Raw genomic sequence first — 56993 nt, 5'->3', positions numbered from 1 at the left:
GCACAGGGCGCCCGAGGCGTACCAGACGGGGTCGTAGGAGCCGAAGACGTCGCGGGCCAGGCCGCCCGCGAAGGCGACCGCGGCGGCGCCGACCTGGTGGGAGGCGAGGACCCAGCCGAAGACGATGGCGCTGTCCTCGCCGTAGTGCTCGCGGCACAGCGCGATCGTCGGCGGGACCGTGGCGACCCAGTCCAGCCCGTAGAAGACGATGAAGAAGAGCATCGGCGGGTGCACGGCGGGCGCCAGCAGCATCGGGAGGAAGAGCAGCGAGATCCCGCGCAGCGCGTAGTAGACGGCCAGCAGCCGGCGGGCCTCGAAGCGGTCGGTGAACCAGCCGGAGGCGATCGTGCCGACGACGTCGAACACGCCGATCACCGCGAGCAGTCCGGCCGCCGCCGTCACCGGCATCCCGTGGTCGTGCGCCGCGGGCACGAAGTGGGTCTTCACCAGGCCGTTCGTCGAGGCGCCACAGATCGCGAAGGTGCCCGCGAGGAGCCAGAAGGGGCCCGTGCGGGCCGCCTTGACGAGGACGGTGACCGCGCGCCGGGCCGCGCCGGTGACCGGGGCGGGCTTCGGCGCGTACTCCCCGCCGTACGGGGCCAGGCCCACGTCCGCCGGATGGTCGCGCAGCAGCAGCCAGACGAACGGGACGACGGCGAGCGCGGCCAGCGCGACCGTGACGGCGGCGGGGCGCCAGCCGTGGTGCTCGACCAGCCAGGACAGCAGCGGCAGGAAGACCAGTTGGCCGGAGGCGCCGGCGGCGGTCAGGATGCCGGTGACCAGGCCGCGCCTGGCCACGAACCAGCGGTTGGTGACGGTCGCCGCGAAGGCCAGGGCCATCGAGCCGCTGCCGAGGCCGACCAGCACGCCCCAGAACAGCACCAGCTGCCAGGCGGCCGTCATCCAGACGGTGAGGACGGAGCCGGCCGCGATGACGGTCAGGGCCAGCGCCACGACCCTCCGGATGCCGAAGCGGTCCATCAGGGCGGCGGCGAACGGCGCCGTCAGGCCGTAGAGCGCGAGGTTCACCGAGACCGCGAAGCCGATCGTGCCGCGCGACCACGCGAACTCGCCGTGCAGCGGCTCGATCAGCAGACCCGGCAGGGAGGCGAAGGCCGCCGCCCCGATGATCGTGACGAAGGTGACCGCCGCGACGAACCAGGCGCGGTGGACGCGGGGGGCACGGGCGGCGGGACCGGGGGCGGCGGGCGGCACGGTCGGCGCGGAGGACTCGGTTGTCTGGCTCACGTCAGACAGGATCCGGCCAGGCAGCACCCCGGCACCATTGGCCCGAAGGCCGCCTTTGCAACGGATCGGGCCACCAGCCCCCGCACCGGCACCGGCACCACCCCCGCCCCCGCCTACACCCTCGGCAGCGTCCTGATCGGCCGCACCAGCAGCAGCGCCGTCACCACCAGCACCGCGATCCCCGCCCCCGCCAGCAGCACCCGCTCCGTGCCCACCACGGCCGCGACCGGGCCCGACAGGGTCCGGCCGACGCCCATCATCAGCAGGGATCCGGCCACGTCGTACGCGTGCATCCGGTTCAGCGCGTCCTGCGGGACGTGTGTCTGGACCGCCGTGGACCACATCACCAGCCAGAACGCGAAGGCCGCGCCGCCGATGAACTGGCCCGCGTACAGCAGCGGCACGGCCGCGTCCGTGCCGAGCAGCAGCAGGTTCACCGGCAGGCCCAGCAGCGCGACCGCGCCGGCCGCCAGCGGGCGGACCGGGCGCAGCCGCAGCGCGAGCAGCCCGCCGACCGCGCTGCCCGCCCCGTTGACCGCCATCAGCACGCCGTACGTCGCCGAGCCGTGCTGCCCGGTGACCAGGGTCGCGGTGAGCGGGACCATCGGACCGGCGACGGTCAGCCCGTACACGGTCCAGATGGCGATGACCCCCCACAGCCAGCTCCGCGAGCGGAACTCGCGCCAGCCGAGGCCGAGTTCGGAGAAGAGCGAGCCGCGCCGGACCTGGTCGGAGGGGGCCGGCGCCAGCCGCATCAGGAGGAAGCAGGCGGCGCTGACGGCGAAGACGGCGGCGTTCAGCGCGAAGGCGGCCCCCGCGTTCCAGAGCGCGACGAGCAGACCGGCGACGGCCGGGCCCGCCATCGCCATCAGCGCCTCGACGACCCGCAGCACCGCGTTGGCCCGCTGCACGTCGGGCGCGATGCGCGGGATCGTGGAGGCGACGCCGGGCTGGAACAGGGCGGCGCCGATGCCGCTGACGGCGGAGAGCGCGTACACGGCCCACAGCGGTGGGCTGCCGAGCGCGAAGGTGACGGCGAGCAGCGCCGCGCCCGGCAGCCGGAGCAGGTCGGCGATGATCATCATGCGCCGCGCGGTGAAGCGGTCGGCGAGGACGCCGCCGAAGAGCACGAAGACGGCGAAGGAGGCGGTCCACAGGCCGAGCGCGTAGCCGACGGTGGCGCCGGAGTGGCCCGCGCCGATGAGTCCGGCGGCGAAGGCGACGGGGACCATGCCCTCGCCGAACACGGCGACCGCGCGGGCGACGAAGAAGAGCCGGAAGTTACGGTTCCAGAGGCCGGGCGGCTCGGTGAGGGCGGGCCCTCCGACGGGTGCGGGCGGCTCGACGGGGGCGGGAATCCGCCCGGCGGCCTCAGACTTGTACGTGTTGTCCGTCACGAGTACACACACGTATCAGCAATTGGTCTGGACCACCAATCAATTTCGGAGGACGAGCAGGGTTGAGCAGCAGCACACGACCCCACCGGGTCGCCGTCCTGGCGCTGCCGGGACTGCTCCCGTTCGAGCTGGGCATCCCGCACCGCATCTTCGGCCGCGCCAAGGACCCCGCCGGGCGGCCCCTGTACGAGATCGTCACCTGCGGCACGGCCGCCGGTCCGGTCCGCACGGACGCCGACTTCGCCGTCCACGTCGAGCACGGCCCGGAGGCCCTGGGCACCGCCGACACGGTCGTCGTCCCCGCCTCGTACGAGCTCGGCCCGGTCTACGAGGAGGGCCGGCTGACCGAGGAGCTGGCGGCGGCCCTCGCGCACGTCCGGCCCGGCACCCGGCTCGTCTCCATCTGCACCGGCGGCTACGTGCTGGCCGCCGCGGGCTGGCTCGACGGGCGCCCGGCCACCACCCACTGGTCCTCCGCCGACCACTTCCAGCGGCTCTTCCCCCGGGTGCGGGTGGACGCGGACGTCCTCTTCGTGGACGACGGCGACGTGCTGACCTCGGCCGGGGTGGCCGCCGGGATCGACCTGTGCCTGCACATCGTGCGCCGCGACCACGGCACGGCCGTGGCCAACGACGTGGCCCGGCGCACGGTCGTGCCCCCGCACCGGGACGGCGGGCAGGCCCAGTACATCGCCCGCCCGCTGCCCGAACCGGGGACCTCGACCACCGCCGCCGCCCGCGCCTGGGCCCTCGCCCACCTCCACGAGCCGATCCAGCTCCGGGACCTGGCCGTGCGGGAGTCGATGAGCGTGCGCACCTTCACCCGCCGCTTCCGCGAGGAGGTCGGCGTCTCCCCCGGCCAGTGGCTCACCGGCCAGCGCGTGGAGCGCGCCCGCCACCTCCTGGAGACCACCGGCCTCCCGGTCGACCGGATAGCCCACGACGCGGGCTTCGGCACCCCGCAGTCCCTGCGGACGCACCTCCAGGCCGCGATCGGCGTCACCCCGACCGCGTACCGCCGCACCTTCCGCACGACGGCGGGCGCGGCGGGCCAGGACCTGTCGTAGCCCCCCGGCTCAGAAGGTCAGCACCCCCCGCGCCACCTTCCCCCGCTCCGCGTCCTCCGCCGCCCGCGCGAAGTCCTCCACCGGGTAGGTGGCGGTGACGAGCTCGTCGAGCAGGAGCCGGCCGGAGAGGTAGAGGTCGGCGTAGAGGGCGATGTCCTTCTGGGGGCGGGAGGAGCCGTAGCGGCAGCCCAGGATCGACTTGTCCAGGAACATCGCGGCGGGCGGGAAGCTGGCCTCGGCCTTCGGGGCGGTCATCCCGAGCAGGACCGCCTGCCCGTGCCGGTCCAGCAGGTCGATCGCGGTGCGGACGAGCCCGGTGTGGCCCACGCACTCGAAGACGTGGTCGGCGCCGCTGGGCAGGATCTCGCGCACCGCGTCCGTCGAGGTGAGGAAGTGGGTGGCGCCGAAGTCCCGGGCCACCGGCTCCTTCGCCGGGTTGGTGTCCACGGCGACGATCGTCGTGGCGCCGGCGATCCGGGCGCCCTGGAGGACGTTGAGGCCGATGCCGCCGGTGCCGATGACCACGACGGTCTCGCCCCGGTCCACCCGGGCCCGGTTGAGGACGGCGCCGACGCCGGTCAGGACCCCGCAGCCCATGAGCGCGGCCGAGGTCAGCGGGATCTCCTTCGGGATCTTCACCGCCTGGACCGCCTTGACGACCGTCCGCTCCGCGAACGACGAGTTCGAGGCGAACTGGAACAGCGGCTTCCCGTCCCGCGAGAACGGCTGCCCCGGCATCCCGATCGCCTTGCGGCACATCGTCGGACGCCCCCGGTCGCAGTCGGCGCAGGCCCCGCAGTTGGCGAGGGTGGACAGGGCCACGTGGTCGCCCGGCACGACGTGCGTCACCCCGGGGCCGACCGCCGCCACCACCCCGGCGCCCTCGTGGCCGAGGACGACGGGCGCGGGGAAGGGGATCGTGCCGTCCACGACCGACAGGTCGCTGTGGCAGAGCCCGGCGGCGGCCACGGAGACCAGCACCTCGCCCGGCCCGGGATCGCGGACGGCCAGGTCGTCGACGACCTCGACCCGCTTCCCGTCGAACACCACGCCTCTCATGGTCAGCCCTCCTTACGGGAGTTGGGGCGGTCCCCGGCGGCAGCCGCGCGCGCCATCTCCTCCAGCCGCTGGAGCATCGGCATCGGGTCGGTGCCCACCGTGCCGGGCAGGAAGTCGGCGATCCGCTCCGGCGTCCAGCCGCCGCCCTCCGCGTACCCGGCGCGCAGCTCGCGCGGCTGCGCCCAGACGGCGATCTTGGGGCCGGCGATCGTGTAGACCTGCCCGGTGATCTTCTCCGCCTTCGCCCGGTCGGAGAGCAGGTAGACGACGAGCGCGGCGACGTCCTCGGGCTCGCCGATCTCCTTGAGCTCCATCGGCACGTTGGCCGACATGCGGGTACGGGCGACGGGCGCGACCGCGTTGGCCGTGACGCCGTACTTGTGCAGCCCCAGCGCCGCCGAGCGGACCAGCGAGATGATGCCGCCCTTGGCGGCCGAGTAGTTGGCCTGCGCGACCGAGCCCTGGTGGTTGCCGCTGGTGAAGCCGACGAGGGTGCCGCAGCCCTGGCGGCGCATCACGGCGGAGGCGGCGCGGAAGACGGTGAAGGTGCCCTTGAGGTGGGTGGCGACGACGGGGTCCCACTCCTCCTCGGACATGTTGAACAGCATCCGCTCGCGCAGGATCCCGGCGACGCAGACGACCCCGTCGATCCGGCCGTACTCGGCGAGCGCCACGTCGACCACGCGCTGTCCGCCCGCCATGGTCGAGATGTCGTCGGCGACGGCCACCGCCGCGCCGCCCGCGGCCTCGATCTCCTTCACGACGGACTCCGCGATCTCGCTGGTCGGCTCGCCGCCCTCGATGGAGACCCCGTAGTCGTTGACGATCACCCGCGCGCCCTCCGCGGCGCAGGCGAGGGCGACCGCGCGGCCGATCCCCCGCCCCGCCCCCGTGACGGCGACGACCTTCCCTGCCAAGAAGTTCCCCACGACCGGCCCCTTCCCGCGGTTTCTGACGGTCCGTTAGATTCGTTCGTCGTCAGGATTCTACGGCCCGTCAGATACCGGAAAACAAGACCCCGGAGGCCCGATGTCTTCGCCCAGCGCACTCCCGCCGGAATTCCACGAGATCGCCAAGCGCGTCAACAACTGGGGCCGCTGGGGGCGGGACGACGAGATCGGCACCCTCAACCTGATCACCGACGAGGTGGTCCGGGAGGCCGCCGCCACCGTCCGGACCGGCCGCCGGATCCCGCTCGCCCTCCCGCTCCACCAGGACGGCGTGCAGACCGGCATGATCCCCGGCCGGGTCAACCCGCTCCACGTCATGGTCCAGGTCAACCAGGAGCTCTTCGGCCCCGGCACCGTGGCCACCAGCGACGACGCCGTGACCCTCGGCCTCCAGGCCGGCACCCACTGGGACGCCCTCACCCACGTCTCCCACTCGGGCCGCATCTACAACGGGCGCCCCGCCGACACCATCACCCCGCACGGGCGCTCCCAGTACAGCGGCATCCACACCGCCCGGCACCTGGTGAGCCGGGGGGTGCTGCTCGACGTGGCCGCCGCCAAGGGGCTGGACCGGCTGCCCGGGGAGCACGCCGTCACCCCCGAAGACCTGGACGAGGCGGCGGAGTTCGGCGGGGTGACCGTACGCGCGGGCGACATCGTGCTCGTACGGACCGGGCAGGTCCAGGCGTATCTCGCCGGGGACAAGCACGGCTACGCCTTCCCCTCGCCGGGCCTCTCCGTCCGGACGCCCGAGTGGTTCCACACGAGGGACGTGGCGGCGGTCGCCAACGACACGCTCACCTTCGAGATCTTCCCGCCGGAGATCGAGAACCTGTGGCTGCCCGTGCACGCGCTCGACCTGGTCGAGATGGGGATGCTCCAGGGCCAGAACTGGAATCTGGAGGAGTTGTCCACAGCCTGTGCACAAGAGGGGCGCTACGCGTTCCTGCTCTCCGCGATGCCCGAGCCCTTCGTGGGCGGCACCGGCACGCCCGTGGCGCCCGTGGCCGTGCTCTGAGCGGACCCCCGCGCGCGCGAGACGCCGCGGGGGACTCCGCCACCCGACACGACCCGCGCTCGCCGAGGGGCCACGCCCCTCGACTCCCCTCGCCGTACGGATCGCTCACCCAAGGGTGATCAATCCGGCACGAACCGTCAACAGTGCACCCGGGAGGGTGAGCCCCCCGCGACGCGGCCGGCCGCCGGGGCCCGGTCCACCTCGCACCAGATGCTCTTGCCGGCGCCCTCGCGCTCCCAGCCCCACCGGTCGGCCAGGCCGTCCACCAGCTCCAGACCGCGCCCGTTGGTGTCGTCACCCTCGGCGTGCCGGGGCTTCGGCGGGCGGTCGCTCGCGTCGGCGACCTCGACCCGCACCCCCGCCCCGCCGAAGAGCATCCGCAGCACGGCCGGGCAGCCCGTGTGGACCACCGCGTTGGTCACGAGCTCGGAGATGAGCAGCACCAGCGTGTCCGCCAGCGACTCGTCGTCCCCTATCCCCGACCCGGCCAGCCGCGAGCGCGCCCAGCGCCGGGCGCGTCCCACCTCGGCCGGATCGGGTCCGACCTCCAACTGAACCTGAAGCACCTGCACCGTTCACACCATCCGAACCGGCGTCCTCGACGACCTAACGGAACGTGATTCCCTTACGGGACAGCATGGTTGACGTACAGTCACCGCAACAAGCGCTTCGGGCATATTCCAGCGCGAAGGAGTACGCATGGTCCATACTGTGCGACGCACGTCGCGGGGAGTCGAACAGAGGCGCGTGCCACGGCGCCGAGAGGCGCGAGCGGCGGGCATTCCCGGCTCCGGGGCCGCCCCGTCGGCGACACCGGTGTGATCCGGGCTCACAAGCACTCGCATCCCACGGAGCGTACCGGAGCCGGAGGCCGACTCCGGCCCGTGACGGCCGCGCCGAAGGACACAACAAGGTATCGACGCTGGGTGACACCTCCGCTACAGAGCGCTGGCCACCAGCTCCTCCGCCGCCGCCCCCGACAGCCCCCGGCGGGACCGCACCCAGGCCCGCTTGAGGTGCAGGTGCACGTCCGCCTCCCAGGTGAAGCCCATGCCGCCGTGCACCTGGAGGCAGTCCCGGGCGCAGCCGGCCGCCGCCTCGTCGGCGAGCAGCCGGGCCCCGGCGATCTCCACCGGGTCGGCGGTGACGGCCGCCGCGTAGACGGCGACGCGGGCGACCTCCGTTCGTACGAGCATCCGCGCGCACAGATGCTTGACGGCTTGGAAGGCGCCGATGGGCTGCCCGAACTGCTCACGGGTACGGGCGTACCCGACGGCGAGCTCGGTGGTGCGGGCGGCGGAGCCGAGCTGCTCGGCGGCGGTGAGCAGGGACGTCTCGTGGAGGACGGCCGGGTCGGCGGGCGGCGGGGCGCCGCCGGGCACCCGGTGCAGCGGCGTCAGCGGATCCACGGACCGCAGGGGGACGGCGGCGAGGCCGCCGGGCCCGCCGAGGCCGCCAGACCCGCCGGGGCCGTCCGGGCCGCCGAGGCCGCCGGGGGTCTCCCCCGAGTCCACGACATCCGCCGCCTCCAGCCACTCCACGAGCCCGCCCGCGCCGACGGCGGTCACGACCGCGTCCCCCTCCGCCGCGCCGGGCACCCGGCCCGCCGCCAGATGGGTGGCGATCAGCGGGCCGGGCAGCAGCGCGCGGCCGGCCTCCTCGAACACCAGCACCGCCTCGGGCAGGCCGAGTCCGACGCCGCCCGCCGCCTCCGGCAGCCGCAGCGCGAAGAACCCGGCGGCGCCGAGCTCGCGCCACAGCTCCCGGTCGAGGACACCCCCGGCGTCCACGGCCGCCCGCAGCGCCTCCCGGCCGAACCGCCCGTCGAGCAGCTCGCGCACGCCCCGCTTGAGCGCCCGCTGGTCCTCGGTGAGTCGGAAGTCCACGGTCGGCTTCACCGGCCCTTCGGAAGGCCGAGGATGCGCTCGGCGACGATGTTCCGCTGGATCTGCGAGGTGCCCGCGGCGATCGTGTACGAGAGCGAGGACAGCCGGTCCTGGTTCCACTCGCGGCCGAGGTCGAGCGCCTCGGGACCGAGGACCTCGGCGGCCGTGTCGTACAGCTCCTGGCGGGCGTGCGAGTAGCGCAGCTTGAAGACGGAGCCGCCGGTGCCGGGGACGCCGCCGCTCGCCTGGGCCTCGCTGACGTTCCACTGGGTGAGCCGCCACAGCGCCTGGAACTCGGCGCCGAGCCTGCCGAGCCCGCGGCGCAGCACCGGGTCGTCCCAGGTGCCGTTCTTCCGGGCGGCACGGGCGAGCTCGCCGAGGACGCGGCGGCAGGCGACGACCTCGCCGACGAAGGCGGTGCCGCGCTCGAAGGAGAGGGTGACCATGGTGACCCGCCAGCCGTCGTTCTCGGCGCCGACCCGGTGGGAGACGGGCACCCGCACCTCGTCCAGGAAGACCTCGGCGAACTCGGTGGACCCGGCGAGGGTGCGCAGCGGCCGGACGGTGATCCCGGGCGCGTCCATGGGCATGGCGAGCCAGCTGATGCCCCGGTGCTTCGGCGCGTCGGGGTCGGTGCGGACGAGGAGTTCGCACCAGTCGGCGGCCTCGGCGTGCGAGGTCCAGATCTTCTGGCCGGTGACGACGTAGTGGTCGCCGTCGCGGACCGCGCGGGTGCGCAGGGCGGCGAGGTCGGAGCCGGCGCCCGGTTCGCTGAAGCCCTGGCACCAGACCTCGTCGCCGCGCAGCACGGGCTCCAGCCAGCGCTCGCGCTGTTCGGGGGTGCCCTCGGCGGCGATGGTGGGCCCGGCGTGCAGCAGTCCGACGAAGTTGGCGCCGACGTAGGGGGCGCCGGCCCGCTCGGTCTCCTCCAGGAAGATGAGCCGCTGGGTCGGCGAGGCGTCCCAGTGGACGTGGCCGTACCCGGCGTCGTAGAGGCGCCGCTGCCAGCCGCAGTCGTAGGCGCGCCGGGCGGGCCAGTCGAGCGGGTCGGGCTTCTCCGGGAGGCCGGGCAGCGCGGCGGCGAGCCACTCCCGCAGCCGCGCCCGGAAGTCCTCCTCCTCCTGCGTGTAGGCGAGCTCCATCAGACGATTCCGAGGTCGAGCATCCGGATGGCGTTGCCGCGCATGAGCTTGTAGACGGTCTCGTCGTCGAGGCCCTTGACGTGGTCGAGGGCGACCTCCTTGGTGTGCGGGAAGGTCGAGTCGACGTGCGGGTAGTCGGTCTCGAAGGTGGCGTTGTCGCGGCCGACGACGTCGAGCGAGGCGATGCCGTGCTTGTCGCGGAAGAAGCAGCAGAAGATCTGCCGGTAGTAGTAGGTGGAGGGCGGCTCGGGGATCAGGTCGCGCACCCCGCCCCAGGCGCGGTGCTCCTCCCACACGTCGTCGGCGCGCTCCAGGGCGTACGGGATCCAGCCCATCTGGCCCTCGCTGTAGGCGAGCTTGAGGCGGGGGAACTTCACGAGGACGCCGGAGAAGAGGAAGTCCATCATCGAGGCCATCGCGTTGTTGAAGGAGAGCGAGGCCTGGACGGCGGGCGGGGCGTCGGGCGAGGCGGCGGGCATCTGGGAGCTGGACCCGATGTGCATGTTGACCACCGTCCCGGTCTCCTGGCAGACGGCGAAGAAGGGGTCCCAGTAGCCGGAGTGGATGGACGGCAGTCCGAGGTGGGTGGGGATCTCCGAGAAGGTGACGGCCTTGACCCCTCGGGCGGCGTTGCGGCGGATCTCGGCGACGGCGAGGTCGATGTCCCAGAGCGGGATGATGCACAGCGGGATCAGCCGGCCGCCGCTGTCGCCGCACCACTCCTCGACCATCCAGTCGTTGTAGGCGCGGACGCAGGCGAGGGCGACCTCCTTGTCCTTGGCCTCGGCGAAGGTCTGGCCGCAGAAGCGGGGGAAGGTGGGGAAGCAGAGGGACGCCTCGACGTGGTTGAGGTCCATGTCCGCGAGCCGGGCCTTGGGGTCCCAGCAGCCGCGCCGCATCTCCGCCCGGGTGATCCCCTCCAGCGTCATGTCGTCGCGGTCGAAGCCGACGGCGGCGATGTTGCGCTTGTACGGGAACCTGAGGTCCTCGTAGATCCACCAGTCGGTGGGCGGCCCTTCGGGGTCCATCGTGATCTGGTACTTGCCGCCGACATAGGCGAGCTCGCCGATCCCGGCGGTGAGGGCCTTGGGCCCCCGGTCCCGGTACCTGGCCGGCAGCCAGGTGTCGAAGAGGTGGGCCGGCTCGATCACGTGGTCGTCGACGCTGATGATGCGGGGCAGTTCCGTCATGGAGCCCTCTCCCGTTTCTGATGACCCGTCAGATCTGATGAGGCCAGGCTAGCCCCGCGCCCCTGGACCGACAAGCGCCGGACCTCTACGCTCACCGCACTATCTGACGGAACGTCAGCCGTGAGGAGTACGGGATGAACGAGACCGCACACGCCCTGGGCGAGTCCCGCACGCTCTGGGAGCTCGTCGAACGCCGCGCCGCGCTGACCCCCGGCCGGCCCGTCCTGCTCCAGGGCGACCGGGTCCTCACCTTCGGCGAGCTGCGCGACCGCGCCGAGCGCTGCGCCGCCGGTCTGCACGGCATGGGGGTGCGGCCCGGCACCGTCGTCGCCTGGCAGCTGCCCACCCGGATCGAGACCGCGGTGCTCTCCTTCGCGCTCGCCCGGCTCGGCGCCGTGCAGACCCCGGTGATCCCCTTCTACCGGGACAAGGAGGTCGGCTTCGCGCTGCGCGAGTCCGGCGCCGAGTTCTTCGCCGTCCCCGGCGTCTGGCGCGGCTTCGACCACACCGGGATGGCCCGGCGACTGGGCGCGCGCGGGGTCTTCGAGGCGTACGAGCCGGACGCGCTGCCCGACGGCGACCCGGCCGTCCTCCCCCCGCCGCCCGCCTCCGGCACCGACGTGCGCTGGATCTACTGGACCTCGGGCACCACCTCCGATCCCAAGGGCGTCCTGCACACCGACCGCTCGCTGCTCGCCGGCGGCTCCTGCCTGGCACACGCCCTGCACCTCAGCGACGCCGACGTCGGCTCGATGGCCTTCCCGTACGCGCACATCGCAGGCCCCGACTACACGGTGATGCTGCTGCTGTACGGCTTCCCCGCCGTCATGTTCGAGCAGTTCGCGCTGCCGGACGCCCTGGAGGAGTACCGCAAGCACGGCGTCACCGTCGCGGGCGGCTCCACCGCCTTCTACTCGATGTTCCTCGCCGAGCAGCGCAAACAGCCCGGCGAGCCCGTCATCCCCACCCTGCGGCTCCTCGCGGGCGGCGGCGCGCCCAAGCCGCCGGAGGTCTACCACGCGGTCGTGCGCGAGCTGGGCTGCCAGCTCACCCACGGCTACGGCATGACCGAGGTCCCCATGATCACCATGGGCGACCCGGGCGACACCCCCGAGAACCTGGCCACCACCGAGGGCCGCCCGCCCGCCGGCATGGAGATCCGGATCACCGCCGACGGCGAGGTCCGGCTGCGCGGCGAGGCCGTCTGCCGCGGCTACCTCGACCCGGCGCAGACCGCCGCCGCCTTCGACGAGGACGGCTTCCTCATCACCGGCGACGTCGGACACCTCACTCCCGGCGGCCACCTCGTCCTCACCGGGCGGATCAAGGACATCATCATCCGCAAGGGCGAGAACATCTCCGCCAAGGAGATAGAGGACCTGCTCCACGAACACCCCGGCGTCGGCGACGCCGCCGTCATCGGACTGCCCGACCCCGAGCGCGGCGAACGCGTCTGCGCCGTGATCGAACAGCCCCCCGGGGCCGAACCGCTCACCCTGGAGACCGTCACCGCCTTCCTCCGCTCGGCCGGCCTGTCCGTCGTCAAGCTGCCGGAGCAGCTGGAGCTGGTCGACGCCCTGCCCCGCAACGAGACCCTGCGCAAGGTCCTCAAGTACAAGCTGCGGGAGCGGTACGCCTGAGCCGCCCCGGCCCTGCCCGCGGGGCGTAATTCCCCGCCGGAGGCGAGGCGTCCTGTTAGCCTCGAAGAGACGTGACCGTACGAAGAGGAGCGCGGCGACATGGCGGGTGACGACGACATCTCCGGGTGAGACCCGGTTCCGGCAGGCCGCGGAGGCGCGCATGAGCGCCGTGCCGCCGGCCCCGTAGTCGTCCCCTCCTTCCGCCCCGGCACGGGCAGTGCTCCGTCCTGCCCGGCCTCCTCCCGTACGAGGTCACCACCATGTCTTCCGCCGCGTCCCGCGCCTCCGTCGTCTGCTCCCGGCTCTCCTTCTCCTGGCCCGACGACACCCCCGTCTTCACCGAGCTGTCCTTCGCCGTCGGCCCCGGCCGCACCGGCCTGGTCGCCCCCAACGGCTCCGGCAAGAGCACCCTGCTCAAGCTGATCGCCGGCGTCCTGCGCCCCCGCGCGGGCACCGTCACCGTCGACGGCACCCTCGGCTACCTGCCGCAGAGCCTCCCGCTCACCGCCGGACTCACCGTCGCCGAGGTGCTCGGCGTCGACGCGGTGATCCGGGCCATCGACGCCGTCGAGTCCGGCGACGTCGCCGAAGCGCACTTCACCGCCATCGGCGACGACTGGGACATCGAGGAGCGCACCCGCGCCCAGCTCGACCGCCTCGGCCTCGGCGACCTCGCCCTCGACCGGCGCCTCGGCACCCTCAGCGGCGGCCAGGCCGTCTCCCTCGGGCTCGCCGGGCAGCTCCTGAAGCGCCCCGACGTGCTCCTCCTCGACGAGCCCACCAACAACCTCGACCTGACCGCCCGGCACCGCCTCTACGACGTCCTCACCGACTTCCACGGCAGCCTGCTGCTCGTCAGCCACGACCGCGCCCTGCTCGACCGGATGGAGCGCATCGCCGAACTCGACCGGGGCGAACTGCGCCAGTACGGCGGCGACTTCACCGCCTACGAGGAGGCCGTGCGGGCCGAGCGGGAGACCGCCGAGAAGAACGTGCGCAGCGCCGAACAGGAGCTCAAGCGGGAGAAGCGGGAGATGCAGCAGGCCCGCGAGCGCGCCGAGCGGCGGCAGAGCAACGCCGCCCGCAACCTCAAGAACGCCGGGCTGCCCCGCATCTTCGCCGGGAACATGAAGCGCGGCGCCCAGGAGTCCGCGGGCCGCGCCGGGCAGACCCACGCCGGACGGGTCGGCGACGCCCAGGCGCGCCTGGACGAGGCCGGGCGGGCGGTCCGCGACGACCAGCGGCTCGTCCTCGACCTGCCCGGCACCGACGTGCCCGCGGGCCGCACCCTCTTCACCGGCGAGGAGCTCCAGGTCCGGCTCGGCGACCGGCCGGTGTTCGCGGCACCCGGCCTCGGCCTCACCGTGCGCGGCCCCGAGCGGATCGCGCTGACCGGGCCCAACGGGGCGGGCAAGAGCACCCTGCTGCGCCTGATCGGCGGCGGGCTCGCCCCGGACTCCGGCGCGCTGCGGCGGGCCGACGGGCGGATCGCCGTCCTCTCCCAGCGCCTGGACCTGCTGGACCCGGAGCGCACCGTCGCCGAGAACTTCGCCGCCTTCGCGCCGCGGCTCCCGGAGGCCGAGCGGATGAACCTGCTCGCCCGCTTCCTCTTCCGCGGCGCCGGGGCCCACCTCCCGGTGGGCGCCCTGTCCGGCGGCGAGCGGCTGCGCGCCACCCTGGCCTGCGTCCTGTACGCCGAGCCGGCCCCGCACCTGCTGCTCCTGGACGAGCCGACCAACAACCTCGACCTGGTCTCCACCGGCCAGCTGGAGAGCGCCCTGAACGCCTACCGGGGCGCCTTCGTCGTGGTCAGCCACGACGAGCGCTTCCTGCGCGAGATCGGCGTGACCCGCCGGCTGCTGCTCGCGGACGGGGTGCTGACGGAGGCGGGGGTCTAGGAGCCCCCCGGCTGGGACGCGACCGAGCGGTGGCCGACACATTTCCGACGTACGGCTGACGTGTTCGGCGGCGAGTGTTGCCCGGGAGCGGCGCGGGGGGAACCGCCTCCTGCCGGCCGCCTGTGCCCGATCGCTTCCGGCACGGGCGGAGCCGCCGTCTCCCACCGAAGGGGTGCAGATCAACTTGCGGTATGTGACCGTCCCATCGATCGCCGTCGGAATCAGCGTCGCCGCCTCGCTGCTTTCGCTGACAGCCGCCCCCGCCGACGCGGCTTCGAGAACCACCCCGGAGCGCGTGAAGTGGGAGCTCTGCCGGGATGCCGCGCCGGGCTGGAACCGCGCGGACGGCCGCAGCGAATGCGCCCTCGTTCCCGTGCCGGTGGACTACGCCAAGCCCACGGGCAGAAAGATCGACATCGCCGTGAGCAGGGTCAAGGCCACCGGGAAGCGCACGGGGGCCATGTTCGGCAACCCCGGGGGACCCGGCCTGGCCGGCACCCCGATCCCGTACGAGCTGCTCGACAGTCAGCTGGCGCCGATGAACCAGGAGCTGGACTTCATCGGCATCGATACGCGGGGGACGGGCTACAGCGCCCAGATCTCCTGCGACACGCCCGAGTCCCCGGAAGGGGAGACCGAACGGGAGGCCTTCGAGCGCCAGGCGGACGCGAAGCGCGCCTGCATCGCCAAGGACCCGGAACTGGCGCTCTCCATCACCATGGAGAACGCGGCCCGGGACATGGACCGCGTCCGGGAGGTGCTGGGCTTCCGCAAGATCAACTTCTACGGGAACTCCGGCGGCACGGCGCTGGGCGCGGTCTACCGCTCCATGTTCGACAACCGCGTCGACCGGATGTGGCTGGACTCGGTCATGTCGCCGGTCGGCCAGGACGCGGCCGTCAACGCGAGCGTCGCGCAGTCCCACGCCGGGTACCAGCGGTTCTTCGCATGGCTGGCCGACAGGGATGCGACCTACCGCTTCGGGAACTCGCCCAAGAAGGTCGAGTCCACGCTGAAGGCCCTGCAGGCGAAGGTGGGCCGGAACACCTTGGGCCCCTACCTCGACCCCAACCTGGAAGCCATACCGGACCGGTGGGAGCGATCCGCGGCCAAGATGGCGGAACTGCGGAACGAGGGGACGGCCAAGGCCGCCCCCCGGCAGAAGGACACGAAGCGGAAGTCCTTCGGATTCGGGGAGATGGGGTACAACTACGGGTTCACCCATGACGCCTTCATGTGCAACGCGAGCACCGACGGCCGTACGTACGCCGATCTCGTCAGGCTGAGGAAGGAGCGCCAGGCGAAGTACCCGTTCGCCACGGACGTCGAGGACGAGCTCATCATGAACTGCGCCGGCTGGCCCGCGGGCAAGGCATGGAACCTGAAGCCCGGCAAGAGCCAGCTACAGCTGTCCGGCCACCAGTTCGAGATCGTCACGCCGTACGCGTGGGCGAAGATGATGCACAAGAAGATCGGCGGATCGCTGCTGACCGTCACGGACGCCGGGCATTCCACCATGAAGTCCAAGCGACTGGCCTGCGGCTCCAAGGTGGTGGACTTCTTCCGGGACGGCACACCGGCGACGGGCAGCTGCCCCGGTTTCCCCGCCGATCAGACCGGTCTCCCGGGGCCCGCCGGCAACATGGCCGGGACCGTGCGGCTTCCGAACTGCTCCGCTTCGCTGGTCCGCCCCCGCACCGCCCGCGACGAGGACAAGGCGCTGCTGCTCACCAACGGGCACTGCCACCCCGAGGGGCGGCCGAAGCCGGGTGAGGTGATCACCGGAGAGGGCGCACCGATCGAAGGCAGCGTGCTGAGCCCGGCGGGCCGCGAACTCGGCCCGGTGACCGGGCGGGTCCGCTACGCGACGATGACCGGAACCGACATCACGCTGGCCGAGCTGGACTCCACGTACGCGGACATCCGGCGGAAGTACAAGATCGAGGCGTTCCCGTTGGCCTCGACCGGTCCCGTCCCCGGGCAGAAGATCAAGGTCGTGTCGAGCTTCCTGGAGAGCGTCTGGTCGTGCCAGGCCGAGGCGGTCGTTCCGTCCCTCAAGGAAGGCGACTACACGTCGACCCGGGCGGTCCGGTACGCGAAGGAATGCGACACCCGGCCCGGAAGCTCGGGTTCGGCCGTCGTCGACGCCGAGACCGGGGAGCTCGTCGCGGTGAACAGCACCAGCAACCGCGACGGGAAGCAGTGCGAACTGAACAACCCGTGCGAGATCGACGACACGGGCACCACGGTCCACCAGGGCCGCGGGTACGCCACCCAGACCGCGGCCGTCGCCGGGTGCCTCGGCGACGGCAACGCCCTGGACCTCACGCGTCAGGAGTGCGCCCTGCCCAAGCCCTGACGCACGGTCCGTCAGGAGGCGCGGGCCGCCGGGACGGGCGGGCGGAGCGGCTCCGCCCCCTCGTCGAGGGCGGCGGGGAGGTCCGCGTACACGTCGAAGAGGCGGCGGACGCCGAGGGCGCCGAGGACCCGGTTGACGTGGGCGGCGTCCTCGGAGCCCCGCGCGGGCAGCACCATCCGCAGCCGCCCGCCGCAGGAGCGCATCAGGCGGCGGGCGGCGATGAGCACGCCGACGCCGCTGGAGTCGCAGAACAGGACCCCGGACAGGTCGAGGACCACGTCGCGCCGGCCGCCCGCGACGGCGGCGTGCACGCGTCTGCGGATCTGCGGGGAGGTGACCAGGTCCATCTCCCCGCTGACCCGCAGCACGGTCCATGGGTTCTGCTCGGCCTCGTCGACCCGGATCGTCACGAGCGGCGCCTTTCAAACGGAGGCAGTGCTTCCTGCTGGTCTCCCGCTGCCCCGTCGAACCGCCGCGAAACCCCCGGAGCCGAGCTTGCCCCATTCCTTACCATCCGCCGATCCGTCAAGGGCGCACTTGTCGCAAAGAGGAGTGCGCCGGGTTCCGGCCCACTACTTTGGGGAGGAACCGGGTCAGGAGGGCCGGGCGTCGGGAGGGGCCGGGAGGGCTTCGGATGGCGAAGGACACACCACCGCGCTGGGACCGCAGGATGCAGCAGCGCCTGGCCCGCGGCGAGGCGGCGGCCCTCGGCGAGCTGTACGACCGCTTCGCCTCCCTCGTGCACAGCCTCGCCCACCGGGTGCTCGACGACGACGACGCGGCCGACCAGATCACCCGCGAGGTCTTCGGCTACATCTGGGAGAACCCCGACGCCTACGACCCCAAGCAGGGCAACATGCGCGCCTGGGTCGCCCGGCTGACCCAGCGGCAGGCCGTGCACCGGCTGCGCCAGAACGAGGCCGTGGCCTACGCGGAGCGCGGCGAGGGCTCGGCGGAGGAGCTGGAGCAGAAGGTGCGGCGCGCCTCGGTCGCGGCCCGCGCGGACTACATCGTCACCTCGATGCCCACCCCGCTGCGCCAGGCCCTGGAGCTGGCCTACTTCCAGCGCCGGGACTACCGGCAGACCGCCGCCGACCTGGGCGTCACCGAGGACGAGGCGCGGCGCCGGCTGCGGCTCGGGCTCCAGCTGCTGTCCACCGCCCACACCCGCGCGATCGAGGGCTCCCCGCCGCCCGGCTCCTCCGGACGGCCGCTGTGACCGGGGCGAACGGCGACCCCGAGGAGACCGCGCGCGCCCCGCGGATACCGGGCCCGCGCTGGGCCGCCGACGACCACGCGGCCCTGTCGGCCCCCGACCCCGTCCCGGCCCCGGAGCCGGCGGCGCCGCCCGAGCCCCTGCCGCACCGGGTCCTCAAGTCGCTGCTCGGCGCCTGGGCGCTGTCCGCCTGCTCGGCGGAGGAGACGCAGGCCGTCGAGGACCACCTGACCGAGTGCGCGCCCTGCGCCGAGGAGGCGCTGCGGCTGCGGGACGCGGTCGGGCTGCTGCACGCCGAGCGCGAGCTGGACCTGGACCCGCTGCTGCGCTCGCGGGTGCTGGAGAACTGTCTGGGCCGGCGCCCGGCCCGTATCCCGGTGCCCGCCTGGGCCACCCCGTACGACGCGGAGACCGCGCGGCTGGACGCCCTGCTGCGGGACATCGGCGAGGCGGAGTGGCACGCCCCGGTGCGGCTGAAGTGGTACGAGGACGAGCGCCGGGTGAACCGCAAGACGACCGTGGCCGGGGTGATCGGCCATCTCCTCGCGGTGGACGGGCTGGTGGCGGCCTCGCTCGGTCTCGACGACCCGCTGGGCGAAGGTGTCGGGGAGCTGTCGCCGACCGAGCGGACGGAGGCGTACTGGTCGGGCTCGCCCCGGCCGCCGACGCGCGCGATCCGCGCGCCCTGGCGGGAGCAGAGCCACACCCTGATCCGCACGGCCTCCTTCGCGGGGCGCGGGGTCGGGGAGCTGACGGTGACGTACGGGGAGTTCGCGCTGCCGCTGCGGGACTCGCTGCTGGAGCGGGCCTTCGAGTGCTGGGTGCACGCGGGGGACATCGCACAGGCGGTGGCCTATCCGTACGAGCCGCCCAGCGGGGCGCATCTGCACGGGATGATCGACCTGGCGGCGCGGCAGCTCCCGGGCGCCCTCGCCGGGCGGCGGCGCTCGGGGCACGCGGGCCCGGCCCGCGAGCTGGTCGCGGCGGGGTCGCCGGGCCGCTCGCTGCACCTGGAGATCGAGGGGGCGGGCGGCGGGCACTGGTACATCGCCCTGGACTCGCCCGCCGCGCTCGGCTCCCGCGAGCACACGGTGGCGCAGGTCGCGATGGACGCCGCCGAGTTCGGGCAGCTGATCGCGGGCCACATCTCGCCGGAGGAGGCCGCCGCGGGGCAGGACGGGGACCGCGAGGCGATCCGGGACGTGCTGTGCGCGGCGGCGTCGCTGAGCCGGATGTAGGGGCGCCGGGGCCACCGGCGCCGCGAGGGGTCAGGCGAAGACGACCGTGCGGCGCCCGTTGAGCAGGATGCGGCGCTCGGCGTGCCACTTGACCGCGCGCGCCAGCGCCTGGCACTCGACGTCCCGGCCGACGGCGACGAGCTGGTCGGGGGTCACCTCGTGGCCGACGCGCTCGACCTCCTGCTCGATGATCGGGCCCTCGTCGAGGTCGGCCGTCACGTAGTGGGCGGTGGCGCCGATGAGCTTCACGCCGCGCGCGTGCGCCTGGTGGTAGGGCTTGGCGCCCTTGAAGCTCGGGAGGAAGGAGTGGTGGATGTTGATGATCCGCCCGGAGAGCCGCTTGCACAGGTCGTCGGAGAGCACCTGCATGTAGCGGGCGAGGACGACCAGCTCGACGTTCTCCTCGTCGACCAGGGCGAGGAGCTCGGCCTCGGCCGCCGCCTTGGTGTCCTTGGTGACCGGGATGTGCCGGAAGGGGATGCCGTAGGAGCCGACCAGCTCCGCGAAGTCGGTGTGGTTGGAGACGACCGCCACGATGTCGACGGGCAGCGCCCCGATCCGCGAGCGGAACAGCAGGTCGTTCAGGCAGTGGCCGAACTTCGACACCATGAGCACGACGCGCATCCGCTCGTCGGCCCGGTTGATCTGCCAGTCCATGGTGAACGAGTCGCCCACCGCGGCGAAGCTGGCCCGCAGCTTCTCCACCGTGACCGGCGCCTCCGCCGAGAAGTGGACCCGCATGAAGAAGAGACCGCTGTCCCGGTCCCCGTACTGCTGGCTGTCCTCGATGTTGCATCCCGTGATGAAGAGATAGCTCGACACGGCGTGCACGATGCCCTGTTTGTCGGGGCAGGAGAGGGTGAGGACGTACTGGTCGGTCATTGGCCCAGCCTGCCACACCGGACCGGCCCGGCCGTGCCGCCGTCCGTCAGGCGGAACGGGTCATGATGCGCAGGATCTCCAGGGAACGCGGGGGTGTCTCGGGGTCCTCGCCGTCCGCCGCCGCCATCCTTACGTGTGCCTCGCGGGCGGCCCGGACCGCCTCCGGCCAGCCGTGGTGCTCCAGATACGCGGAGACCCGGGCGTCCGGTCCGACCTGGTGCATGATCCGCAGCACCCGCAGCACGGCGACGTCCACGAGCGCCGCCTCGCCGGAGTCGCGGAAGATCGTCCCCACGTACTTCTCGGCCGACCAGTTGTCCAGCCAGGTGTCCTCGACCAGGCGGTAGACGGCGTCGGTGACGTCCCCGTACCCCTCCTGGCCGGCCAGCCAGGTCGTCTCGTGGAACCCCGGGTCCGAGAGCATGTGCAGCGCCGAGCGCACGTTCGCGCGCCAGCGCCACCACGGCATGTCGTTGAGAGGCATGTCGCCCATGGTGGAGGAGCGACGGCCGCGACGGGAAGAGTTCACCGAAGGGGAGGTGGTACCGGACATCTTTCGATCGTACGTTCCCGCACTGACAGGCCCCCTCCAGGGCTCGGCGGCCCCCGTAATTCACCTTCTCATCACCCTCCGTTGAAACGCGCTCACTCCCGCGTTACCCAGGGGGCGGAAGTGTGCGTGGACATGACCGGCAGGCGACTCACCTCACTCCTCGCGTATGTCACGACGGCGGCAGCGGGTGCGTCGCTGCTCACCGGCTGCGGCGTACTCCCTGGGGCCACGGGGGGCTCCAGGGAGCCCGTCACCGTCATGACCTGGGCCCCCGACCAGACCCGCGCCACCAACATGCCCGGTATGCCCGCCATGGCCCAGGCCTACGCCCGCTGGGTCAACAGCCAGGGCGGCCTCGACGGGCACGACCTGCGCGTCCTGACCTGCAACGAGCAGAACACCCCGGCCGGCGCCGCCGCCTGCGCCCGGCGGGCCGTCCGCGAGGGCGCCGTCGCCGTCGTCGGCTCGTACAGCCAGAACGGGCGCGCCTTCATGGCCCCGCTGGAGGCCGCCGGCATCCCGTACATCGGCGGCTACGGCATCGCGGAGGACGAGTTCACCTCCCCGCTCTCGTACCCCGTCAACGGCGGCCAGGCCTCGCTCATCGCCGGGCACGGGATGCAGCTCGCGGCCGACTGCCGCAAGGTCTCGCTGGTCCGGCCCGACACCATCGCCGGCGACAAGCTGCCCGACCTGCTCAACTCCGGCCTGCGCAAGGCCAGCGGCCACCAGGCCGTCGACATCCCGGCGGTCGAGGACGCCGCCGAGTACACCGCGCAGGCCGGCCGGGCCCGCAGCCGCGCCGGGGGCGAGGGCGGCTGTGTCACCGCCGTCCTCGGCGAGCGCACCCAGACCTTCTTCGACTCCTTCCGGCGCCTCCCGGAGGAGGAGGAGGACGGGAAGCGCGACGGGGACGGCGGGGACGGCAAGGACGCCGGGGGCGTACGGATCTCCTCCGTGCTCGGCAGCGTCGGCCAGCCGCTCATCGACCGCACCGGCGGCGCCCGCAGCCCCTTCGAGGGCGCCTACGTCACCGGCTGGTACCCGGAGGCCGCCGACAAGAGCTGGGCGCCGATGCGCGAGGTGATCCAGGAGCACGCCTTCGTCGACAACCGGGTGGACCCCACGGACGCGGGCGTGCAGACCACCTGGATCGCCTACACCGTGCTCAGGCAGGTCGTCGAGTCCCTCGACAGCGACCGGATCAGCGCCGTCCAGCTCTCGCACGCCCTCGACAACGGCGTGCGGATCGACACCGGCGGGCTGACCCCGCCGCTGCGCTGGCGGTACGACGACCTGCTCGGCGCCCCCGGCTTCCCCCGGATCGTCAACCACGACGTGACCTTCCAGGTGGTCCGCCAGGGGCGGCTGGTGGCGCAGAAGCCCGGCTTCGTCGACGTCGGCGCGACCGTGCTGGCCGCGCCGTAGCGCCTCCTACAGCTGGGTCTGGGCGCGCCTGCTCAGGCCGTACTTCTCGGCGGTCGGGTTCCACAGCCCGGCCGCCTCGCGCTTGGCCGCGCTGGCCTCGCCGCTCGCCTTGTTGGCCTCGGCCAGCTCGGGGGTCGAGCGGGCCCGGCCGCCCTTGCAGACCTTCTTGCTCTTCGCCTGGTCCGCCCAGGTCGCGTAGTGGTCGTCGGCCGAGGCCGAGGCCCGCCAGGCCTTGGTGAGGGCGGCGGTGAGCGAGCCGTTGTCCGGGATCTTGTCCACGGACAGCTTCTCCAGCCGGGTGACGAGCCCGCGCCGCTGCTCGGCGGCGCCGCGCAGGTCGGAGGCGGCCTGGTCGAGGTTGGAGCAGGTCTTGATGGCCTCGACCGAGCGGATCACCGCGTCGCGGCTGCTGTTGCTGTCGGCGAGCAGCTTGTCGAGCTCCTTCGCCTGCGCCTCGGCCGGGTCGGCGGGCTGCTCCTTCGCCTCCCCGCCGGAGGCCGGGGCGGAGGACCCGGCGGCCACGTTCTGGCTGCCCTTGGCGTCGTCCTTGTCCTTGTCGTCGCCGCCGCTGAAGAGCATCCCGGCGCCGAGCCCGACGACCGCGCAGCCCGCGACGACGGCGGCGATCAGCGCGAGGGGCGACTTGCGGCGCGGCTCGGGCTCGTCGCGCCCGTCGCCCCCGTCGTAGTACGCCTCCTGGAAGCCGCCGTACTGCTGCGGCGGCTGCTGTTGCTGCTGCTGCTGCTGCTGAGCGTGCAGCTGCACCGAGGGCTGCTGGTGCTGCACCACCGGCTGCGCGGGCGGCGTACGCTGCGGGCCCTCGCTGCGGAACAGGTTCTCGAAGTCGGCGAGCGGCGGGCGCTCGGCGGCGGCCTGCGGCATCGGCGGGACCGGCGCGGCCGGCGGCGCCTGCTGGGGCGGTACGGGCGCGATGTACTGGGTCGCCGCGAGGTCCGGGCCCGGGGCGACCGGCGGGATCAGCTGCGTCGCCTGCGCGTCCGAGGGCGCCGGCGGCACCGGCGGCAGGAACTGCGTGGCCTGCGCGTCGGCGGCCGGGGGCTGCTGCGGGTAGCCGTACCCCGGCTGCGGCGGCGGGGCCTGCTGGTACGGCGGCGGATAGCCGTACCCCGGCTGGGGCTCGGCGTACTGCTGCTGCGGCGGGTAGCCGTAGCCCGGCTGGGGCTGCGGCGGCGGGGGCGCCGCGGGATAGCCGTAGCCCGGCTGGGGCTGCGACGGCGGGGGCGCCGCGGGATAGCCGTAACCGGGCTGGGGCTGCGGGGCCCCCGGCGGCTGCGCCGGGACCGGCGGCAGGTACTGCGTCGCCTGGGCGTCCGGGAACCCGCCGGGGGGCACCTCGGGGGGGAGGGGCTGAGCGGCCGGATACTGCTGCTCCGGCCCCTGTCCGCTGTGCGTCACCGGGACTCCTACTGGCTGCCTGCTGATGGACCTGCGTACCTACGGAAGCGTCGGCTCACGCTACCGGGTGGGCCCATCGCCCCGCACACACGTGTGACAGAGGTGTGACGCACGACGCGCCGTGCCGCCCGGGGCCGCTCCGGACCGCTCCGGCCGCCCCGGGCACCCGCTACGCCGCGTGCAGTTCCAGCCTCGCCCCGAACTCCCGCACCACCGCCTCCCCCGCGTACGGCTCCAGGCGGTCCCGCAGGTCCTCCAGGTACTCCATGCCCCGCGTGGAGCGCAGCGTGGCGAGGAGCTCCAGCGCCCGCGTGCCCGTCTGGCACGCCTGCTCCACCTCGCGCTGCTGCACCTGCGCCGAGGCGAGCAGCGCCAGGCCGATCGCGCGCCGCCTGGCCCGGGTCTCCGGGTGCCCGGCCAGCGACTCGTGGGCCGCCCGCGCCGCCGCCCGCGCCTGGCCGAGGTCCCGGTGCCCGTGCGCCAGCTCGTCCGCCAGGTAGGCGCTGTCGAAGTGCGCGATCCAGTCCGGGTCGTCGCCCGTCTCCGGGTCGGCCTGCGCCAGCGCCTCCATCGCGCGCCCGGCCACCGGCTCGAAGGAGGACACGTCGCCGAGCAGCGCGTGGCCCCGGGCCTCCGCCGCCAGGAACATCGCCTGCGCGCGCGGCGTCACCCGGCCCCGCGCGCCCTCCTGCGCCGCCCGCGCCAGCTGCGCGATCTCGCGCGGGTTGCCGAGCTGGGCCGCCAGGTGGCTCATCGACGCGGCCAGCACATAGCCGCCGTACGCCCGGTCGCCGGCCGCCTGCGCGAGGCGCAGGGCCTGGATGTAGTAGCGCTGGGCGAGCCCCGGCTGGCCGGTGTCCACCGCCATGTACCCGGCGAGCTCGGTCAGTCGGGCGACCGCCGCGAACAGCTCCCGGCCGACCGCCTCCCGGTACGAGCCGGAGAGCATCCCCGACACCACGCTGTTGAGGTAGTGGACGACGACCGGGCGCACGTGCCCGCTGCCGAAGCGCCGGTCGAGGTCGACGAGCGCCGCCGTCATCGCCCGTACCGCCGCCACGTCCGAGGGCCCCACGCGTGCCCCGGCGGCCCGCGCCACCTGCGGGTCGGCGCCGGTGATCAGCCAGTCGCGGCTGGGCTCGACGAGCGCGGAGGCGGCGACGGCGGAGCCGGACAGGAAGTCCCGGCGGCCCACGTCGCTGCGCCACAGCTCGCAGACCTGCTCGATGGCGCCGAGCACGGTCGGCGCGAACTGCAGGCCCACGCCCGAGGCGAGGTTGCGGCCGTTGGCCATCCCCACCTCGTCGATCGTGACCGTGCGGCCGAGTTTGCGGCCGAGCGCCTCCGCGATCACTCCCGGTGCCCGGCCGCGCGGCTGCTGCCCGCGCAGCCAGCGCGCCACCGAGGTCTTGTCGTACCGCAGGTCGAGTCCGCGCTCCGCGCCGACCATGTTGACCCTGCGGGCGAGGCCGGCGTTGGAGCACGCGGCCTCCTGGATGAGCGCCTGCAGCCGTTCGTTGGGCTGGCGGGCGACGAGTGGCCTGGCTGCCATGATGACTAACCCCCTGAGGCCGTGCGGTGATCAACGACAGGACTGATCAATGCCCGGCAGATATCCGGTCAATGCCGATGTGAACACGCGAAACCGGACACGTCGGTCGTGAGCGCCTCCGGGGCGCGCGCCACACCGACGCCCTCCCGTTCCGTCCCTACCCGCGCACCGCTCCCCCGCCCCGCGCGCGCCCCCGCCCGTGCAACCGTGCGCCCCACATGCAGGATCGATGCTCCACACCGCTCCGGCCCCCGCCCGTAACCCCAGGTGGCGGCGGGAGTTGAGTTCGACGTGGAAGAGACCATGGGAGTCACGGACGCCGCACAGATCCCCAAGCAGCGGGGCGAGCTGCTGCTGGACAGCGCCGTGCGGTACGCGGAAGAGCGCCACTGGGACGTGTTCCCCGGGACCTGGCTGGAGGCGGTCGAGGGCAGGGAGCGCTGCTCGTGCGGCGCGGAGGCGTGCGCCTCCCCCGGCGCGCACCCCGCGCGGCCCGACTGGTCGACCCAGGCCACGGGCAGCGCCGTCGGCGCCCGCCGGATGTGGTCGAAGCAGCCCAAGGCCTCGATCCTGCTCCCCACCGGGCGCACCTTCGACGCCCTGGAGGTCTCCGAGTCGGCAGGCTTCCTCGCGCTGGCCCGCATGGAGCGCATGGAGCTGACGCTCGGCCCGGTGACCTGCACCCCCGACCGCCGGATGTTCTTCTTCGTGCTGCCCGGCGCCGCCACCAAGGTGCCCGACCTGGTGCGCAAGATGGGCTGGGTGCCCTCCGCGATCGACCTCGCGACGCGCGGCGAGGGGCACTTCGTGGCCGCGCCGCCCACCCGGGTCGGCGGCTTCGGCGCCGTCCAGTGGGCCCGCAAGCCCACCGCCGCGAACCGCTGGCTGCCCGACGCGGAGGAGCTGATCAGCGCCCTGGCCTACGCCTGCGGCCGGGAGGCGGCGGACGCCCGGGGGCGCGCCGGCTGACCTCCGGCCCGGCGCCTCGGGCCCTTCGGCCTTCGGGCCTTAGGACCATATGGCCGGATCAGGTGCGGCCGTAAGGTGGTGCCCGTCAGACGGGGACCACCGAAGGGTTGACGCAGCATGATGCCTGACCAGGCATTTGATGGAGTGTTCGAAGCGGCGGGCGAGGCATCCGGGACGGATGCGGCGCCCGCCGTCCGGGTCGAGGGGCTGTGGAAGCGTTTCGGCCAGCAGATCGCGGTGAACGGGATCGATCTCGTCCTGCCCGCGGGGAAGTTCATCGGACTCGTCGGCCCCAACGGCGCCGGCAAGACCACCACGCTCTCGATGATCACGGGCCTGCTCCGCCCCGACCAGGGACGCATCCTGGTCGCCGGCCACGACGTCTGGGCCGACGCCGAGTCGGTCGCCCGGGTCAAGGCACGGATCGGCATCCTGCCCGAGGGCCTGCGGCTCTTCGAGCGCCTCTCCGGACGTGAACTCCTGGCGTACAGCGGGCGGCTGCGGGGGCTGCCCGGCGCCGAGGTCGACAAGCGCGCCACCCAGCTCCTGGAGGTCCTCGACCTCGCCGGCTCCCAGCACAAGCTGGTCGTCGACTACTCGACCGGCATGCGCAAGAAGATCGGCCTGGCCGCCGCGCTGCTGCACAACCCGGAAGTCCTCTTCCTGGACGAGCCGTTCGAGGGTGTGGACCCGGTGTCGGCGCAGACCATCCGAGGCGTCCTGGAGCGCTACACCTCCTCCGGCGCCACCGTCGTCTTCTCCAGCCACGTCATGGAGCTCGTGGAGTCGCTGTGCGACTGGGTCGCCGTGATGGCCGCCGGCCAGATCCGCGCGCAGGGCCCGCTGGCACAGGTCCGCGGCGAGGCGCCCTCGCTCCAGGCCGCGTTCCTGGAGCTGGTCGGCGCCAACGGGCGGGACTCCGGCGAGTCCCTCGACTGGCTGGGCGGTCCGGGCCGATGACCACCGCCGCCGCGCCCGTCCCTTCGCTGACCTCCGTCTTCGTACGGCTCAAGCTGTCCCTGCTCAAGAACGGGCTGAAGCAGTCCAGCGGCCGGACCGTCGCCTACGTCCTGTCCGTCGTCTTCGCCGCCGTCTTCGCCGTCGGACTGCTGCTCGGCTTCCTGCTGCTGCGCGGCCACGACGACGCGGCGACCGTCACCGTGCTGCTCGCCGGGATCCTGGCGCTCGCCTGGACGGTCATGCCGCTGTTCATCGCGAGCGGCGACGAGACCCTGGACCCCTCGCGTCTCGTCATGCTGCCGCTGCGGCCCCGCCCGCTGGTCCGCGCCCTGCTGGTGGCCTCCCTGGTCGGCATCGGCCCCGTCTTCACCCTGATCGTCGGCGTCGGCGCGGCCCTCGCGGTCGCGCGCGGCGCCGCCGGGACCGTCGCCGCCGTCCTCGCCGTCCCGCTCGTGGTGCTGCTGTGCGTGGCGCTCTCCCGGTCGGTGGCGGCGGCCAACGTACGGCTCCTCACCTCCCGCAAGGGCCGCGACCTCGCCGTGCTCTCCGGCCTCGTCATCGCGGTCGGGATGCAGCTCGTCAACTTCGGCGCCCAGCGGCTCAGCCAGGCCGGCGGGCTCAGCGCCGTCGAGCCCGCCGCCGCCGTCGTGGGCTGGCTGCCGCCCGCCGCCGCCGTCTCCGCCGTGGACGACGCCGGGCGCGGCGCCTACCTGCCGGCCGCGGCCAAGCTGCTGCTGACCGCCGCCGCGCTGGCCGGGCTGCTCTACTGGTGGCAGCGGAGCCTGGTGCGCCTGATGGTCGAGCCGGACGGCTCCACCGTCGCCGCCGCGGCGCCCGCCGCGAAGGACAAGGCGTCCTCCGGGCTGCTCGGCCGGATCCTGCCGGGCGGGCGCACCGGCGCCGTGATGGAGCGCAGCCTGCGCTACATCTGGCGGGACCCGAAGACGAAGGCCGCGTGGGTGACCTCGCTGGCGATCGGCGTGATCATCCCGGTCTTCAACGCCCTCCAGGGCACCGGCTCGATCTACTTCGCCTGCTTCGCCTCGGGGATGCTCGGCATCCAGATGTACAACCAGTTCGGGCAGGACACCTCGGCTTTCTGGATGGTCGCGCAGACCCTCGCGACGAAGGCCGACGCCTACGCCGAGCTGCGCGCCCGCACGCTCGCGCTGCTGGCGATCACCGTGCCGTACACGGCGCTGGTGACGGCGGTGACGGCCGCGATGCTGGGCGCCTGGCAGCAGTTGCCGCAGGCGCTGGGCCTGGCCTTCGCGCTGCTCGGCGCGATGATGGCGACGGGGGTGGTGGCCTCGGCGGTCTTCCCGTACTCGATCCCGCAGGACAGCGCGTACAAGAACGTGGCGCCGGGGCAGGGCGGGCTCGCCTGGATGTCCCTCTTCGGCGGCATGGTCGCGGCGGCGGTGCTGTGCGCTCCGGTGATCGTCCTGATGCTCGTCCTCCACTTCGAGACCGACGGGGGCCTCATGTGGCTGCTGCTGCCCGTCGGCGTGCTGTACGGCGGGCTGATCACCTGGGCGGGCCTGAAGCTGGCGGCCCCGAGGGTGTCGCGCCGGCTGCCGGAGATCCTGGCGGCGGTCAGCAAGGGCTGAGCCCCGCCCGCTCCTCGCGCCCGAAGGGCCGGGCCCCCCGTGGGGGGGGTCCGGCCCTTTCGTGTGCCCCGGGGGGCTGTCAGCGGGTCGAGGGTCAGCGGGTCAGCGGGTCAGCGGGTCAGCGGGGTTGCCTCGGCCGTCACGCGGGTCAGTTTGTGCGGGTTGCGGACGTAGTACAGGCCACCGACGCGGTCGTCCTCGACGCGGACCGCCATGACGCCGTCGAGCTCGCCGTCGGTGCGGATGAGGAGCGCCGGGTTCCCGTTGAGCAGGGTGGGCTCGCAGGTGACCGTGACACCCGCCTTCGCGGAGCCGCCGAGGTAGAGGCGGGTGAACTTGTCGGCGCCGACGATCGGGCGGACCGCGGCCTGGCGGATGCCGCCGCCGTCGCTGAGCACCACGACGTCGGGGGCGAGCACGTCGAGCAGCCGCTGCGGGTCCCGGCTCTCCAGCGCCTGCTGGAAGGAGTCCAGGACCGCGCGGGCCTGGCGGGCGCTCACGGTGGTCCGGGGGCGGCGGGCGTCCACGTGCTTGCGGGCGCGGTGGGCGATCTGGCGGACGGCGGCCGGGGTCTTGTCGACGGCGGCGGCGATCTCGTCGTACCCGACCTCGAAGACCTCGCGGAGCACGAACACGGCCCGCTCGGTGGGCGACAGCGTCTCCAGGACCAGCAGCAGCGCCATCGACACGCTCTCGGCGAGCTCGACGTCCTCGGCCACGTCCGGGGTGGTGAGCAGCGGCTCGGGCAGCCACTGCCCGACGTACGCCTCGCGGCGGCGCTTCATGGTCCGCAGCCGGTTGAGGGCCTGCCGGGTGGTGATCCGGACCAGGTAGGCGCGCCGGTCCTCGACCCGCTCCAGGTCCACCCTGCTCCAGCGGAGCCAGGTCTCCTGGAGGACGTCCTCGGCGTCGGCGGCCGAGCCGAGCATCTCGTACGCGACGGTGAAGAGCAGATTGCGGTGCGCGACGAAGGCGTCCGTCGCGGTGTCCCCGTGGTCGTTCATGATCACATCCTGGGTGTCGGGCCACATGGCGCGCTAGCCCTTGCGGGCCGGGGCCGGAGTCGCCGTCGCGGCGGCCCGGAGCGCCTTCGCGCGGGCGGGGCCGCCCGAGCCGGCGTGCAGGCGGTACGAGCCGGGCCGGCGGCCCTCCTTGGCCAGGTGCTCGGGGACGACCGTGCACACGGTCTCCTTGAGCTTCGCGCCCAGGACGCCGCCGACGTGGAACCACACGGCCTGGTCGTCGCGGTTGGCGAACTGGAAGATCCCCGCGCCCCGGCCGAGGCTGACGCACTGGGCGGCGAAGTTCTGGTTGAGCGTGGCGGGCCGCTCGCCGGCGAGCCGGCTGAGGACCGTGTCGGCGGCCCGCGCGCCCATCGGGATCGCGGCCTGGCAGCTCATCCGCAGCGGCACGCCCGAGGGCGCCGCGGAGTCCCCGGCCGCGATGACGCGGTCGTCGTCGACGCAGGCCAGCGTCTCGTCCGTGAGCAGGCGGCCCAGCGCGTCGGTGGCGAGCCCGCTGCGCGCGGCCAGGTCCGGCACGCCGAAGCCGGCGGTCCAGACGGTCAGCGCGCCCGGCAGCGCGCGCCCGTCGGCGAGCGTGACGCCGTCCTCGCGCACCTCGGCGACCTTGGTGCCGGGGCCGTCGACCACGGTGACGCCGAGGGCGGCCAGCCGCCTGGCGACCGAGCGGCGGCCGCGCCGGTGCAGGTACGGGCCGAGGGCGCCGCCGCAGACCAGGGTCACCGGGCGGCCCGCCTCGGCCAGTTCGGCGGCCGTCTCGATGCCGGTCGGCCCGGCGCCGACGACGACGAGCGGGGCGGTCGCGGGGACGGCGTCGAGGGCCGGGCGCAGCCGCTCGGCCTCCTCCAGGGTGCCGATCGGATACGCGTGGGCGGCGGCCCCGGGGACCTCCGGGTCGGCGCTGCCGCTGCCCACCGCGTACACCAGGTAGTCGTACGAGAGGCTGCCGCCGCCCGCCAGCCCGACGCTCCGGCCGGGGGCGTCGATCCGGGTCGCGGAGTCGACCACCAGCCGGACCCGCTCGGCCAGGACGTCCTCGTAGGCGATCACGGCCGGGTCGCTGCCGCCGACGAGCTGGTGCAGGCGGACCCGGTGGACGAAGGAGGGGCGCGGGTTGACCAGCGTGACGGTGACGTCCTCGCGGGTGGTGAGGCGGTTGGCGGCCATGACGCCGGCGTAGCCGCCGCCGATGACGACGACGTGGGGGGCGGCGGGGGCGGGGGCGGGGTGCGCGTTCATGGTGGCTCCTCCGTGGTGGGCGGTTCGGACACAGGACACCGGGCGGGCCCGTCCTGTGACACCGTGTGGCCCGGCTCACATCCCCGGCCCCCTTCGCCCGCCCTGAACGGAACGTTCCAGTCGATCGGCCGGGCGGGAGAATGCTCCAACTCGGAACATTTCCCGCGTCCTCGCAGGCCAGAGCGTCCTTCACGGTTGAACGTCCGGCGCGCCACGCCCGGGCGCCCGCTCCCCTCCGCGACCGCGCACCCGCCCCGAGCTGCCCGAACTACCGGTCGGTAGGCCGTCGTTCGCACGTGCGGCCGGAAAGCGGTGAGCGGGTGTGCGATCACCCTCCGCGTCGGCGAGACTCCCGTCCGTATCCGAACTCACACGCGAAGGGACACCCCCGTGCGTTACTTCCGTACCCTGGGCGCCACCGCGCTCGCCAGCACCACCGGCCTCGCCCTCATCGCCACCGCGATCACCAGCGACGCCGAAGCCGAGGCCGCTCCCGCCGGGCTCTACCCGCCCTCGGCGCTCGTGCTCACCGTCGGCAAGGGCGAGCGCGCCGCGACGGCCACCGTGGACCGCGCGGTCACCCTGGTCTGCTCCCCCACCCCCGGCGGCACCCACCCGGCCGCCAAGGAGGCGTGCGCGGAGCTGGTGACGGTCGGCGGCGACCTGTCGCGGCTCGCCGGCGGCTTACCCGGCGAGCGCCCCTGTACCCGCGAGTGGGACCCGATCGTGGTCACCGGCGCCGGGGTCTGGCGGGGCAAGCGGGTGAACTGGACGGCCCGTTACGGGAACGCGTGCGAGCTGCGGGAGAAGACGGCCGAGCGGTCGGTCTTCGCCTTCTGAGACCACCGGTGAGCGCGTACGCGCGGGAGGCCGGACCCCGGGTCGGGGTCCGGCCTCGTCGGCACGCGGGGCGGCGCGCTCAGGCGCGCCCAGGCGTCCTCAGGCGTCCTCAGGCGTCCTCAGTAGGAGGAGTAGGTGTTGAAGGCGTCGCCGACCCAGGTGGCGAAGTACGGCGAGCGCATCTGGGTCGGGGCGGTGGCGCTGTCCACGTTGCTGTTCACGCCGTTGACCCAGCCGCTGTAGTAGACGTTGTCGTCCTTGCCGAAGATCCAGGGGCCGCCGCTGGAACCGCCGGTCATGTTGCACGGGATCTTGATCTGGTCGGCGACGGACCCGCTGCGCTGGGAGCTCGTGGCGCCGCAGAAGTACTGCCACTGGCCGTCGAAGGGCGGGGCCTGCGGGTAGCCCATGGCGGTCACGTACCGGTCCTTGGACTGGTTCCACTGGAGGCCGAGTCCGCCGACGGCGTTGACCAGTTCGCCGCTGGAGTTGGGCGAGGTGATGACGATGCCGAGGTCGTAGCCGAAGTTGCCGCTCTGGGTCCAGCCGTTGAAGGCGACCAGGGTCTCGGCCGACCAGGTGCCGTAGGGGCGGTTGCCGTGGTCGAAGTACGGCACGAACTGCCAGTTGGAGTTCCACGACTGGCCGGGGCCGCCGTGGACGCAGTGCCCGGCGGTGAACACCATGTTCTTGTTGGTGCTGTTGACCGCCGAACCGGAGCAGACGTAGTCCTTGCCGTCCGAGCCGGTGAAGAAGACCTTGCCGACGACCTGGGTGGCGCTGACCTTGATCCCGATCCCGCCGGGCGCGGGCGCGCCGCCCGCCACCGGGTCGGAGCCGGTCGTGGCGGGCCCGGTGGGCTGGCGCGGGGGCGCCGGGACGGCGGAGGCGCCTCGCGGGGCGCGGCCGGCCGGCTCGGCGGGGACGGCGCGGGCCATCCGCTCGGGGGTCCAGTACCCGGCGAGCCGCGCGGACTCGGTGCGCGGCACGGTGTGTTCGACCGCGGCGGCGGGCGCTTGGGCCGCTGCGATGGCGGTCGTGGTCGTCGCGGTCGTGGCGGTCGTGGCGGTCGCGGTCGTGGGAACCAGGAAGAGGGCTACGGCGGCGGCGAGGCCGGCCGCGAGGGAATGCCTGCGTCTGTGGCGTATGCCCGACACGTGTACACCTCGATCTCCGTTGCTGGCATGGACACGTAATGCTGTGCAGGTGCCGGAAAGGGCGTCAACGGAGCCCGCGCGGGTATGGCCTGTTCCTGGGACAGCGCGGCCGGTTATGGGGGCTGACCTGGGGTGTTGGCCTAGACCTGGGAGCGGCCCGGGACAGGCCCTAGGCTCGTGCTCTCCTGCCGCTTTTGAGGAGACGTCACGTGATCAAGCTCGCTTCCGCCACCACGCCCCCGCTGCTCGTCGGCGCCACGCTGGCCTCGTCGGTCAGCGTCGCGCAGTCGGTGTTCTGGGAGACCGTCGACCAGCTCTGGTACGTCTGCCAGCCGGACGGCACGCCGGAGGACATGGACCGGGTCACCGTCTCCCGGCTGACCGTGGACGGCGCCCTCCTCGACAAGATGCACATAGGCCGGTCCGGGCACGGGACCGGACTCTGCGTCGAGCGGACCGCCGCCGGGGTCCACCTGTGGGCCGGCTCCACGCCGAGCGGCGGCTGGGCCACGGCGCTCGCCCGCATCCCGTACGTGCCGGACGGCACCGCCGACGCCTCCGACCCGGCGGTCGTGCGCACCCCGCGCTCGGGTGTGTACCGGGTCTCCGCCGCCATCGACCCGACCCGCAACGAGCTGGTCTTCCGCTGGCAGTCGAACAACACGGCCTCGCCGTCGGCGGTCGGCGGCATCGACGCGTACGACCTCGGGCTCGCCGCCACCGGCATGTTCTCGCGGGTGCGGTCGACGAACTTCGAGGCGAGCGGGAAGACGCTCCAGGGCTTCACGAGCCTGGGCGACCGGCTCTACTTCCTGTACGGGGACCAGGCCGTCGACAACTTCCTCGTGACCTGCGTCGACTGGGCCTCCGGGGCCGTGCTCCAGTCCCAGCCCGTCACCGCCTTCCCGGGCATCGCCTACCGCGAGCCCGAGGGCATCTGCGTGTACGAGGACACCCTGGCCTTCGGGATCGCCGGACGGCCGGACGGGGTGCGCCAGTTGAACGTGGCCCGCTTCCCGCACCCCGGGACGAACCCGTGGGTGGAGATCCCGTACGACATCGCGGCCTACACCCCGAACAGCGCCAACTACAAGCCCCAGTACAGGATCGCGGGCGACCAGGTGCACCTGCACTTCGCGATGGACAAGAAGAACGGGACCGCCTGGGCGCAGGGCGAGGTGCTGTTCACGCTGCCGCTGCGGGCGCGGCCGAACCGCACCCAGCGGCTGCTCGGCGTGGTCAGCGGCGGCGCCGTCAACGGCGACACCATGGCCGTGCGCTTCGAGGTCGCCCCCGACGGCAAGGTGACCATCTGGGACGAGCGCAGCCTGATCGGCTGGGTGGGCGCGGACGTCAGCTTCTGGGTCTGCTGACGCCCTCGGCCGGCCCTCCGCCGCCCTCGGCACGGTCCGGGGCGGCCCCCGGCGGGAATCGCCGGACCCGGGCAGGCCCTAGCGGAGGAGGCCGTCGAGGAGGGCGGCGGCCTCGGTCCGCGTGCGCTCGTCCGTGTGGCCCGGCTCGGCGAGGGCCAGCGGGCGGGGCAGCGCGGTCGCCGAGGGGTGCACGACCGCCCCGTACCGGCCCGGGCGGACCCGGCGGGCGCGGACGTCCTCCTCGGTCGCGTACGTGACGTCGTACCCGGCCTCCTCCAGCCAGCGGGCGGTGCTGGCGTCCGTGCCCAGCGTCCCGGGCATCCCGAGGCCCGGGTAGGGGCGGCGGCCCGCGTAGCTCAGCGGGACGACGGCCAGCACGTCGGAGCGGCGGGCGGGCTCGCGGACCACGAACGGCGTGTAGGCGCGGCGCCCTTCGGGGGTGGTGAGGACGGCCAGGAAGAGGCCGGAGGTCCAGTCGGCGGGGATCCGGGTCCGCCAGGTGCGCCCGTCGGCGGGGACCTCGGGCACCGTGCGCAGGTGGCGGGCGCGGTCGCCGCCGTAGTGCCCCAGCCGGTAGAACGCGACCTCGCAGGTGCCGCCGGCCCGCGCGGAGACGCGCAGCGCGAGCTCCTGGCCGGGCTCCACCGAGGCGGCGAGCGCGTACCCCTGGATCTCGGGGCGGCGCTCGTCCACCCCGCAGGTCTCGCCGCTGCCGACGGTCCACGCGTCGGAGCCCGCCGCCAGGTTCTCCCGGACGGTGGGGTTGTCGCCCGTGTGCGGGCCGGCCGGGGGCAGCGGCCCGGCGGCGGCCGTGCCGGGGGTCGCGACGGCGAGCGCCGCGGAGGCGGCACCGGCCGCGAGCAGGACCGTACGGCGGGCGAGCTGCATGGGGACCTCCGGGTCCGGCGTCACTGATCGCGCTGACGCCCCGACGGCGCCCGCCGGTGATCTTATAGACCCGGCGCCGGGGTCTGCCGGGATGTCAGGACGGCTTCCAGGAACGGCTCGACGGCCTCGCGCCAGGCGTCGGCGTGCTCGTAGTGCAGGAGGTGCCCGGCGTTGGGGATCTCCGCGTACGCCCCGCGCGGGAGGACGCGGACCATCTCCTGGGCCTCCGCGCGCCCCAGCTCGCCGTCCAGGCCGCGCACGACGAGGGTGGGACAGCGGACCTGGGCGAGGGACTCCCAGTGGGCGTCGTGGACCCAGGTCTCGCGGGAGGTGAGCATCTGGGCGGGGTCGAAGACCGGGCGCCAGCCGTCGGGGCGCTCGGCCATCACCTCGGCGAAGAACTCGCCGCGGGCCGGGTGCGGCCGCTCGACCCAGGGGTCGGCGTCGCCGAACCAGGCGCGGACGGCGTCCAGCGAGGCGAAGGGGACGGGCCAGCGGCGGAACCAGTCCTGCCACTCGCGCTGGGAGGCGGCGCCGAGGGCGGAGGCGCGCATGTCGCAGATGACGAGGGCGCGGACGAGGTCGGGGCGCTCGGCGGCGAGCTGCCACGCGGTGAGGGCGCCCATGGAGTGCCCGACGAGGGTGACGGGGCCGAGGCCGAGGCGCTCGACGACGGCCGCCGCGTCGGCGACGTACGCCTCGCGGGTGAAGGGGCCCTCGGCGGGCTTCTCGCTGCCGCCGTGGCCGCGCTGGTCGAGGGCGACGGTGCGGTGGCCGAGGCCGAGGCGGGTGGCGGCGCGGGTCCAGTGGGCGGCGTGGCCCATCAGTCCGTGGAGGAGTAAGACCCCGGAGCCGTCGGCCGCCACGGGGGCGGTGTCCTCCGTGAAGTCCCAGGCCACCAGGCGTACGCCCCCGGCCCCGGTGACGTCGAGTCGTCGCACCATGCTGCTCGGCACCCCCTCTTTCCCTTGGAACTGCGCCAGACTATCGAACCCGTATTCGAAAATGCGCTGCTGCCGCTCAACACCCCTCGTTCGAGTGACAACGCTCAAGGATTGGCGGGCGCGGCCGAGGGGAGATCTTCAGCGGGAGGCGGACCGCTCGGGGAAAACGGTCCGTGGGGAACGACCCTGGGAGCTCGGGGCTCCGGGTCGACACAGGGGAGGACGGGCCCCGGCGCCGCACGGCGCCGGGGCTCTTCGTCGCGGTGGCGCGCTGCGCATGAAGGCCGGCCCTCATACCCCCAGCGTGGCACGCGCGGGGGCGGGGGCGTGGCGATTCCGCCGTGAAACGGGCCCCTGGGGAGGGGGCGGGCAGAGGGGAAGCGGAGGGGAAGGGGCCGTGAGGGGCGGTACCGCCCCTCACGGCCCCCACGGCCCACGGCCCCTCGGCTCAGCGCTTCGCCACGAAGACGTGCGCCGCCACCTCCGCGTCCAGCTCCGCCGCCTCGCCGCTGCTGCCCACCAGGACGCCGCCCGGGGACTCCGTCACCGAGACGACCGATCCCGGCTGCACGCCGGCCCGGCGCAGGGTGTACATGAGCTGGGCGTCCGTCTGGATGGGCTCGCCGATCCGGCGGACGATCACCGTCTTGCCCTCGCCGCCCGCGTCCAGGTCGGCCAGCGAGACCATCGAGTCGTCCAGGAAGGACTCCGCCTCGGCCTTCTCGCCCAGCTCCTCCAGGCCCGGGATCGGGTTGCCGTACGGCGACTCCGTCGGGTGGCGCAGCAGCTCGAGGACCCGGCGCTCCACCGCCTCGCTCATCACGTGCTCCCAGCGGCACGCCTCCGCGTGGACCTGCTCCCACTCCAGGCCGATCACGTCGACGAGCAGGCACTCGGCGAGCCGGTGCTTGCGCATCACGCGGGTGGCCAGGCGGCGGCCCTCCTCCGTGAGCTCCAGATGGCGGTCGCTGGCGACGGCCACCAGGCCGTCGCGCTCCATCCGGGCCACGGTCTGGCTCACGGTCGGACCACTCTGGTCCAGCCGCTCGGCGATCCGGGCACGCATGGGGACCACACCTTCCTCTTCGAGCTCAAGGATGGTGCGGAGATACATCTCCGTGGTGTCGATCAGTCCGGACATACGTGCCCCTCGATGAGTCGTGCGCTGGCCCTGCACCAATTCTGACGCATCACACCGACAACCGGGGCGCGCCCGGGTGAGGCGGTATTGACAGAGCAATGGTCCAGACCGCACCGTGATCGGCGACCACGACGAGAAGGAGCCGCCGCCATGGGCGAGAGCAAGCTGGCCGGACAGTTCTTCGACGCCGCGATCGGCCTGCTCCAGAAGGTGCGGGACGAGGAAGCGGACGCCGTCGCCGAGGCCGGGGCGGCCATCGCGGAGGCGGTCGCCGCGGGCAACCGGCTGTTCGCCTTCGGCGCCGGCCATTCCTCGCTCGCCGCGCAGGACGTCGTCTACCGCGCGGGCGGCCTGGCCCTGATGAACCTGCTGGCCGTCCCGGGCGTCGTCGGCGTCGACGTGATGCCCGCCACCCTCGGCTCCGCCCTGGAGCGCGTGGACGGCCTGGCCGGCGCGGTCCTGGACTCCTCCCCCGCGCGGGCCGGCGACGTGCTGATCATCATCTCGCTCTCCGGGCGCAACGCGCTGCCGGTCGAGATGGCGATGAACGCCCGCGCCCTCGGCCTCACCGTGATCGGCGTGACCTCCGTGGCGTACGCGACGGAGACCCGCTCGCGGCACGTCTCGGGGTCGTACCTGAAGGACCACTGCGACATCGTGCTCGACTCCAAGATCGCCGTCGGCGACGCGGAGCTCACCCACGAGGGCATCGAGGCCCCCTTCGCCCCCGCCTCCACGGTCGTCACCAGCGCCCTCATGCAGGCCACCATGGCCGCCGCCGCCGAGGACCTGGTCCGCCGCGGCATCGAGCCGCCGCTGCTGCGCTCGGGCAACGTGGACGGCGGGCACGAGTGGAACGGGCGCGTGATGACGGAGTACGGGGACCGGATCTTCTTCCGGCACTGATCTTCTTCCGGCGCTGAGCGGCGGGGAACCCGTGAGGGGGTGGTGGCGAGGACTCGCCACCACCCCCTCACGGGTTCCGTCAGGTCCCGGCCGCGTCCAGCGCCGCCGCCACCCGGCCCGCCACCGTCTCCGCGTACACCGCGTCGTCCCGTTCGAAGGCGGGGCGGGACGGGGAGCGGAGGAAGGTGGCGACGCCCAGGGTGCGGGCGCGGGCGCGGAGGGGGACGCACAGGGCGTGGGCCATGCCGGGGGGCCACAGGTGTCCGGCGGACCAGTCGGGTGCCGTGGGTGCCGTGGGCACCGTGCGGGGCTCGGGGGGCGCGGGGAACGCCGGGGGTGCTCCCTGGGGCGCCGGGGCCCCCGGGCGGTCCGTGGTGGCGCTCGCGCGGGTCGGGGACGGGCCCGCCAGTGCGCGGAGGGCCGGGTGGGCCGGCGGGTACGGCAGCGGGATGCCGCCGGTCGCCGTGCGGGTCACCGGGCCGGGGGCGCCCGACGGGGTCGCCAGGGCGCGGACCAGGCGCCCGTCAGGGAGGGCGCGGTCGACCAGGACGTGGTCGGCGAAGCCCGCCACGGCGAAGTCCAGGAGGGTCGCGGCGGCCTCCTCCGGGTCCTCGCACTCCGCCGCCGCCGTGCCCGCGCGGTGCAGCTGGTTCCAGCGGAAGCGCAGCCGGTCCGCCTCGCGCTCGGCCAGCCGCGCCTCGGTGACGTCCTGGAAGAGCCAGCCGACGCCCAGCGGGACCGGCTCCGGCTCCTCGGCGAGCGGGGAGGTGAGCCGGACGAAGCCGGAGCGCCAGCAGCGGCGGCGCTCCCCGCGCGGGCCGTCGAGCGTCACCCACAGGTCGGCGGGAGCGGGCGGCGCCCCGGCGGCCAGGACGTGCTGGACGGCGGCCTCCAGCTCCTCGGCGCCCCGGATCACGAGCTCGCCCAGCGGGCGGCCCAGCGGCGTGGTGCGGGCGGTGCCCAGCGCGCGGGCGGCGTAGCCGTTGACGACCGCCGGGCGCAGGTCGACGTCGACCAGGACGACGCCCCAGGGCGCCTCCCCGAACAGGGCCTCGCTGAGCGCGAGGGAGCGCTCCAGGTCGACCTGGACGTGCACCTCGCTGAAGGCGCAGTACACCCCGGCCGGTGCGCCGTCGGGGCCGCGCACGCCGGCCGTCTGGGTGCGGACCAGGACCCGCCCGCCGTCCTTGCGCAGCAACGCGAACTCGTGCACCTGGCGGCCGGGCGCGGTCATCGCCCGCATCAGGCGGGCCAGGGTGTCCTCGGCGTCGGCGCTGCGGGCCGCCCAGCCGTCGAAGCCGCGCCGGCCGACCGCCTCCCCCGCCGACCAGCCGAGGATCCGTTCCGCCTCGCGGTTCCAGTGGGTGACCGTCCCGCCGGCGTCCAGCGCGCACAGCGCGGCGTCCATGCCGTCGAGCAGCGCGGCCAGCAGGTCCGCCCCGGGAACACTCGCCGTCGAAGCACTCATCCGACACCCCCCGGCTCATTCAACTGGAAACGTGACCCAGGACACAGCCCGTTGCGGAAAATAGGTTGAGCGGGCGCGCGGAGCTTCCTATGGTGAAGGCACACGTGAAAGGAGGTGATCCGAAAAAATGGTTTCTTTTCGGACTCGTGAGGTGACTGCGGGCTAAGGCCTGCCGTCGCACTCTTGTGCACCTCGGCAGGCCCTCTGCCGACACCATCGCAGTCACCCGACCCGTGGGCCGCCGGTCAGTCCGGCCGGCTTCCGTCCGAACTGCAGCGGACGGGACCAAGGCCCACGGGTCGTCTGCGTCTCCAGGGACGCGGACGGCCCGATCCGGTCCGACCCGATCCGGTCCGGCCCGGCCCGATCCGGCCCGTTCAGGGCGCCAGGCGCTCGACCCGCCAGGTCTCGGCCCCCGCCTCGCGCACGTACCGCAGGCGGTCGTGCAGCCGGTTCTCGTGGCCCTGCCAGAACTCCACCGCCTCCGGCACCACCCGGAAGCCGCCCCACTCCGGCGGCACCGGCACCTGCTCGCCCTCCGGGTGGCGGGCGGCCAGCTCCTCGTACCGGGCGAGCAGTTCGGCCCGCGAGCCGATCACCGCCGACTGCGGGCTGGCCCACGCGCCGAGCTGCGAGCCGTGCGGGCGGGTGCGGAAGTACGCCACCGTCTCGTCCCGCCCCACGCGCGCCGCGCGGCCGGTCACGACGACCTGCCGGGCCATCGGATGCCAGGGGAAGAGCAGCGAGACGTACGGGTTCGCCGCCAGCTCCCGGCCCTTGCGCGAGCCGTAGTTGGTGAAGAACACGAAGCCCGCCGCGTCGTAGTGCTTGAGCAGCACCGTGCGCGAGGACGGGCGGCCGTCGGGGGTGGCGGTGGAGACGACCATCGCGTTCGGCTCGTGGATCGCCGGGGTCGCGGCGGTCTCCTTGAACCAGCGCGAGAACTGTTCGACCGGTTCGGGTGCGAGGTCCGCCAGGGTCAGCTCCATGGTGCGGTACTGCTCGCGCATGTCGGCGGGATCGAGAGCGTCGGTCACGGGGGCCATCCTGCCGTAGCGACCGAGTCTGCCCGGCACCACGGGTCGCTAATCCTTCTTCGCCGATTCGGCGCAGTGTGCCGGATGTCACGCTTCCCCGCATCAGCGGAACCGTACAGACTCATCCGCTGGATCACTGTTGCGTCCCGCCAACCGGCCGACGGAATGATTGATCATCGATCAGGCAGCGAATGCACGGCCCGCACACACCCATGCATCGCACACATCGCTGAAGAGGAGCCGCCTCATGTCTGACTTCGTACCGGGGCTCGAAGGAGTCGTCGCGTTCGAGACGGAGATCGCCGAGCCCGACAAGGAGGGCGGCTCGCTGCGCTACCGCGGGGTCGACATCGAGGACCTGGTCGGCCACGTCTCCTTCGGCAACGTCTGGGGCCTCCTGGTCGACGGCGCCTTCAACCCCGGCCTGCCGGCCGCCGAGCCCTTCCCGATCCCGGTGCACTCCGGCGACATCCGCGTCGACGTGCAGTCCGCCCTCGCGATGCTCGCGCCGGTCTGGGGCCTCAAGCCGCTCCTCGACATCCCCGCCGAGCAGGCCCGCGACGACCTCGCCCGCGCCGCCGTCATGGCCCTGTCGTACGTCGCCCAGTCGGCCCGCGGCCAGGGGCTGCCGATGGTCCCGCAGAGCGAGATCGACAAGGCCGAGACCGTCGTCGAGCGCTTCATGGTCCGCTGGCGGGGCGAGCCGGACCCGAAGCACGTCAAGGCCGTCGACGCCTACTGGACCTCCGCCGCCGAGCACGGCATGAACGCCTCCACCTTCACCGCCCGCGTCATCGCCTCCACCGGCGCCGACGTGGCCGCCGCCCTCTCGGGCGCCGTCGGCGCCATGTCCGGCCCGCTGCACGGCGGCGCGCCCTCCCGCGTGCTCGGCATGATCGAGGAGATCGAGCGCACCGGCGACGCCACCGCGTACGTCAAGCAGGCCCTCGACAAGGGCGAGCGGCTGATGGGCTTCGGCCACCGCGTCTACCGCGCCGAGGACCCGCGCGCCCGTGTGCTGCGCCGCACCGCCAAGGAGCTCGCCGCGCCGCGCTTCGAGGTCGCGGAGGCGCTGGAGAAGGCCGCCCTGGAGGAGCTGCACAACCGGCGCCCCGACCGCGTCCTCGCCACCAACGTCGAGTTCTGGGCGGCCATCGTCCTGGACTTCGCCGAGGTCCCGGCGCACATGTTCACCTCGATGTTCACCTGTGCCCGCACGGCCGGCTGGTCGGCGCACATCCTGGAGCAGAAGCGCACCGGGCGCCTGGTCCGGCCGTCCGCCCGCTACACCGGCCCCGGCGTCCGCGACCCGCGCGAGATCGAGGGCTACGAGGACATCGCGGGCTGAGCGGGCGGGGCCTGCCGAGCGGGCTGGGCCCCCTGGTCCCGTTCCGGCAGCAGGTCCGCGTGGTGGCGGGCCGCCGCCAGCGGATGGGCCCGGAGCTTGCCCTTCAGCTCGTTGCGGCCGTACTCGGCGAACAGCGGGTTCGCCGGGTCGGCCGTGACCCCGGGCGCCGCGGCGGCGTACGGGAAGACGAGCGGGGCGATCCGCGCGTCGAGCCTCGGGTTGTAGAAGAAGGGCACGGAGAACCGTTCCGTCGCCCCGGGCGGTGAGACCACGCGGTGGTGGGTGGCGACGAGATAGCCGTCCGTCGCCACCTCCAGCAGCTCGCCCAGGTTCACCACGAACGCGCCCGGCAGCGGCGGCACGTCGTGGAAGACGCCGTCCTCCCGCTCCACCTGAAGCCCGCCCACCTGGTCCTGGAGCAGCAGGGTCAGGAAACCGTAGTCCTTGTGCGCGCCCACGCCCTGGTCGTCGCCCTCGCCGCTGCTGCCCGGGTAGCGGACCAGCTTGAGGTGCGGGTGGGCGCGCGGCCCGAACGCGTCGGCGTAGAAGTCGGGCGCGGCACCGATGGAGGCCAGCAGCTCGCGCAGCAGCCGCTCGGCGACGCCGCTGAGCCGCTCGATCCAGTTCAGCGCCGCGAGCCGCAGCTCCGGCAGGGCGGCGGGCCACTGGTTGGGGCCCTGGAGCCACCAGTACGGGGGCTCCTGCGGGCCCGGCACGTGCGCGGGCCGCTCGGCGCCGATGTCGAGCTGGTCGCGCCAGTCGCGGGCACCGCCGGTGCGCTCGTCGCCGGTCCGGGTGTAGCCGCGGAAGTGCGGCGAGTTCGTCGTGTCCAGGGCCAGCCGGTCCGCCTCCGGCAGCGCGAAGAAGGCCCGCATGGCGCCGGTCAGCGCCCGCGTCTCGGCCTCGGTCACGCCGTGCCCGACGAGCTGGAGGAAACCCACGTCGTGGGCGGCGGAGTGGAGCTGCGCGCGCAGCAGCCGGCGGGCCTGCGGGCCTCGGTCCGCAGCGGAGAGGTCGACGATGGGGAGCTGCGAGGTGTAACTCATGATGTGCGTCCGCGGGGGTGTACGGCGCCCGGTCTCCGGTGCCGGACGCGCGGCGGACCGTGCCGCGTCGCGTCCGCCCCGTACCGGGCGAGGGGGTCGGGCCTGGGGTCAGGGACGACCCGGACAGCCCATGCTCGCGACGCGGAGCAGGTCCACGTGGCGACGACGTACGAGCGACAGCATGGCACCAGCGTACTGCGGGGGCCGGGGGGCGGCTGTGGCCGCCGTCACGCCGGGTTGCGCACCTCCCACAGGCGCACCTTCCGGTCGGCTCCGGCGGTCGCGAGGGTCCGGCCGTCCGGGCTGAAGGAGACGCTGCGGACGTCCTCGGCGGGGATGTCCACGGTCCGGCCGCCCACCAGGTCCCGCAGCCGGGTGGTGCCCTCCGCGTCGACGGTGGCGGCGGTCCTGCGGTCGGGGCTGAACACCACCGCGTCGGCGCCGGGCAGGGTGAGGGTCACGGCGGGGGTGCCGCCGGCGACCCGCCACAGCCGCAGCGGACCGCCCGGTTCACGCAGGGCCAGGGTCTCGCCGTCCGGGCTGAACCCGAGCGGCTCCCCCGGTCCCAGGCTCGCGGCCGGCCTCCCGGCGGGCACCTCCCACAGGCGCGCCGAGCTCTTCGGCCGCCCGCTCGCGGCGAGGGTCTTGCCGTCCGGGGCGAACTCCAGGAGGACGCCGGAGGCGAGGGTGGCGGTGTGCTTCCGGGCGGCCACGTCCCACAGCCACACCCCGCCGTCTGCGCCCCGCCCGTCGGCGACGCCGGTGGCGAGGGTGCCGCCGTCGGGGCTGAAGCGCATGGACTGGACGCCGTTGGCGAGCCCGTCGAGGATTCCGGTGGCGGTACCGGTGGCGACGTCCCACAGGCGCACCGGGTTGGCGTAGCCCTCCTTCCGGGTGGCGGTGCCCGCGGTGGCCAGCGTCCGGCCGTCGGGGCTGAACGCCATGCGGACCGCGCCCGACACGGCGACGGGGAGGGTGCGGGTCGCGCCCGTCGCGAGGTCCAGCAGCCGCACCGCGATCACCCGAGCCTCGGGGTCGACGTCCACGACGGCGAAGGTCCTGCCGTCGGGGGCGGCGGCCTCCGCGTATCCCGCGGTGCGGGTGGCGGTCGTGCGTCCGCTGACCGGGTCCACCAGCCAGGTCGTCTCGCGGAAGCCGGTGGCGAGGCCCTTGCCGTCGGCGGTGAACGCCACCCAGGTGCCGAGCGGGGAGGGGAGCGTCCGGCGCAGCCGGAGCCCGATGGCGGCGGGGGCGGAGGCCGCCGGGACGCCGGCGGTGCCGGACGACGCCGTGGCGCCTCTCGCGGCCCCCGCCCCCTCGCCGTCGTCCGCGCCCCCGGTGCCGGCCTTCAGCGCGGCCAGGGTGCCGACGAGCAGCGCGACCGCGACGGCGGCGGCGAGGAGCGCGGTGCGGCGGCGGGGGCCGAGGGCACGCCCCCGGGCCCGCACCGGCTCCGGTACGGGCCCGGGGTCCGGGTCCGGGTCCGGGTCCGGCTGCCGTACGGGCTCGGGGTCGGGGCCCGGCTCGCGTACGGGCCCTGGGTCCAGGTCCAGGTCCGGGTCCGGGTCCGGCTCCGGCTCCGGCTCCGGCTCCGGCTCCGGCTGCCGTACGGGCTCGGGGCCCGGCTCGCGAACCCGTACGGGCTCGGGGCCCGGCTCTCGTACGGGCTCCGGGCCCGGGAGGGCCGCGAGGAGGGCCGTCGCCTCCGTCGAGACCTGTCTACTGTCGTCCGCCGTCAGGGCGCGGAGCTCCGCGAGGACCGCCGCCCGTACCGTCGCGTTGCCGATGCCGTGGAGCTGGGCGAGGGCCGCGAGCGCGCCGCGCCGGACGTCCGGGAGGGGGCCGTCGAGGGCGGCGCGCAGGTGGGCGGGGAGCGTCCAGTGGACGTTGCGGGCGATCACGGTGCGGCCGTCGACGTCGTCCCGCTTCAGCGGGTGCTGCCGGGGGACCTCGGCGACGACGCGGTCGCGGGCGTAGGTGTAGAGCTCGTCGACGGTGATGTCGCCGTCCCCGTCGAGGTCCGCGGCGCCGGTCCGCAGGCCCTCCACCAAGTGGTGGGTGAACACCGAGCGCACCGGTTCGCCGAGCGCCCGCGCGCGGTCGCGGTCGCCCTCGAAGGAGTACTGGGTCGCGTCGGAGGCGGTGAGGACGGTCCGGCCGCGGCCCCGGAAGCGTTCCAGGGTGTGTACGGAGGTGTCGTCCTTGGCGGCGCGGCCGGACGGGAAGGCCCCGCTGTAGCAGCAGTCGAGGATCAGCACCTTCCGGCCGGAGGCGCAGCCCTCCATGGCCCGGTCGACGAGCTCGGCGGAGAGCCCGGTGAACAGCAGGCCGTCGCGGCGGGTGTCGGTCATCGCGAGGTGGAGCCGGCCGTCCTCGTCCTTCAGGCCGTGGCCGGTGAAGTAGAGCAGCGTCAGGTCGTCGCGCCGCCGGTCGCGGTAGAACTCCCCGACGGCCGCGCCCACCCGGTGGTGCGGCTCGTTGACGAGGACGGTGACCTCGAAGCCCGCGATCTCCGGGTCCCGCAGCACCGCCGCGAGCGCCTCCGCGTCGTGCGCCGGGGCGGTCAGCCGGCGCAGTCCGGGGTCCTCGTACGCGTACGTGGCGATCAGCAGCGCCAGCCGCCGGCCCACGGTTAGCCGTCCGTGGGGCGGGCGCTGTGCCGGGCCACGTACGCCTCGACCAGCGCGGCGCGCTCGGCGTCGGTGGCCCGCTCCAGCTCGATGGTGTCGCCGTCGATGGTCACCGAGACGCGGTGCCGCGCGGAGGAACGGCCGAGCCAGTCCCGTACGGTCTCGACCAACGCCGTGAGGACGCCGCCGGACGCGCTCAGGGCGACGACGATCGCGCCGAGGGTGACCGCGTCGGAGCCCTTCGCGCCGTCGGGCGCCGGTCCGGCGGGTTCGGCGCGGACCGAGACCCCGTCGAGCCCGTCGAGCCCGTCGAGCGCGGCGATCTCGTCGCGCAGCCGGCGGGCCAGCGGCTCGGCCGCCTCCGGGCCGTGCTCCGGGTCGGGCGTGATGGCCAGCCGTACGTCCCTGTCGCGCATGTGTCCCCCGTTGGCCCGAGGGGCCGGTGGGCCCGTCGGCTTCGCCGGACTTTCCGCCTTCAGTGTGGCGCCAGGTCCCCCTACCCGGCGCCCGGTTCGCCCAAGCGCGGGTCAGCCGAGGGTCTCGTCCAGGATGCGGGCCCACTGGGCGACGACCCGGTCGCGGCGGGCGCGGTCGTCGGTGAGGAGGGTGGCGAGGCCGAGGCCACGGGCCATGTCGAGGAGGCCCTGGACGGATTCGCGGACGCCCGGGCGGGACTCGTCGGCGCCGAGGAGCGCGACGGCCATGCGGTGGGACTCGCGGCCGACGCGGGCTTCGAGTTCGGTGACGCGGGCGCGCAGCGGCTCCTCGTCGGAGGCGGCCACCCACAGGTGGAGGGCGGCGCGGAAGAGGGGGCCGGTGAAGAGGTCGACGAGGGCGGCGACGGCCTCCTGGCGGCCGACGGCGGGCAGCTCGCGCAGGGCCTGGGAGCGTTCCTCGGCGACGTACTCGACGGCTGCGGTGAACAGGTCCTCGCGCGTGGGGAAGTGGTGCTGGGCGGCGCCGCGCGAGACGCCGGCCCGTTCGGCGACGACCGCCACCGTGGAACCCGCCCAGCCGTGCTCGGCGAGGCAGGACACCGCGGCCTCCAGGAGCCGCTGCCGGGTGGCGCGGCTCCGGTCCTGCTTCGGGCCGGTCAGAGCCGCCATGCTGGGTCCCGTCGTTCGAGGAAGGCCGTCATCCCTTCGCGTGCCTCGGCCGAGGCGAACAGCGACGCGGACAGCTGGACCAGCTCCTCCGCGTCCCGCTCGAAGGCTTCCAGGACTCTAGCCGTGACCAGCCGCTTCGAGGCGCGCAGCCCCTGCGGCGAGGCGGCGCGGAGCCCGTCGAGGACGGCGTCGAGAGCGTCGGCCGACGCCGTCACCAGGCCCATGGCGCGGGCCTCGGCCGTCCCGAAGCGCTCGCCGGTCAGGTAGTAGCGGGCCGCCGCCCGCTGGTCCAGCTTGGGGAGCAGGGTCACCGAGATCACGGCGGGCGCGACCCCGATCCGGACCTCCGTCAGCGCGAAGTCCGCCGTGTCGGAGGCCAGCACGATGTCGCAGGCGCCGAGCAGTCCGAGTCCGCCCGCGCGGGCGTGCCCGTCGACGACGGCGACGACCGGTTTGGGGAGTTCGACTATCTGCCGCAGCAGGTCGACGAACGCGTACGGTCCGGGCGGCGCCTTCAGGTCGGCGCCGGCGCTGAAGGTGCCGCCGGTGTGGGTGAGCACGACCGCCCGTACCTCGGGGTCCTTGCCGCAGGCGGCCAGCGCCTCGGCGAGCTCGGCCACCAGGGGCGCCGAGAGCGCGTTGCGCGTGGCCGGGGAGTCCAGGGCGAGGGTGGTGACGCCCCGGTCGGCGGCGATGTCGATCAGGCTCATGTGCGGTCCTCGGTTCTCACGGGTCTCGTGGTGCGCGTGGGTCTCGTGGGGCTCACAGGGCTCGTGGTGCGCGGGTCTCGTTCACGGTGTGCGCGGCGCCCGGAGTTCCCGGCGCAGGATCTTCCCCGACGCCGCCCTCGGGACCGCCCCGATGAACTCGACCCGGCGGATCTTCTTGTACGGGGCGACCCGCGCGGCCACGAACGCCGCCACCTCCTCGCCGGTGAGGTCCCCGGCCGAGGGCTGGCGGACCACGAAGGCCTTCGGGATCTCGCTCCCGTCCTCGTCCGGCACCCCGACGACGGCGGCGTCGGCGATGCCCTCGTGGGTGAGGAGCAGCGCCTCCAGTTCGGCGGGGGCGACCTGGAAGCCCTTGTACTTGATGAGCTCCTTGACCCGGTCGACGACGTACAGCCAGCCGTCCTCGTCGACCCGCCCGATGTCGCCGGTGTGCAGCCAGCCGGCCTCGTCGATCATGGCGGCGGTGGCGTCCGGCCGGCCCAGGTAGCCCTTCATCACCTGCGGGCCGCGGAACGCGATCTCGCCCTCCTCCCCCGAAGCGGCGTCCCGCGCGGGGTCGTCGAGGGAGACCAGCCGCATCTCGGTGGAGGGCAGCAGCTTGCCGACGGTGCCGGGCGGCGGGTTCTCGGCGGCGAGCGGCACGAGGTGGGTGGCCGGGGACATCTCCGTCATCCCGTACGCCTGCCGCACGGGCGGCAGGCCGAGCCGCGCCGAGCACGCCTCGGCGAGGGCGGCGTCGAGCGGGGCGGCGGAGCAGACGATGTAGCGCAGCGAGGACAGGTCGTAGGAGGCGACCGCCGGGTGCTTGGCGAGCGCGAGGACGATCGGCGGGGCCACGTACAGGGCGTTGATGCGGTGCTTCTCGATGGCGGCGAGGAAGCCGTCGAGCTCGAAGCGGGGCAGCACGACGACGGTGGCGCCGCGCCGCAGGGGGGCGTTCATCAGAGCGGTGAGCCCGTATACGTGAAAAAAGGGCAATACCGCAAGAATCCGGTCACCCGGCCCCATCGGCATCAGCGGTTCGAGCTGGGCCAGGTTGGTCGCGATCGAGGCGTGCGTGAGCATCACGCCCTTGGGGACGCCTGTGGTGCCGGAGGAGTACGGGAGGGCCGCGAGGTCCGCCGCCGGGTCGACGTCCAGGACCGGCTCGGGTTCCGTCGAGCCGAGGAACTCCTGGAGCGAGCGGCAGTCCTCGGCGGTGTCGCAGACGAAGACCTCCTCGACCCCGCCCGCGAGTTCGGCCGCCGCGCGGGCCGTCGCGAGCAGCGGCGACACGGTGACGATCCACCGCGCGGAGGAGTCCCGCAGCTGTTTGGCGAACTCCTCCGGCGTGGCCAGCGGGTGCACGGTGGTCACGGCCGCCCCCGCGCGGGTCGCCGCGTAGAAGGCGACCGGGAACAGCACGGTGTTGGGGCTGTGCAGCGCGAGCACGTCCCCCGCGCGCACCCCCGCCCCGGCGAGCCCGGCGGCGACCCGCCGGTGGAAGGCGTCGAGCTGCCCGTACGTGAGCGCCGCCTCCCCCGCCCCGGCCGCCCCGTCGATCAGCGCCGGCAGGTCGCCGAACGCGGCGGCGCCGCCGAGGACGGCGTCGTGGATGGGGAGGGAGACGGCCGGGACGTCCGGGTACTCGCTGTGAAACACCATGCGTACGTGCCCCCTGATCGGTGGATCGGTGGTCGGCGGATCGGCGGATCGGCGGATCGGCGGATCGGCGGATGAACGGGCGGTGCCGAGGACGGCCAGGATGGCGCGGATCAGTACGACTTGGGGAGACCCAGGGACTGGTGGGACACGAAGTTGAGGATCATCTCCCGGCTGACCGGGGCGATCCGGGCCACCCGGGCGGCGGTGATCAGGCGGGCCAGTCCGAACTCCTTGGTCAGCCCGTTGCCGCCGAGGGTGTGCACGGCCTGGTCGACGGCCCGCACGCAGGCCTCGGCGGCGGCGTACTTGGCCATGTTGGCCGCCTCGCCCGCGCCCATGTCGTCGCCCGCGTCGTACAGCGCGGCGGCCTTGCGCATCATCAGGCGGGCCAGCTCCAGCTCGATGTGGGCCTGCGCCAGGGGGTGCGCGATGGCCTGGTGGGCGCCGATCGGGGCCTTCCAGACCTGGCGCTCCTTGGCGTACCTCACGGCCTGCGCCAGCGCGTACCGGCCCATGCCGATCGCGAACGCGGCCGTCATGATCCGCTCGGGGTTGAGCCCGGCGAAGAGCTGGAGCAGGCCCGCGTCCTCGTCGCCGACCAGTGCGTCGGCCGGCAGGTGCACCTCGTCCAGGACCAGCTCGAACTGCTTCTCGTGGGCGGCCAGTTCCATCTCGATGTGGCGCCGTTCGAAGCCCGGGGTGTCGCGCGGGACGATGAACAGGCAGGCCTTCAGGCTGCCCGTGCGGGCGTCCGAGGTGCGGCCCACGATCAGGGTGGCGTCGGCGATGTCCACGCCCGAGACGAAGACCTTGCGGCCGTTGAGGACCCAGCCGTCCTCGGTGCGGGTCGCGGTGGTGGTGATGCGGTGCGAGTTGGAGCCCGCGTCCGGCTCGGTGATCCCGAAGGCCATCGTGCGGCTGCCGTCCGCCAGGCCGGGGAGCCAGGCCCGCTTCTGCTCCTCGGTGCCGAAGCGGGCGATGACCGTGCCGCAGATCGCGGGCGAGACCACCATCATCAGCAGCGGCGCGCCGGCCGCGCCCGCCTCCTCCAGGACGATGGACAGCTCGGCCATGCCGCCGCCCCCGCCCCCGTACTCCTCGGGCAGGTTGACGCCCAGGTAGCCGAGCTTGCCCGCCTCCGCCCACAGGCTCGCCCGGTCGAAGCCGGGGCCGTGCCGGTGCCCCAGGGCGGAGACGGCGGCGCGGAGCGCGGTGTGTTCCGGGGACTCGATGATGCTGCTCATGCGGTCTGGTCCTCCTGGGCTTCGGCCGGGACCGGCTGTTCCGGCTGTTCCGGCTGTTCCGGCTGTACGACGGCGAGCAGGGCGCCGACCTCGACCTGGCGGCCGGGGGCGGCGTGCAGGGCGGTGAGCGTGCCGGAGGCGGGCGCGGTGACCCGGTGCTCCATCTTCATGGCCTCCAGCCAGAGCAGGGGCTGCCCGGCCTCGACCCGGTCGCCCACGGCCAGGCCCTCGGCGACGCGCACGACGGTGCCGGGCATCGGCGCGAGCAGCGAGCCGGGGGCGGTCTGCTCGCCCGGGTCGGGGAAGCGCGGCGCGGCGGTGAGGCGGTGGCGGCCGACGAAGACGGTGCCGTCGTGCTCGGCGACCTCGAAGTGGCGCACCACGCCGTCCACGTCGAGGCTCACCCGGTCCGGCCCGACGGCCACCGCGCGGATCCCGGGCGGGGCCGTCACCTCGTGGCCGCCGGTCCGGGTCGGACGGTAGCGCACCTCGTGGCCGGCGCGGCCCTCGTACGTCCTCGTCTCGTCCCGCGAGCGCACGTTGCGCCAGCCGCCGCCGAAGCGGCCCCGGCCCCGTGCCGCCGCCGCGAGCGCGGCGGCCACGGCGGCGGGCTCCTCCCCGGCGGGCGGCTCGGTGACCGCCGCCAGGTGCCGCTCGTAGAAGCCGGTGCCGAGGCGCTCCGGGTCGGTGAAGCCGGGGTGCCGGAGGGAGGCGACGAGCAGGTCCCGGTTGGTGACGGGGCCGTGGATCCGGGCCCGTTCCAGGACGTGGGCCAGCCTGCGGGCGGCCTCGGCGCGGGTGGGGGCGTGCACGACGACCTTGGCGAGCATGGCGTCGTAGTGCACGCCCACGGCGTCGCCGGAGGCGTAGCCGGTGTCGACGCGGACCCGGGTGCCGGCGGCCTCCGGCGCGCCACCGGGCGCTCCGGTGGTGCCCGGGAACTCCAGCGCGTGCAGCACCCCCGTCTGCGGGCGCCACCCGGCCGCCGGGTCCTCCGCGTACAGCCGGGCCTCGATGGCGTGGCCCCGGGGCGCGGGCGGCTCGGGCGGCAGCGGGGCGCCCTCGGCGACCGCGAGCTGGAGGGCGACCAGGTCGAGGCCGTGGACCTCCTCGGTGACGGGGTGCTCGACCTGGAGGCGGGTGTTCATCTCCAGGAAGTGCGCCCGCCCGTCCGCGACCAGGAACTCGACCGTGCCCGCGCCCGTGTAGCCGACGGATCGGGCGGCGGAGGCGGCGGCCGCGTACAGGGAGCCGAGCAGCTCCGCCGGGAGGCCGGGGGCCGGGGCCTCCTCGATGACCTTCTGGTGGCGGCGCTGGAGGGAGCAGTCGCGGGTGCCGAGCGTCCAGACCGTGCCGTGCGCGTCGGCGAGGATCTGCACCTCGACGTGCCGGCCGTCCTCGACGTACGGCTCGACGAACACCTCGCCGTCCCCGAAGGCGCTCAGTGCCTCGGCCGAGGCGGCAGCCAACTCGCCCTTCAGCTCGTCCAGTTCGCGGACGATCCGCATCCCGCGTCCGCCACCGCCCGCCGCGGCCTTCACCAGGACGGGCAGGTCGGCCTCGGTGACCTCGCCGGGGTCGAGCGGCGGGATGCCGAGGAGCTCCTTGGCGCGGGTCTTGGAGGCCATCGCCTCGATCGCGGCGGGCGGCGGCCCGATCCAGGTGAGCCCGGCGCCGGTCACCGCCTCCGCGAATTCCTTGTTCTCCGAGAGGAATCCGTAGCCGGGGTGGATCGCGTCCGCGCCGGCCGCCCGCGCCGCCGCCACCACCAGGTCGGCGCGCAGGTACGTCTCCGCCGGGGTCGCCCCCGGCAGCCGGACGGCCGCGTCCGCCTCCCGTACGTGCAGGGCGCCGGCGTCCGCGTCGGAGTACACGGCGACGGTCGCGATGCCCAGCTCGCGGCAGGTGCGGAAGATCCGGCAGGCGATCTCGCCCCGGTTCGCCACAAGGACGGTGGAAATCACGAGAGCCCTCACATTCGGAAGACGCCGAAGCCGCCGCGCGCGCCCTCGACCGGTGCGTTGTGGATGGCGGACAGGCAGAGCCCGAGGACCGTGCGGGTGTCCCGGGGGTCGATGACCCCGTCGTCGTAGAGCCGCCCGGAGAGGAACACGGGCAGTGACTCCGCCTCGATCTGCGCCTCGACGAAGGCGCGCATCCCGGCGTCGCCCTCCTCGTCGTACGGGCGCCCCTTCGCCTGTGCCGAGGCGCGCGCCACGAGGGAGAGGACGCCCGCGAGCTGCTGCGGGCCCATGACGGCGGACTTGGCGCTCGGCCAGGCGAAGAGGAAGCGCGGGTCGTAGGCCCGGCCGCACATGCCGTAGTGCCCGGCGCCGTAGGAGGCGCCCATGAGGACGGAGAGGTGCGGGACCTTCGAGTTGGCGACCGCGTTGATCATCATGGCGCCGTGCTTGATGATGCCGCCCTGCTCGTACTCCCTGCCCACCATGTAACCCGTGGTGTTGTGGAGGAAGAGGAGCGGGATGTCGCGCTGGTTGGCGAGCTGGATGAACTGCGCAGCCTTCTGCGACTCGGCGCTGAACAGCACGCCCCGCGCGTTGGCGAGGACGCCGACCGGGTAGCCGTGCAGCTCGGCCCAGCCGGTCACCAGGCTCGGCCCGTACAGCGCCTTGAACTCGTCGAACGCCGAGCCGTCCACGATCCGGGCGATCACCTCGCGCGGGTCGAAGGGCGTCTTCAGATCGCCGGGGACGATCCCGAGCAGCTCGTCCTCGTCGTACTTCGGGGGCGCCGCGGGCAGCGGATCCGGCAGCGCCTTGCGGTGGTTGAGGCGGGCGACGATCCGGCGGGCCTGGCGCAGCGCGTCCGGCTCGTCCACGGCGTAGTGGTCGGCGAGCCCGGAGACCCGGGCGTGCATCTCGGCGCCGCCGAGCGACTCGTCGTCGCTCTCCTCGCCGGTGGCCATCTTGACCAGCGGCGGCCCGCCGAGGAAGACCTTCGACCGCTCCTTGATCATCACGGTGTGGTCGGACATGCCGGGGACGTACGCGCCGCCCGCCGTCGAGTTGCCGAAGACGACCGCGATCGTGGGGATGCCGGCGGCGGACAGCCGGGTGAGGTCGCGGAAGAGCGCGCCGCCCGGGATGAAGATCTCCTTCTGCGAGGGCAGGTCGGCGCCGCCGGACTCGACCAGGGAGATCACCGGGAGCCGGTTGGCGAAGGCGATCTCGTTGGCCCGCAGCGCCTTCTTCAGCGTCCAGGGGTTGGAGGCGCCGCCGCGCACGGTCGGGTCGTTGGCGGTGATCAGGCACTCGACGCCCTCGACCACCCCGATGCCGGTGACCAGCGAGGCGCCGACCGGGTAGTCGCTGCCCCAGGCGGCGAGCGGGGACAGCTCCAGGAACGGGGTGTCCCGGTCGACCAGCAGCTCGATCCGCTCGCGGGCGAGCAGCTTGCCGCGCCGCCGGTGCCGCTCGGTGTACTTCTCGCCGCCGCCCGCGAGGGCCTTGGCGTGTTCGGCGTCGAGCGCGGCCAGCTTCTCCAGCATGGCCGCGCGGTGCGCCGCGTAGTCGGGTCCGCCGGTGTCGAGGGCGGAGGCGAGGACGGTCACAGCAGTTCCTCCGGTAGGTCCACGTGCCGGGAGCGGAGCCATTCGCCGAGCCCCTTGGCCTGCGGGTCGAACCGGGCCTGGGCGGCGACGCCTTCGCCGAGCAGCCCGGTGACGGTGAAGTTCAGGGCCCGGAGACCGGGCAGGACATGCCGCTCGACCGCGAGTTCCTTCGTCTCCGGAAGCAATTCCCGGAAGAGCTCGACGGTGAGGGTGTGCGCGAGCCAGCGCCAGGCCCGGTCGTCCCGGACCCACACCCCGACGTTGGCGTCCCCGCCCTTGTCCCCGCTGCGGGCCCCGGCGACGAGCCCGAGCGGCCCGCGCCGGGTGGGTCCCGGCGGCAGCGGCGCGGGCAACGGCGGCTGCGGTACGGGTTCGAGGACCCGGCTGTCCGGCGGTACGGGCACGGCGACGCGGGTCCCGTCGGGCAGCACCGCCGTGTGCGGGACCTCCCCGGCGGGGACGTGCGCGGTCTCGAACACCCCGTAGGGGGCGCCCTTCCCGGGCGGGGCGGTCACATGGAAACCGGGGTAGCTCGCCAGCGCCAGCTCGATCGCCGCGCCCGACAGGGCCCGGCCGACGGCCTCGGGGTCCGGGTCGCGGACCACGAGCCGCAGCAGGGCGCTCGCCGTCTCCTCGGTGTCCGCGTCGGGCCGGTCGGTGCGGGACAGCTCCCAACGGACGTCCCCGGGGCGGGCCTTGACCGCCGGGTCCGCGAGGGCGTCCTCGATCTGGGCGCGGACCAGCGCGGCCTTCGCCTCGATGTCGAGCCCGGTCAGGACGAAGACGACCTCGTTGCGGAAACCGCCGAGCCGGCACAGGCCCGCCTTGAGCGTGGGCGGCGGGGCCTCGCCCCGCACCCCGGAGATCCGCACCCGGTCCGGGCCCTCCTGGGCGAGCCGCACGGTGTCGAGCCGGGCGGTGACGTCGGGTCCCGCGTACCGCGCGCCGCCCGTCTCGTACAGCAGCTGCGCGGTGACCGTCCCGACGTCGACGAGGCCGCCGGTGCCGGGGTGCTTGGTGATCACCGCGCTGCCGTCCTCGTGGAGTTCGGCGATCGGGAAGCCGGGGCGGCGCAGGAGCTTCGGGTCGTGGGCGGCGAAGAAGGCGTAGTTGCCGCCGGTGGCCTGGGTGCCGCACTCCAGGACGTGCCCGGCGACGACCGCGCCCGCGAGCCGGTCGTAGCCGCCGGGGAGCCCGGGGGCTCCGGGGGCTCCGGGGGCTCCGGGGCGTCCGGGGTGTCCGGGGTGTCGGGGCCGTCCGGGCTCCCATGACTCCCCCGGCTCCCCCGGCTCCCCGGGCCGCCAGCCGAAGAACCACTGCGCGGGCCCGGTGACCAGGGCCGCGTCGGTGACCCGGCCGGTGACGACGACGTCGGCGCCCGCGTCGAGGCAGGCGGCGATCCCGGCCCCGCCGAGATAGGCGTTGGCGGCGAGGACGCCGTCCCGCGCGGGCAGCCGGTCGCCCTCGACGTGGGCGATCCGGGCCGGGATCCCGAGCCGCCCGGCGAGCGCGCGCAGCGCCTCGGCGAGCCCGGCCGGATTGAGCCCGCCCGCGTTGGCGACGATCCGCACCCCGCGCTCGTGGGCGAGCCCGAGGCCCTCCTCCATCTGGCGCAGAAAGGTCTTGGCGTAGCCGGTGGAGGGGTCCTTGAGGAGGTCCCGGCCGAGGATGAGCATGGTCAGTTCGGCGAGGTAGTCCCCGGTGAGGACGTCGAGCCCGGCACCGGCGGAGCCGTCCGGCCCGCCGCCGGTGCCCCCGCCGGTGCCCCCGCCGGTGCCCCCGCCGGTGCCACCGCCGGTGCCACCGCCGGTGAGCATCTCCCGGACGGCGTCGAAGCGGTCGCCGTAGAAGCCGGAGGCGTTGCCGATGCGCAGGACCCGGCCCGCGCGGTCCGGGCGGTCCGCGCGGCCGGAAGGGCCGACGGGACCGACGGGGCTCACGCGGTGTCTCCTTCCGCCTGCTCCCGCGCGCCGCCCTTCGGCGGGCGGCCCGGGCCCGCCGGGCCGGCGAAGGCCTGGGCGAAGCCGAGCCAGCGGGTTGCTTCCGCTCCGAGCGGAACGAGGGCCGTGTCGTCGACGTGCACGCGCTGGGTGACCAGCAGGCAGAAGTCGAGCGCGGGCCCCCGGACCACCTGGGCCGCGTCCTCGGGGCCGTACGTCCACGACGTCCCGTCAGGGGCGGTGAGTTCGAGCCGGAAGGGCTCGGCGGGCGGGGTCAGTCCGCGCACCAGGTAGGCGTAGTCCCGGGCTCGCAGCCCGATCCAGGCCACGTGCCGCAGCCGCGCGGTGGGCGTGCGGACCACCCCGAGCGCGTCGGCGAGGTCCTGGCCGTGCGCCCAGGTCTCCATCAGGCGGGCGGTGGCCAGGGAGGCGGCGCTCATGGCGGGCCCGTACCAGGGGAACCGGGCACCGGGCGGGGCCGCGCGCAGGGCCGCGAGGAGCCGTTCGCGGCCGTCCCGCCAGTCGGCGAGGAGTTCGGCGGGCGGCAGGGCCGCGCCCTTCTCGGCGCCCTCGTCGACGAAGGTGTCCGGCGCGGCGAGCGCCTCGGCCGCCTCGGCGGCGAAGGCGTCGGGGTCGGTGGCGGCGAGCAGCGCGGCCCGGTCGGTCCAGGCGAGGTGCGCGATCTGGTGGGCGACCGTCCACCCGGCGGCGGGGGTCGGAGCGGCCCACCGCTCGGCACTCAGCCCCCGGACCAGGGAGTCGGCCTCCTCGCTCTCGGCGGCCAGGTCGTCGAGCACGGCGGCGGGGTCGGACACGGAGCGCTCCCCTCGGGGGATCTGCGGTCACGGGCGGTGCGCGGACAAGACTCACGGGCGGTCCGCGAGCGGACCGCACACGTGCGTCGTACAGGCACGTCGTACAAGTGCGTTGCACAGGCGCGTCGTACAGGCGCGTCGTACAGGCGCGTCGTACAGGCGCGTCGTACAGGCGCGTCGTACAGGCGCGTCGTACAGGCGCGTCGTACAGGCGCGTCGTACAGG

Annotated in this window: 47 protein-coding genes (1 of these 47 cut by a window edge); 15 read left to right on the top strand and 32 right to left on the bottom strand. The window is 74.1% G+C overall.

Annotation, left to right across the window (positions count from 1 at the left end):
• Both ACZ6J5_RS01475 and ACZ6J5_RS01470 read right to left on the bottom strand, forming a co-directional pair.
• Positions 1-1248: the 5' portion of an MFS transporter gene (locus tag ACZ6J5_RS01475; protein WP_469386517.1), read on the bottom strand. The gene continues 75 nt to the left of window position 1, outside the view; the window shows 1248 of its 1323 coding nt (coding positions 1-1248); the start codon lies at positions 1246-1248; its stop codon lies beyond the left edge, outside the window.
• Positions 1249-1361: 113 nt separating this feature from the next.
• Entirely contained in the window at positions 1362-2645 is a 1284-nt protein-coding gene (locus ACZ6J5_RS01470) for an MFS transporter (RefSeq protein WP_469386515.1), read from the bottom strand.
• A gap of 62 nt (positions 2646-2707) precedes the next feature.
• Between ACZ6J5_RS01470 and ACZ6J5_RS01465 the strand changes: the two genes are divergently transcribed.
• Positions 2708-3712, top strand: coding sequence for a GlxA family transcriptional regulator (locus ACZ6J5_RS01465; protein ID WP_469386513.1), 1005 nt, complete (start codon positions 2708-2710; stop codon positions 3710-3712).
• A gap of 9 nt (positions 3713-3721) precedes the next feature.
• On the opposite strand, the gene ACZ6J5_RS01460 is transcribed toward ACZ6J5_RS01465, so the two are convergent.
• Positions 3722-4771 carry a Zn-dependent alcohol dehydrogenase gene (locus ACZ6J5_RS01460; RefSeq protein ID WP_469386511.1) on the bottom strand — a complete coding sequence of 350 codons (1050 nt, stop codon included), beginning with the start codon at positions 4769-4771 and terminating at the stop codon, positions 3722-3724.
• A 2-nt stretch (positions 4772-4773) separates the two neighbouring features.
• Positions 4774-5700, bottom strand: a complete 927-nt coding sequence (locus ACZ6J5_RS01455) for an SDR family oxidoreductase (protein ID WP_469386509.1) — start codon at positions 5698-5700, stop codon at positions 4774-4776.
• A 100-nt stretch (positions 5701-5800) separates the two neighbouring features.
• Between ACZ6J5_RS01455 and ACZ6J5_RS01450 the strand changes: the two genes are divergently transcribed.
• Entirely contained in the window at positions 5801-6739 is a 939-nt protein-coding gene (locus ACZ6J5_RS01450; protein WP_469386508.1) for a cyclase family protein, read from the top strand.
• 137 nt (positions 6740-6876) lie between these two features.
• Here ACZ6J5_RS01450 and ACZ6J5_RS01445 read toward each other — a convergent pair whose 3' ends face one another.
• From ACZ6J5_RS01445 to ACZ6J5_RS01430, 4 genes are all read right to left on the bottom strand, one after another.
• Positions 6877-7311, bottom strand: a complete 435-nt coding sequence (locus ACZ6J5_RS01445; protein WP_469386506.1) for an ATP-binding protein — start codon at positions 7309-7311, stop codon at positions 6877-6879.
• Between the two features lie 366 nt (positions 7312-7677).
• A complete protein-coding gene (locus ACZ6J5_RS01440) occupies positions 7678-8625 on the bottom strand; it encodes an acyl-CoA dehydrogenase family protein (RefSeq protein WP_469386504.1) in 948 nt (315 codons plus the stop codon).
• Positions 8626-8633: 8 nt separating this feature from the next.
• A complete protein-coding gene (locus tag ACZ6J5_RS01435; RefSeq protein WP_469386502.1) occupies positions 8634-9767 on the bottom strand; it encodes an acyl-CoA dehydrogenase in 1134 nt (377 codons plus the stop codon).
• A complete protein-coding gene (locus tag ACZ6J5_RS01430) occupies positions 9767-10957 on the bottom strand; it encodes an amidohydrolase family protein (RefSeq protein ID WP_469386500.1) in 1191 nt (396 codons plus the stop codon). Before ACZ6J5_RS01430 ends, ACZ6J5_RS01435 begins: the two co-directional genes overlap by 1 nt.
• Positions 10958-11091: 134 nt before the next feature.
• Here ACZ6J5_RS01430 and ACZ6J5_RS01425 point away from each other — a divergent pair, with 134 nt between their 5' ends.
• The 3 genes from ACZ6J5_RS01425 (at position 11092) to ACZ6J5_RS01415 (ending at position 16854) form a co-directional block, all read left to right on the top strand.
• A complete protein-coding gene (locus ACZ6J5_RS01425; RefSeq protein WP_469386498.1) occupies positions 11092-12597 on the top strand; it encodes a class I adenylate-forming enzyme family protein in 1506 nt (501 codons plus the stop codon).
• A gap of 260 nt (positions 12598-12857) precedes the next feature.
• On the top strand, positions 12858-14495 hold the full coding sequence (locus tag ACZ6J5_RS01420; RefSeq protein ID WP_469386496.1) for an ABC-F family ATP-binding cassette domain-containing protein: 1638 nt from the start codon (positions 12858-12860) through the stop codon (positions 14493-14495).
• A gap of 193 nt (positions 14496-14688) precedes the next feature.
• Positions 14689-16854 (top strand): alpha/beta fold hydrolase, encoded by a 2166-nt coding sequence (locus tag ACZ6J5_RS01415; protein ID WP_469386494.1) that lies wholly within the window; start codon positions 14689-14691, stop codon positions 16852-16854.
• A gap of 11 nt (positions 16855-16865) precedes the next feature.
• Here ACZ6J5_RS01415 and ACZ6J5_RS01410 read toward each other — a convergent pair whose 3' ends face one another.
• Positions 16866-17264 carry an STAS domain-containing protein gene (locus ACZ6J5_RS01410; RefSeq protein WP_469386492.1) on the bottom strand — a complete coding sequence of 133 codons (399 nt, stop codon included), beginning with the start codon at positions 17262-17264 and terminating at the stop codon, positions 16866-16868.
• A 224-nt stretch (positions 17265-17488) separates the two neighbouring features.
• Here ACZ6J5_RS01410 and ACZ6J5_RS01405 point away from each other — a divergent pair, with 224 nt between their 5' ends.
• Both ACZ6J5_RS01405 and ACZ6J5_RS01400 read left to right on the top strand, forming a co-directional pair.
• Positions 17489-18073: a sigma-70 family RNA polymerase sigma factor gene (locus ACZ6J5_RS01405; RefSeq protein WP_469386490.1), complete on the top strand. Its 585-nt coding sequence runs from the start codon at positions 17489-17491 to the stop codon at positions 18071-18073.
• Entirely contained in the window at positions 18070-19308 is a 1239-nt protein-coding gene (locus ACZ6J5_RS01400; protein ID WP_469386489.1) for a maleylpyruvate isomerase N-terminal domain-containing protein, read from the top strand. The genes ACZ6J5_RS01405 and ACZ6J5_RS01400 overlap by 4 nt, the downstream gene beginning before the upstream one ends.
• A 30-nt stretch (positions 19309-19338) precedes the next feature.
• Here the strand turns inward: ACZ6J5_RS01400 and purU are convergent, their stop codons facing one another.
• Complete coding sequence (gene purU, locus ACZ6J5_RS01395; protein WP_469386487.1) at positions 19339-20190, bottom strand: formyltetrahydrofolate deformylase; 852 nt, start codon at positions 20188-20190, stop codon at positions 19339-19341.
• Positions 20191-20236: 46 nt separating this feature from the next.
• Positions 20237-20683 carry an SCO4402 family protein gene (locus ACZ6J5_RS01390; protein WP_469387408.1) on the bottom strand — a complete coding sequence of 149 codons (447 nt, stop codon included), beginning with the start codon at positions 20681-20683 and terminating at the stop codon, positions 20237-20239.
• A 192-nt stretch (positions 20684-20875) separates the two neighbouring features.
• On the opposite strand from ACZ6J5_RS01390, the gene ACZ6J5_RS01385 reads away from it, so the two are divergent.
• Positions 20876-22171 (top strand): ABC transporter substrate-binding protein, encoded by a 1296-nt coding sequence (locus ACZ6J5_RS01385; RefSeq protein WP_469386485.1) that lies wholly within the window; start codon positions 20876-20878, stop codon positions 22169-22171.
• 6 nt (positions 22172-22177) lie between these two features.
• Here the strand turns inward: ACZ6J5_RS01385 and ACZ6J5_RS01380 are convergent, their stop codons facing one another.
• Positions 22178-23587 carry a hypothetical protein gene (locus ACZ6J5_RS01380; RefSeq protein WP_469386483.1) on the bottom strand — a complete coding sequence of 470 codons (1410 nt, stop codon included), beginning with the start codon at positions 23585-23587 and terminating at the stop codon, positions 22178-22180.
• A gap of 169 nt (positions 23588-23756) precedes the next feature.
• Positions 23757-25139: a transcriptional regulator gene (locus ACZ6J5_RS01375; RefSeq protein WP_469386482.1), complete on the bottom strand. Its 1383-nt coding sequence runs from the start codon at positions 25137-25139 to the stop codon at positions 23757-23759.
• A 303-nt stretch (positions 25140-25442) separates the two neighbouring features.
• Here ACZ6J5_RS01375 and ACZ6J5_RS01370 point away from each other — a divergent pair, with 303 nt between their 5' ends.
• From ACZ6J5_RS01370 to ACZ6J5_RS01360, 3 genes are all read left to right on the top strand, one after another.
• Positions 25443-26108: a bifunctional DNA primase/polymerase gene (locus tag ACZ6J5_RS01370; RefSeq protein ID WP_469386480.1), complete on the top strand. Its 666-nt coding sequence runs from the start codon at positions 25443-25445 to the stop codon at positions 26106-26108.
• A gap of 120 nt (positions 26109-26228) precedes the next feature.
• A complete protein-coding gene (locus ACZ6J5_RS01365) occupies positions 26229-27068 on the top strand; it encodes an ABC transporter ATP-binding protein (protein ID WP_469387406.1) in 840 nt (279 codons plus the stop codon).
• A complete protein-coding gene (locus tag ACZ6J5_RS01360; protein ID WP_469386478.1) occupies positions 27065-28678 on the top strand; it encodes a transporter in 1614 nt (537 codons plus the stop codon). The genes ACZ6J5_RS01365 and ACZ6J5_RS01360 overlap by 4 nt, the downstream gene beginning before the upstream one ends.
• Before the next feature lie 110 nt (positions 28679-28788).
• Here the strand turns inward: ACZ6J5_RS01360 and ACZ6J5_RS01355 are convergent, their stop codons facing one another.
• Together ACZ6J5_RS01355 and ACZ6J5_RS01350 are read right to left on the bottom strand one after the other, a co-directional pair.
• Positions 28789-29682, bottom strand: coding sequence for an RNA polymerase sigma-70 factor (locus ACZ6J5_RS01355; protein WP_469386476.1), 894 nt, complete (start codon positions 29680-29682; stop codon positions 28789-28791).
• Positions 29683-29715: 33 nt separating this feature from the next.
• A complete protein-coding gene (locus ACZ6J5_RS01350) occupies positions 29716-30939 on the bottom strand; it encodes an NAD(P)/FAD-dependent oxidoreductase (protein ID WP_469386474.1) in 1224 nt (407 codons plus the stop codon).
• 390 nt (positions 30940-31329) lie between these two features.
• On the opposite strand from ACZ6J5_RS01350, the gene ACZ6J5_RS01345 reads away from it, so the two are divergent.
• Complete coding sequence (locus tag ACZ6J5_RS01345; protein ID WP_469386472.1) at positions 31330-31779, top strand: SSI family serine proteinase inhibitor; 450 nt, start codon at positions 31330-31332, stop codon at positions 31777-31779.
• Between the two features lie 119 nt (positions 31780-31898).
• Here the strand turns inward: ACZ6J5_RS01345 and ACZ6J5_RS01340 are convergent, their stop codons facing one another.
• Positions 31899-32936, bottom strand: coding sequence for a trypsin-like serine peptidase (locus ACZ6J5_RS01340; protein WP_469386470.1), 1038 nt, complete (start codon positions 32934-32936; stop codon positions 31899-31901).
• Positions 32937-33145: 209 nt separating this feature from the next.
• Here ACZ6J5_RS01340 and ACZ6J5_RS01335 point away from each other — a divergent pair, with 209 nt between their 5' ends.
• Positions 33146-34309: a phage baseplate protein gene (locus ACZ6J5_RS01335; RefSeq protein ID WP_469386469.1), complete on the top strand. Its 1164-nt coding sequence runs from the start codon at positions 33146-33148 to the stop codon at positions 34307-34309.
• A 78-nt stretch (positions 34310-34387) separates the two neighbouring features.
• On the opposite strand, the gene ACZ6J5_RS01330 is transcribed toward ACZ6J5_RS01335, so the two are convergent.
• From ACZ6J5_RS01330 to ACZ6J5_RS01320, 3 genes are all read right to left on the bottom strand, one after another.
• Positions 34388-35197: a N,N-dimethylformamidase beta subunit family domain-containing protein gene (locus ACZ6J5_RS01330; RefSeq protein WP_469386467.1), complete on the bottom strand. Its 810-nt coding sequence runs from the start codon at positions 35195-35197 to the stop codon at positions 34388-34390.
• 62 nt (positions 35198-35259) lie between these two features.
• On the bottom strand, positions 35260-36141 hold the full coding sequence (locus ACZ6J5_RS01325; protein WP_469386465.1) for an alpha/beta fold hydrolase: 882 nt from the start codon (positions 36139-36141) through the stop codon (positions 35260-35262).
• Positions 36142-36589: 448 nt separating this feature from the next.
• Entirely contained in the window at positions 36590-37282 is a 693-nt protein-coding gene (locus ACZ6J5_RS01320) for a metal-dependent transcriptional regulator (protein ID WP_361165524.1), read from the bottom strand.
• 150 nt (positions 37283-37432) lie between these two features.
• Between ACZ6J5_RS01320 and ACZ6J5_RS01315 the strand changes: the two genes are divergently transcribed.
• Positions 37433-38188 carry an SIS domain-containing protein gene (locus ACZ6J5_RS01315; protein WP_469386463.1) on the top strand — a complete coding sequence of 252 codons (756 nt, stop codon included), beginning with the start codon at positions 37433-37435 and terminating at the stop codon, positions 38186-38188.
• A 79-nt stretch (positions 38189-38267) separates the two neighbouring features.
• Here the strand turns inward: ACZ6J5_RS01315 and ACZ6J5_RS01310 are convergent, their stop codons facing one another.
• Both ACZ6J5_RS01310 and pdxH read right to left on the bottom strand, forming a co-directional pair.
• Positions 38268-39656: a PAS domain-containing protein gene (locus ACZ6J5_RS01310; protein WP_469386462.1), complete on the bottom strand. Its 1389-nt coding sequence runs from the start codon at positions 39654-39656 to the stop codon at positions 38268-38270.
• A 377-nt stretch (positions 39657-40033) separates the two neighbouring features.
• Positions 40034-40666 (bottom strand): pyridoxamine 5'-phosphate oxidase, encoded by a 633-nt coding sequence (gene pdxH, locus ACZ6J5_RS01305; RefSeq protein WP_469387404.1) that lies wholly within the window; start codon positions 40664-40666, stop codon positions 40034-40036.
• Between the two features lie 274 nt (positions 40667-40940).
• Between pdxH and ACZ6J5_RS01300 the strand changes: the two genes are divergently transcribed.
• Positions 40941-42041 (top strand): citrate synthase 2, encoded by a 1101-nt coding sequence (locus ACZ6J5_RS01300; protein WP_469386460.1) that lies wholly within the window; start codon positions 40941-40943, stop codon positions 42039-42041.
• Here ACZ6J5_RS01300 and ACZ6J5_RS01295 read toward each other — a convergent pair.
• The 11 genes from ACZ6J5_RS01295 to ACZ6J5_RS01245 all read right to left on the bottom strand — a co-directional run bounded on the left by ACZ6J5_RS01295 (position 42020) and on the right by ACZ6J5_RS01245 (position 56768).
• The gene (locus tag ACZ6J5_RS01295) at positions 42020-43087 is read right to left on the bottom strand and encodes an isopenicillin N synthase family dioxygenase (protein ID WP_469386458.1); all 1068 of its coding nucleotides are present in this window, start codon (positions 43085-43087) and stop codon (positions 42020-42022) included. The two genes, ACZ6J5_RS01300 and ACZ6J5_RS01295, sit on opposite strands and share 22 nt — an antisense overlap.
• A gap of 227 nt (positions 43088-43314) precedes the next feature.
• On the bottom strand, positions 43315-45717 hold the full coding sequence (locus ACZ6J5_RS01290; protein ID WP_469386456.1) for a caspase, EACC1-associated type: 2403 nt from the start codon (positions 45715-45717) through the stop codon (positions 43315-43317).
• 2 nt (positions 45718-45719) lie between these two features.
• The gene (locus ACZ6J5_RS01285) at positions 45720-46133 is read right to left on the bottom strand and encodes an effector-associated constant component EACC1 (RefSeq protein WP_469386454.1); all 414 of its coding nucleotides are present in this window, start codon (positions 46131-46133) and stop codon (positions 45720-45722) included.
• A gap of 111 nt (positions 46134-46244) precedes the next feature.
• Positions 46245-46823 carry a TetR/AcrR family transcriptional regulator gene (locus ACZ6J5_RS01280; protein WP_469386452.1) on the bottom strand — a complete coding sequence of 193 codons (579 nt, stop codon included), beginning with the start codon at positions 46821-46823 and terminating at the stop codon, positions 46245-46247.
• Positions 46811-47533 carry an enoyl-CoA hydratase family protein gene (locus ACZ6J5_RS01275; RefSeq protein ID WP_469386450.1) on the bottom strand — a complete coding sequence of 241 codons (723 nt, stop codon included), beginning with the start codon at positions 47531-47533 and terminating at the stop codon, positions 46811-46813. Before ACZ6J5_RS01275 ends, ACZ6J5_RS01280 begins: the two co-directional genes overlap by 13 nt.
• A gap of 81 nt (positions 47534-47614) precedes the next feature.
• Positions 47615-49198: an AMP-binding protein gene (locus ACZ6J5_RS01270; RefSeq protein ID WP_469386448.1), complete on the bottom strand. Its 1584-nt coding sequence runs from the start codon at positions 49196-49198 to the stop codon at positions 47615-47617.
• A 110-nt stretch (positions 49199-49308) separates the two neighbouring features.
• Entirely contained in the window at positions 49309-50442 is a 1134-nt protein-coding gene (locus ACZ6J5_RS01265) for an acyl-CoA dehydrogenase family protein (protein WP_469386447.1), read from the bottom strand.
• The gene (locus tag ACZ6J5_RS01260; RefSeq protein WP_469386445.1) at positions 50439-52406 is read right to left on the bottom strand and encodes an acetyl/propionyl/methylcrotonyl-CoA carboxylase subunit alpha; all 1968 of its coding nucleotides are present in this window, start codon (positions 52404-52406) and stop codon (positions 50439-50441) included. The genes ACZ6J5_RS01265 and ACZ6J5_RS01260 overlap by 4 nt, the downstream gene beginning before the upstream one ends.
• Before the next feature lie 8 nt (positions 52407-52414).
• Entirely contained in the window at positions 52415-54013 is a 1599-nt protein-coding gene (locus ACZ6J5_RS01255; protein ID WP_469386443.1) for an acyl-CoA carboxylase subunit beta, read from the bottom strand.
• On the bottom strand, positions 54010-55887 hold the full coding sequence (locus ACZ6J5_RS01250) for an acyclic terpene utilization AtuA family protein (RefSeq protein ID WP_469387402.1): 1878 nt from the start codon (positions 55885-55887) through the stop codon (positions 54010-54012). The genes ACZ6J5_RS01255 and ACZ6J5_RS01250 overlap by 4 nt, the downstream gene beginning before the upstream one ends.
• Positions 55888-55949: 62 nt before the next feature.
• Positions 55950-56768, bottom strand: coding sequence for a TIGR03084 family metal-binding protein (locus tag ACZ6J5_RS01245; RefSeq protein ID WP_469386441.1), 819 nt, complete (start codon positions 56766-56768; stop codon positions 55950-55952).
• Between the last annotated feature and the right edge of the window lie 225 nt (positions 56769-56993).

This window comes from Streptomyces sp. NPDC042100, assembly GCF_055582325.1.
The sequence above is the reverse complement of the archived record's forward strand: the minus strand, read 5'-3'. Positions and strand labels throughout refer to the sequence as shown.

Coding starts and splice junctions, on each gene's coding strand:
- ACZ6J5_RS01460 (WP_469386511.1), bottom strand. CDS start 4,771: ATGAGAGGCGTGGTGTTCGACGGGAAGCGGGTCGAGGTCGTCGACGAC.
- ACZ6J5_RS01450 (WP_469386508.1), top strand. CDS start 5,801: ATGTCTTCGCCCAGCGCACTCCCGCCGGAATTCCACGAGATCGCCAAG.
- ACZ6J5_RS01435 (WP_469386502.1), bottom strand. CDS start 9,767: ATGGAGCTCGCCTACACGCAGGAGGAGGAGGACTTCCGGGCGCGGCTG.
- ACZ6J5_RS01430 (WP_469386500.1), bottom strand. CDS start 10,957: ATGACGGAACTGCCCCGCATCATCAGCGTCGACGACCACGTGATCGAG.
- ACZ6J5_RS01425 (WP_469386498.1), top strand. CDS start 11,092: ATGAACGAGACCGCACACGCCCTGGGCGAGTCCCGCACGCTCTGGGAG.
- ACZ6J5_RS01420 (WP_469386496.1), top strand. CDS start 12,858: ATGTCTTCCGCCGCGTCCCGCGCCTCCGTCGTCTGCTCCCGGCTCTCC.
- ACZ6J5_RS01405 (WP_469386490.1), top strand. CDS start 17,489: ATGGCGAAGGACACACCACCGCGCTGGGACCGCAGGATGCAGCAGCGC.
- purU (WP_469386487.1), bottom strand. CDS start 20,190: ATGACCGACCAGTACGTCCTCACCCTCTCCTGCCCCGACAAACAGGGC.
- ACZ6J5_RS01390 (WP_469387408.1), bottom strand. CDS start 20,683: ATGGGCGACATGCCTCTCAACGACATGCCGTGGTGGCGCTGGCGCGCG.
- ACZ6J5_RS01385 (WP_469386485.1), top strand. CDS start 20,876: ATGACCGGCAGGCGACTCACCTCACTCCTCGCGTATGTCACGACGGCG.
- ACZ6J5_RS01375 (WP_469386482.1), bottom strand. CDS start 25,139: ATGGCAGCCAGGCCACTCGTCGCCCGCCAGCCCAACGAACGGCTGCAG.
- ACZ6J5_RS01370 (WP_469386480.1), top strand. CDS start 25,443: ATGGGAGTCACGGACGCCGCACAGATCCCCAAGCAGCGGGGCGAGCTG.
- ACZ6J5_RS01365 (WP_469387406.1), top strand. CDS start 26,229: ATGCCTGACCAGGCATTTGATGGAGTGTTCGAAGCGGCGGGCGAGGCA.
- ACZ6J5_RS01360 (WP_469386478.1), top strand. CDS start 27,065: ATGACCACCGCCGCCGCGCCCGTCCCTTCGCTGACCTCCGTCTTCGTA.
- ACZ6J5_RS01355 (WP_469386476.1), bottom strand. CDS start 29,682: ATGAACGACCACGGGGACACCGCGACGGACGCCTTCGTCGCGCACCGC.
- ACZ6J5_RS01350 (WP_469386474.1), bottom strand. CDS start 30,939: ATGAACGCGCACCCCGCCCCCGCCCCCGCCGCCCCCCACGTCGTCGTC.
- ACZ6J5_RS01330 (WP_469386467.1), bottom strand. CDS start 35,197: ATGCAGCTCGCCCGCCGTACGGTCCTGCTCGCGGCCGGTGCCGCCTCC.
- ACZ6J5_RS01325 (WP_469386465.1), bottom strand. CDS start 36,141: ATGGTGCGACGACTCGACGTCACCGGGGCCGGGGGCGTACGCCTGGTG.
- ACZ6J5_RS01320 (WP_361165524.1), bottom strand. CDS start 37,282: ATGTCCGGACTGATCGACACCACGGAGATGTATCTCCGCACCATCCTT.
- ACZ6J5_RS01315 (WP_469386463.1), top strand. CDS start 37,433: ATGGGCGAGAGCAAGCTGGCCGGACAGTTCTTCGACGCCGCGATCGGC.
- ACZ6J5_RS01310 (WP_469386462.1), bottom strand. CDS start 39,656: ATGAGTGCTTCGACGGCGAGTGTTCCCGGGGCGGACCTGCTGGCCGCG.
- pdxH (WP_469387404.1), bottom strand. CDS start 40,666: ATGCGCGAGCAGTACCGCACCATGGAGCTGACCCTGGCGGACCTCGCA.
- ACZ6J5_RS01300 (WP_469386460.1), top strand. CDS start 40,941: ATGTCTGACTTCGTACCGGGGCTCGAAGGAGTCGTCGCGTTCGAGACG.
- ACZ6J5_RS01295 (WP_469386458.1), bottom strand. CDS start 43,087: ATGAGTTACACCTCGCAGCTCCCCATCGTCGACCTCTCCGCTGCGGAC.
- ACZ6J5_RS01285 (WP_469386454.1), bottom strand. CDS start 46,133: ATGCGCGACAGGGACGTACGGCTGGCCATCACGCCCGACCCGGAGCAC.
- ACZ6J5_RS01280 (WP_469386452.1), bottom strand. CDS start 46,823: ATGGCGGCTCTGACCGGCCCGAAGCAGGACCGGAGCCGCGCCACCCGG.
- ACZ6J5_RS01275 (WP_469386450.1), bottom strand. CDS start 47,533: ATGAGCCTGATCGACATCGCCGCCGACCGGGGCGTCACCACCCTCGCC.
- ACZ6J5_RS01270 (WP_469386448.1), bottom strand. CDS start 49,198: ATGGTGTTTCACAGCGAGTACCCGGACGTCCCGGCCGTCTCCCTCCCC.
- ACZ6J5_RS01265 (WP_469386447.1), bottom strand. CDS start 50,442: ATGAGCAGCATCATCGAGTCCCCGGAACACACCGCGCTCCGCGCCGCC.